The 55,189-nt window shown below is 56.0% G+C and carries 50 protein-coding genes, 1 tRNA gene and 1 pseudogene; 44 read left to right on the plus strand and 8 right to left on the minus strand.

All coding sequences use genetic code 11. The features are described from left to right. The 18 genes and pseudogenes from ABD76_RS29030 to ABD76_RS20955 all read left to right on the plus strand — a co-directional run. A pseudogene (locus ABD76_RS29030) lies at positions 1-201 on the plus strand (IS1380 family transposase); the annotation flags it as partial. 260 nt (positions 202-461) lie between these two features. After that, positions 462-1,715 carry a polysaccharide deacetylase family protein gene (locus ABD76_RS20875; protein ID WP_197259047.1) on the plus strand — a complete coding sequence of 418 codons (1,254 nt, stop codon included), beginning with the start codon at positions 462-464 and terminating at the stop codon, positions 1,713-1,715. A 227-nt stretch (positions 1,716-1,942) separates the two neighbouring features. Further along, positions 1,943-3,124 (plus strand): acyltransferase, encoded by a 1,182-nt coding sequence (locus tag ABD76_RS20880; protein ID WP_197259048.1) that lies wholly within the window; start codon positions 1,943-1,945, stop codon positions 3,122-3,124. Between the two features lie 199 nt (positions 3,125-3,323). Then, positions 3,324-4,535, plus strand: coding sequence for an ATP phosphoribosyltransferase regulatory subunit (locus tag ABD76_RS20885; protein ID WP_197259049.1), 1,212 nt, complete (start codon positions 3,324-3,326; stop codon positions 4,533-4,535). An 82-nt stretch (positions 4,536-4,617) separates the two neighbouring features. Further along, entirely contained in the window at positions 4,618-5,250 is a 633-nt protein-coding gene (gene hisG / locus ABD76_RS20890) for an ATP phosphoribosyltransferase (protein ID WP_197259050.1), read from the plus strand. Positions 5,251-5,459: 209 nt separating this feature from the next. After that, positions 5,460-6,746, plus strand: coding sequence for a histidinol dehydrogenase (hisD, locus tag ABD76_RS20895; protein WP_197259051.1), 1,287 nt, complete (start codon positions 5,460-5,462; stop codon positions 6,744-6,746). An 82-nt stretch (positions 6,747-6,828) separates the two neighbouring features. Next, a complete protein-coding gene (gene hisB / locus ABD76_RS20900; RefSeq protein ID WP_197259052.1) occupies positions 6,829-7,431 on the plus strand; it encodes an imidazoleglycerol-phosphate dehydratase HisB in 603 nt (200 codons plus the stop codon). Positions 7,432-7,434: 3 nt separating this feature from the next. Then, positions 7,435-8,067 (plus strand): imidazole glycerol phosphate synthase subunit HisH, encoded by a 633-nt coding sequence (hisH, locus tag ABD76_RS20905; RefSeq protein WP_197259053.1) that lies wholly within the window; start codon positions 7,435-7,437, stop codon positions 8,065-8,067. A 451-nt stretch (positions 8,068-8,518) separates the two neighbouring features. Then, on the plus strand, positions 8,519-9,283 hold the full coding sequence (gene hisA, locus ABD76_RS20910) for a 1-(5-phosphoribosyl)-5-[(5-phosphoribosylamino)methylideneamino]imidazole-4-carboxamide isomerase (RefSeq protein WP_197259054.1): 765 nt from the start codon (positions 8,519-8,521) through the stop codon (positions 9,281-9,283). A gap of 102 nt (positions 9,284-9,385) precedes the next feature. Further along, positions 9,386-10,144 (plus strand): imidazole glycerol phosphate synthase subunit HisF, encoded by a 759-nt coding sequence (gene hisF / locus ABD76_RS20915; RefSeq protein ID WP_197259055.1) that lies wholly within the window; start codon positions 9,386-9,388, stop codon positions 10,142-10,144. Further along, positions 10,141-10,926, plus strand: coding sequence for a bifunctional phosphoribosyl-AMP cyclohydrolase/phosphoribosyl-ATP diphosphatase HisIE (gene hisIE / locus ABD76_RS20920; protein WP_197259056.1), 786 nt, complete (start codon positions 10,141-10,143; stop codon positions 10,924-10,926). Before hisF ends, hisIE begins: the two co-directional genes overlap by 4 nt. 342 nt (positions 10,927-11,268) lie before the next feature. Next, the gene (locus tag ABD76_RS20925) at positions 11,269-13,191 is read left to right on the plus strand and encodes a tetratricopeptide repeat protein (protein WP_197259057.1); all 1,923 of its coding nucleotides are present in this window, start codon (positions 11,269-11,271) and stop codon (positions 13,189-13,191) included. A gap of 122 nt (positions 13,192-13,313) precedes the next feature. Then, on the plus strand, positions 13,314-14,276 hold the full coding sequence (gene trxB, locus ABD76_RS20930; RefSeq protein WP_197259058.1) for a thioredoxin-disulfide reductase: 963 nt from the start codon (positions 13,314-13,316) through the stop codon (positions 14,274-14,276). A 286-nt stretch (positions 14,277-14,562) separates the two neighbouring features. Then, positions 14,563-15,513, plus strand: a complete 951-nt coding sequence (locus tag ABD76_RS20935) for an ROK family glucokinase (RefSeq protein WP_197259059.1) — start codon at positions 14,563-14,565, stop codon at positions 15,511-15,513. Positions 15,514-15,541: 28 nt separating this feature from the next. Continuing rightward, a complete protein-coding gene (gene rapZ, locus ABD76_RS20940; RefSeq protein ID WP_197259060.1) occupies positions 15,542-16,438 on the plus strand; it encodes an RNase adapter RapZ in 897 nt (298 codons plus the stop codon). A 57-nt stretch (positions 16,439-16,495) separates the two neighbouring features. Next, positions 16,496-17,437, plus strand: coding sequence for a gluconeogenesis factor YvcK family protein (locus tag ABD76_RS20945; RefSeq protein ID WP_206765750.1), 942 nt, complete (start codon positions 16,496-16,498; stop codon positions 17,435-17,437). Positions 17,438-17,444: 7 nt separating this feature from the next. Further along, positions 17,445-18,377: a DNA-binding protein WhiA gene (whiA, locus tag ABD76_RS20950; protein ID WP_197259061.1), complete on the plus strand. Its 933-nt coding sequence runs from the start codon at positions 17,445-17,447 to the stop codon at positions 18,375-18,377. Positions 18,378-18,492: 115 nt separating this feature from the next. Next, a complete protein-coding gene (locus ABD76_RS20955) occupies positions 18,493-18,759 on the plus strand; it encodes an HPr family phosphocarrier protein (RefSeq protein WP_006678144.1) in 267 nt (88 codons plus the stop codon). Positions 18,760-18,948: 189 nt separating this feature from the next. Here the strand turns inward: ABD76_RS20955 and ABD76_RS20960 are convergent, their stop codons facing one another. Continuing rightward, positions 18,949-19,449 (minus strand): hypothetical protein, encoded by a 501-nt coding sequence (locus tag ABD76_RS20960; protein ID WP_197259062.1) that lies wholly within the window; start codon positions 19,447-19,449, stop codon positions 18,949-18,951. Positions 19,450-19,687: 238 nt separating this feature from the next. Here ABD76_RS20960 and ABD76_RS20965 point away from each other — a divergent pair, with 238 nt between their 5' ends. From ABD76_RS20965 to ABD76_RS21010, 10 genes are all read left to right on the plus strand, one after another. Beyond that, positions 19,688-20,464, plus strand: a complete 777-nt coding sequence (locus tag ABD76_RS20965; RefSeq protein WP_197259063.1) for an SIMPL domain-containing protein — start codon at positions 19,688-19,690, stop codon at positions 20,462-20,464. Between the two features lie 389 nt (positions 20,465-20,853). Beyond that, a complete protein-coding gene (locus ABD76_RS20970; protein ID WP_197259064.1) occupies positions 20,854-21,825 on the plus strand; it encodes an ABC transporter ATP-binding protein in 972 nt (323 codons plus the stop codon). Then, positions 21,822-22,673: an ABC transporter permease gene (locus tag ABD76_RS20975; RefSeq protein WP_197259065.1), complete on the plus strand. Its 852-nt coding sequence runs from the start codon at positions 21,822-21,824 to the stop codon at positions 22,671-22,673. Before ABD76_RS20970 ends, ABD76_RS20975 begins: the two co-directional genes overlap by 4 nt. Beyond that, positions 22,670-23,488 (plus strand): ABC transporter permease, encoded by an 819-nt coding sequence (locus tag ABD76_RS20980; RefSeq protein WP_197259066.1) that lies wholly within the window; start codon positions 22,670-22,672, stop codon positions 23,486-23,488. Before ABD76_RS20975 ends, ABD76_RS20980 begins: the two co-directional genes overlap by 4 nt. A 64-nt stretch (positions 23,489-23,552) precedes the next feature. Beyond that, a complete protein-coding gene (locus tag ABD76_RS20985) occupies positions 23,553-24,596 on the plus strand; it encodes an ABC transporter substrate-binding protein (protein WP_275100843.1) in 1,044 nt (347 codons plus the stop codon). A gap of 239 nt (positions 24,597-24,835) precedes the next feature. Further along, the gene (locus tag ABD76_RS20990) at positions 24,836-27,127 is read left to right on the plus strand and encodes a helix-turn-helix domain-containing protein (RefSeq protein WP_197259067.1); all 2,292 of its coding nucleotides are present in this window, start codon (positions 24,836-24,838) and stop codon (positions 27,125-27,127) included. Positions 27,128-27,469: 342 nt separating this feature from the next. Further along, positions 27,470-28,426, plus strand: a complete 957-nt coding sequence (locus ABD76_RS20995) for an ABC transporter permease (RefSeq protein ID WP_197259068.1) — start codon at positions 27,470-27,472, stop codon at positions 28,424-28,426. Positions 28,427-28,443: 17 nt separating this feature from the next. Next, positions 28,444-29,355, plus strand: a complete 912-nt coding sequence (locus ABD76_RS21000) for a carbohydrate ABC transporter permease (protein WP_197259069.1) — start codon at positions 28,444-28,446, stop codon at positions 29,353-29,355. 121 nt (positions 29,356-29,476) lie between these two features. Then, positions 29,477-31,075 (plus strand): extracellular solute-binding protein, encoded by a 1,599-nt coding sequence (locus ABD76_RS21005; protein ID WP_197259070.1) that lies wholly within the window; start codon positions 29,477-29,479, stop codon positions 31,073-31,075. A gap of 460 nt (positions 31,076-31,535) precedes the next feature. Further along, positions 31,536-32,030: a GNAT family N-acetyltransferase gene (locus ABD76_RS21010; protein WP_197259071.1), complete on the plus strand. Its 495-nt coding sequence runs from the start codon at positions 31,536-31,538 to the stop codon at positions 32,028-32,030. 162 nt (positions 32,031-32,192) lie between these two features. Here ABD76_RS21010 and ABD76_RS21015 read toward each other — a convergent pair whose 3' ends face one another. Both ABD76_RS21015 and clpP read right to left on the minus strand, forming a co-directional pair. After that, complete coding sequence (locus ABD76_RS21015; RefSeq protein WP_197259072.1) at positions 32,193-33,266, minus strand: substrate-binding domain-containing protein; 1,074 nt, start codon at positions 33,264-33,266, stop codon at positions 32,193-32,195. 177 nt (positions 33,267-33,443) lie between these two features. Continuing rightward, a complete protein-coding gene (gene clpP / locus ABD76_RS21020; RefSeq protein WP_168182529.1) occupies positions 33,444-34,022 on the minus strand; it encodes an ATP-dependent Clp endopeptidase proteolytic subunit ClpP in 579 nt (192 codons plus the stop codon). Positions 34,023-34,320: 298 nt separating this feature from the next. Between clpP and ABD76_RS29715 the strand changes: the two genes are divergently transcribed. The 3 genes from ABD76_RS29715 (at position 34,321) to ABD76_RS21030 (ending at position 35,608) form a co-directional block, all read left to right on the plus strand. After that, positions 34,321-34,671, plus strand: a complete 351-nt coding sequence (locus ABD76_RS29715; RefSeq protein ID WP_242069692.1) for a hypothetical protein — start codon at positions 34,321-34,323, stop codon at positions 34,669-34,671. After that, positions 34,661-35,275: an ABC transporter permease subunit gene (locus ABD76_RS29720; RefSeq protein WP_242069696.1), complete on the plus strand. Its 615-nt coding sequence runs from the start codon at positions 34,661-34,663 to the stop codon at positions 35,273-35,275. The genes ABD76_RS29715 and ABD76_RS29720 overlap by 11 nt, the downstream gene beginning before the upstream one ends. An 84-nt stretch (positions 35,276-35,359) precedes the next feature. Continuing rightward, positions 35,360-35,608 (plus strand): hypothetical protein, encoded by a 249-nt coding sequence (locus tag ABD76_RS21030; RefSeq protein WP_242069693.1) that lies wholly within the window; start codon positions 35,360-35,362, stop codon positions 35,606-35,608. Positions 35,609-35,613: 5 nt separating this feature from the next. Here ABD76_RS21030 and ABD76_RS29725 read toward each other — a convergent pair whose 3' ends face one another. Continuing rightward, the gene (locus ABD76_RS29725) at positions 35,614-36,678 is read right to left on the minus strand and encodes a helix-turn-helix domain-containing protein (RefSeq protein WP_242069694.1); all 1,065 of its coding nucleotides are present in this window, start codon (positions 36,676-36,678) and stop codon (positions 35,614-35,616) included. A gap of 57 nt (positions 36,679-36,735) precedes the next feature. Further along, on the minus strand, positions 36,736-37,959 hold the full coding sequence (locus ABD76_RS29730; RefSeq protein ID WP_242069695.1) for a cache domain-containing protein: 1,224 nt from the start codon (positions 37,957-37,959) through the stop codon (positions 36,736-36,738). Between the two features lie 121 nt (positions 37,960-38,080). On the opposite strand from ABD76_RS29730, the gene ABD76_RS21040 reads away from it, so the two are divergent. Further along, a complete protein-coding gene (locus ABD76_RS21040; protein WP_197259073.1) occupies positions 38,081-40,000 on the plus strand; it encodes a heparinase II/III domain-containing protein in 1,920 nt (639 codons plus the stop codon). A gap of 225 nt (positions 40,001-40,225) precedes the next feature. Here ABD76_RS21040 and ABD76_RS21045 read toward each other — a convergent pair. The 3 genes from ABD76_RS21045 to ABD76_RS21055 all read right to left on the minus strand — a co-directional run bounded on the left by ABD76_RS21045 (position 40,226) and on the right by ABD76_RS21055 (position 41,073). Then, positions 40,226-40,300: transfer RNA gene (locus ABD76_RS21045), tRNA-Arg, on the minus strand. 114 nt (positions 40,301-40,414) lie between these two features. Then, positions 40,415-40,729 carry a DMT family transporter gene (locus ABD76_RS21050; RefSeq protein ID WP_168182524.1) on the minus strand — a complete coding sequence of 105 codons (315 nt, stop codon included), beginning with the start codon at positions 40,727-40,729 and terminating at the stop codon, positions 40,415-40,417. Then, complete coding sequence (locus tag ABD76_RS21055) at positions 40,729-41,073, minus strand: DMT family transporter (RefSeq protein ID WP_197259074.1); 345 nt, start codon at positions 41,071-41,073, stop codon at positions 40,729-40,731. Before ABD76_RS21055 ends, ABD76_RS21050 begins: the two co-directional genes overlap by 1 nt. 460 nt (positions 41,074-41,533) lie before the next feature. Between ABD76_RS21055 and ABD76_RS21060 the strand changes: the two genes are divergently transcribed. The 12 genes from ABD76_RS21060 to rnr form a co-directional block, all read left to right on the plus strand. Next, entirely contained in the window at positions 41,534-42,589 is a 1,056-nt protein-coding gene (locus ABD76_RS21060) for a sugar-binding transcriptional regulator (protein ID WP_197259075.1), read from the plus strand. Positions 42,590-42,621: 32 nt separating this feature from the next. After that, the gene (gene gap / locus ABD76_RS21065; RefSeq protein ID WP_197259087.1) at positions 42,622-43,629 is read left to right on the plus strand and encodes a type I glyceraldehyde-3-phosphate dehydrogenase; all 1,008 of its coding nucleotides are present in this window, start codon (positions 42,622-42,624) and stop codon (positions 43,627-43,629) included. Between the two features lie 434 nt (positions 43,630-44,063). After that, positions 44,064-45,245, plus strand: coding sequence for a phosphoglycerate kinase (locus ABD76_RS21070; RefSeq protein ID WP_197259076.1), 1,182 nt, complete (start codon positions 44,064-44,066; stop codon positions 45,243-45,245). Positions 45,246-45,305: 60 nt separating this feature from the next. Then, the gene (tpiA, locus tag ABD76_RS21075; protein ID WP_197259077.1) at positions 45,306-46,058 is read left to right on the plus strand and encodes a triose-phosphate isomerase; all 753 of its coding nucleotides are present in this window, start codon (positions 45,306-45,308) and stop codon (positions 46,056-46,058) included. 1 nt (position 46,059) lies between these two features. Next, entirely contained in the window at positions 46,060-47,601 is a 1,542-nt protein-coding gene (gene gpmI, locus ABD76_RS21080; protein ID WP_197259078.1) for a 2,3-bisphosphoglycerate-independent phosphoglycerate mutase, read from the plus strand. Between the two features lie 58 nt (positions 47,602-47,659). Next, positions 47,660-48,946, plus strand: a complete 1,287-nt coding sequence (eno, locus tag ABD76_RS21085) for a phosphopyruvate hydratase (protein ID WP_197259079.1) — start codon at positions 47,660-47,662, stop codon at positions 48,944-48,946. A 297-nt stretch (positions 48,947-49,243) separates the two neighbouring features. After that, on the plus strand, positions 49,244-49,645 hold the full coding sequence (locus ABD76_RS21090) for a PadR family transcriptional regulator (protein WP_197259080.1): 402 nt from the start codon (positions 49,244-49,246) through the stop codon (positions 49,643-49,645). A gap of 34 nt (positions 49,646-49,679) precedes the next feature. Beyond that, positions 49,680-50,435 (plus strand): HAAS signaling domain-containing protein, encoded by a 756-nt coding sequence (locus tag ABD76_RS21095; RefSeq protein WP_197259081.1) that lies wholly within the window; start codon positions 49,680-49,682, stop codon positions 50,433-50,435. After that, entirely contained in the window at positions 50,436-51,293 is an 858-nt protein-coding gene (locus ABD76_RS21100) for a DUF4097 family beta strand repeat-containing protein (RefSeq protein ID WP_197259082.1), read from the plus strand. Between the two features lie 143 nt (positions 51,294-51,436). Then, positions 51,437-52,261 (plus strand): pyridoxine/pyridoxal/pyridoxamine kinase, encoded by an 825-nt coding sequence (gene pdxK, locus ABD76_RS21105; protein ID WP_197259083.1) that lies wholly within the window; start codon positions 51,437-51,439, stop codon positions 52,259-52,261. Between the two features lie 177 nt (positions 52,262-52,438). Then, on the plus strand, positions 52,439-52,675 hold the full coding sequence (secG, locus tag ABD76_RS21110) for a preprotein translocase subunit SecG (protein WP_168182537.1): 237 nt from the start codon (positions 52,439-52,441) through the stop codon (positions 52,673-52,675). 341 nt (positions 52,676-53,016) lie between these two features. Further along, positions 53,017-55,189: ribonuclease R (gene rnr, locus ABD76_RS21115; RefSeq protein WP_197259084.1), on the plus strand; the 2,173-nt coding region annotated here is incomplete at its 3' end.

A 55,189-nucleotide genomic window follows, 5' to 3' on the forward strand; every position in this document is an offset into this window, starting at 1 on the left:
ATTGGGCAAATTTCCATTCAAGAACCGGACGCCCCACTTCGAAACAAAGTCAGCCGCAGGCGGGTCAAAACGGTCATCGAAAATCTGATCTGGCTGGCCTCTCGAATGGTAGAGCATGCCAGACAAACGAAGCTCCGCTTCGGAAGACATAGTCCATGGTTTCAGACATTCCAGCGCATTTACGGGATCTTGTCGGGATAATCAATTGCGAACCTATGTTTCCGTTCAAGCTTTGCACAAGGGAAGCTTTGTTTCGTGATGTCTTTTTCAAGTGAATCGAGTCATCGCCTCTGCTTTCTGCGCCTTTCGTTACAGCTGATAGTGCTGGTTCTCTTAATCGTAACCCTTTCACGGATTCAGGAATTTTTTAGATAAATAAAAAAAGTAAGAAATGACAAGCATTAGGGAATGCACTAATGTTGGATAGGTGCAACAAAGAGATGGTGTAGAGGATGAAGGGAATGAGGATGAGACGTGCTGCAGGCGCGGTGCTCCTGATTGCCCTGCTGTGCGTCGCGCTGTTCATTGATATTGACAGGAATGATATCGTCAGCCGCCCTCTCGTCTGGAAGGGTCAAGCCGACCAAGGCGAGTACGCGCTTCAGGCGGGCGGAGAATGGTATATCTCGGCTGATGCGCTGCAGCAAGCATACGGAGTGGACGTACATATCGTCGATGAGGGAAAAGAGCTTCAGCTGTTCCCGACGACGAGACCGGAATCGCAATGGAATTATAATCCGGTATTTTATGAGGATCAGGTTGTTGTACTCATGTACCACAATGTACAGAAGAACCCGGACAACGTCACGTTTATCTCGCCGGAGCAGTTCGAGGAGCAGCTTCAGGCGATGATGAGCAGCGGGTTTCATGTAATAACCATGGATGAATACATCGATTATATGCTGCACGGCGCCCCCGTCCCGCCGAATGCCGTGCTGATTACCTTCGATGACGGGTACGAGTCGTTCTATACGGAAGTGTACCCGGTGCTGCGGAAATACCATCTGACCGCCACGAACTTCGTTATCGTCGAGACGATTGACAATCCGAAGCAGTCCAAGCACAAGAAGCTGACCTGGGCGCAAATGCGGGAGATGAAGCAGCACGGGATGAGCTTCTACAGCCATACCTTCCAATCGCATGAGTACCGCCCGGTGAATGAACGGGGCTATCTCCGCCCGATGCTGACCTGGAAGCGGTACCTGAAGAAAGAAGACCGCAAGGAGACCGAAGAGGAATATGAGCAGCGGGTTCGCCGCGATCTGGCCACGGCGGAGAAGGTGCTGAAGCAGGAACTGGGCAATACGCACAGCTTGCTGGCGTTCCCGTTCGGCGCCTATAACAGCAAGGTGCTGGAGATTTGCCGCGAGCTGGATATCCCGATTACGTTCACGGTTCGACCCGGGATCAACGGGCGGAACAACCGGAACGGATTCCGAATCAATGCGGGGAATCAGCAGATTGCGACGCCGAAGCTGATCGAGCAGATGCGCAACGGGGGCGCGCATACGAAGGTGGCCCCCGTCAAACCGAGCCGAACCGTGACCTGGAACGGCGCTGAGCTGATGATGTCTGTCCCTCCTATCGTGAAGAACGGAAAATGGTATGTTGCGCTCAACGATTTAAATCATCACTTCCGTTTGAGCTATAAGATGAGAGATGCGGATCGCAGCATCGAGTTGTTCCCGGGGCAATATTCGGATAATGGCATATAATATACCGCCATGCGTAAACTTTACTAGTCGAATCTTCCACTAAAAAGCGATGTTTTCGGTTGAGGTTAGTCGAATTTTGACATATAATGTTATGTTGTAAATGTTTTTCATTTCATAACCTGCAATCATTCATCATTTTAGGAGCAGGCGCTGCCGGTCGATGCGAGACTGGCCGCGCCTGCCTGTTCAGATGCTTGCCGGCCGGCAGGTGTCGGAAAGGAAGGACAATGAGCCGCAAAGAGCACATTACTGCCATTCCTATTGTGCGGGCGCTGGCCATGATTGGCGTCATCAGCGTGCATTCGACCTCGCAGGCGACGGTAGATATGGTTGATTCGAACTGGTATTATCTGTATAACTTTTTCAACATCTTTTTCAAATACGGGACGCCGACCTTCATCCTGTTGAGCAGCTTCGTTCTGTTCTACAACTATGGCGGACGGGACAAGCTGGAGCCCGCCGTGCTGGGCAAGTTCTACCGGAACCGGTTGTTGTACGTGATAATTCCGTATATCGTGGCATCGATAGGGTACTTCCTGATGCAGCATATGATGTATTACCGCACCCGCGGCTTCGAGGATACGGTGTATTCCTTTTTCACGAAGATATTGACCGGATCGGCTTATACGCACTTATATTTTGTTTTTATCAGCATTCAATTCTACATCTTGTTCCCGTTGATGCTCAAGCTGTTCCGTTCCAAGACGATATTGGCGTGGTCGATTCCGCTCGGGCTGCTGCTGCAGTGGGGCTTCGTGCTCTGGAACAAGTATGACCTCCAGATTGTCAATAAAGGCAGCATCTCGCTGTCTTATGTCAGCTATTATTTCCTGGGCGCCTATGTCGGCTTGAACTACGAGAAAATTCGGCCGTGGCTGACTTCGCTCGGGCAGAAGGGCAATCCGCTCCGCTACCGGATCGGGTCGCTTGGGCTGTGGGGCGCGTGGCTGCTGTTCGCCATGCTTCATGTACAGGTCTGGTTCTGGTCGCGTTCGACCAACGAATGGACCAACTCGCTTGTCTATGAGTTGCTGTGGAACTTCCATACGCTCACATCCGCCATCGTCTTGATGCAGCTCGCCTTTTTCCTGGAACGGAAGCTGCCGGACTGGCTTCGCAAAGCTCTTGTGCAGCTGGGGGATCTGTCCTTCGGCATCTACCTGCTGCATCCCGTGTTCCTTGCCTTGTACCGCAAATATGCTTGGCATGGAGGCGGCTCGCTGGCGTATATGCTGTATATCGCGGGAGGCTATGCCGTCGCGCTCGGCTTGTCCTGGCTCGTCGTCTATGCCGCATTCCGCTTTATCCCGTTCGCCTGGATCGGATTCGGCGCCGTCCCGCGCAGCTTCAAGGCGAAGCGGGCGCCGCGGCAAAAATCGGGATCCATCACCCCGGGCACAAGCGCATAAGGAAACATCAAGACCGTCTGCCGTCGCAGGCGGTCTTTTTGCCGTGTGCGGCAGTGTTGAAGAAGAGCGCTTAGGGATTGACGATGACGCTGATCCGTGATAATATTACCTTTAAATTTTTACTTCATTTTGCTAATAAATTAACTTGGTAGTACTGTACCATATTAAAGTAAAATGCTTATCAATGCGGGGTGAGTCCATGTCGAAGCCGAGAATGTTCGAGAAGCCGTCCGGCGTGCGGGATTATTTGCCGGAAGCGGTTCGCAAGCTAAGAGAAATCGAGCGGAAGGTGCTCCATACGATGGAGTGCTGGGGATATGCGCAAATTATTACCCCGACGATGGAGTTTTATGACACGGTAGGAACGGCCAGCGCCACCTCCGATCAGAAGCTGTTCAAGCTGCTGAACCAGCGCGGAACGCCGATGGTGCTGCGTTCGGACATGACGGGGCCGATCGCGCGCGTCGTCTCTTCCTTGCTCGGCAAGGAGCCATTCCCGATTCGCCTGTCCTATCATGCGAATGTGTTCCGCGCGATGGAAGATGAAGCGGGGCGGGAGGCCGAGTTTTTCCAGACGGGCGCGGAGCTGGCGGGCGACGGTTCGCCGGAGGCGGATGCGGAGGTAATCGCGCTGGCCATCGCTTGCTTGAAGGCCTCGGGAATCGAGAGCTTCAAGGTGGCGCTCGGCCATCACGGATATGTGCAGAGCTTGTTCGAGGATGCGCTGCCCGGGGATGAGGAGAGCCAGCTGCGCCTGAAGCACCTGCTGATTCAGCGCGACGTGGTCGGCTACCGGGCGCAGGCGAGCCTGCTCGGGCTGGATGCCGAGCGGAGCGAGCGGCTGGAGGCGCTGCTGCAGCTACGGGGCGGGCGCGCGGTGCTGGATCAGGCGCGCACGCTGTCCGGGACGCCGGAGATGGCCGCTTCGCTTGCTCATCTGGAGCAGGTATGGGAAGTGCTGGAGGCGTACGGGGCGGCAGAGCATCTGCTGCTTGATTTGACGATGCTGGGGGACTTTTCTTATTATACGGGCACCATTTTTGAAGGATATGCCGCAGATATGGGCTTCCCGATCATGAGCGGCGGGCGTTACGATCATTTGCTGCAGCAATTCGGCCGTCCTGCTCCGGCGACGGGCTTCGCGCTCAAGACGACGCGCATTATGGATGCCTTGTCCCGGCCTGGCGGGAACGAAGAGGAGCAGGCGAAGCCGGTGCTGATTCAATATGAGGCGGCCAGGCGGGCGGACGCTTTGGCGGAAGCGGCCCGGCTGCGGGAGGCAGGCGTGATCGCCGTTACCCGGCTGCTGGGTGGCGACGCGGCGGGAAGGACATCCCGGGACGGAGCGGAAGCCGAAGGCCAGCCGCAGGGTGGCCGTTACCGCGAAGTGCTCACCTTTACGCAATCGTGACGCAGGCAAGATGGCGGGAATGAGGCCGGAAGCGGGAATTCCGCTTCGCCTCGCCGCCCGCATGAAAGACAGGAGGGATACGATGCAGGATTGGTTGAAGGTGGCCATGCCGAAGGGCCGAATCTACAGGCAGGCTTCCACGCTCTTTCGCGATGCGGGACTGCCGGTCCCCGAGGACGAGGAGGATTCCCGCAAGCTGATCATTGACGTGCCGGAAGCGCGGATGCAGTTCATCATGGCGAAGCCGGTCGACGTTCCGACTTATGTCGAATACGGAGTGGCGGATGTCGGCATCGCCGGCAAAGATGTGCTCATGGAAGAGAACAAGGATGTCTATGAGCTGCTCGATCTCGGCATTGCCCGCTGCCGGATGTCGGTGATTGGCCTTCCGTCCTGGAAGCCATCCATTCATCTGCGGGTCGCGACGAAGTACCCCAATGTCGCTTCGCAGTATTTCCGGGAGCAGGGCCAGCAGGTGGAAGTGATTAAGCTGAACGGCTCGATCGAGCTGGCTCCGTTAATCGGGCTGGCGGATCGGATCGTCGATATGGTCGAGACCGGCAAAACGTTGAAGGAGAACGGGCTGGTGGAGCTGGAAGAGATGTTCGGCATTACGAGCCGGCTGATTGCGAACCGGGTCAGCTACCGGATGAAGAACGAAGCGATTCAGCAGCTATGCGACCGGATACAGCGCGTCGTGCCTCCCCAGTTATAGGAGGTGCGGACTGTCGCCGTCCGCTTCGTGCTTCTTCGAGCGGATCTATGGCGGAATGATATAGATTTATACAGATAGCAGGTTGATTGCAAGAGATATATGAAGGACAGAGAGAACGGCAGGATCGCGGTCGATCCGACCCGCCGCCGGAAGGGCCGGCGACGCGCCGGACGCCTGCGATAGATTTGAGGAGAGGACGGGAGAGCAGCATGCGGATTATCGAAGCAGCGGATTGGCGTGTGGAGCGTAAGGCGGATTATGGAACGCGGGAGCAGTTGGAGACGGTTCAGGCGATTATTCGGGATGTGCGGAAGGAGGGGGATGCGGCGGTTCTCCGTTATACCGGGCAGTTCGACCGGATGGAGCTGGCTTCCGCACAGCTTCGCATCGCATCGGAGGAGATTGAGGCGGCCTACGGGCAGGTGAAGGACGCCTTCCTCGCCGCCCTGCGCGAGGCGGCCGCGAATATCCGCGCCTTCCACGAGAAGCAGAAGCGGACGTCATGGATGGATTTCCAGCCGGACGGCACGCTGCTGGGGCAAATTGTGCGGCCGCTGAAGCGAGTCGGCGTCTATGTGCCCGGCGGGAGCGCGGCTTATCCTTCGTCCGTGCTGATGAACGTCATCCCCGCTCAGGTCGCGGGCGTGCCCGAGATCGTCATGGTTACGCCGCCTTCGACCGGCGGCCAGGGCGGCATCGATCCGCATATTCTGGTCGCGGCGGCGGAAGCCGGCGTGAAGGAAATCTACCGGGTTGGCGGGGCGCAAGCGATCGCCGCCCTGGCTTACGGCACGGAGACGGTCGCCCCGGTCGACAAAATCTGCGGGCCCGGCAATATTTATGTCGCCCTGGCGAAGCGCGAGGTGTACGGCGCGGTCGATATCGACAGCATCGCCGGACCTTCCGAGATTGTCGTCCTGGCGGATGCGACGGCGACGCCGGCCTATGTGGCGGCCGATCTGCTCTCCCAGGCCGAGCATGACGGGATGGCGTCCGCCGTGCTCGTCACGGACTCCCGCCAGCTTGCGGAGGCGGTGGCTGCCGAGGTGGACCGCCAGCTCGCCACGCTGCCGCGCCGGGATATCGCGGCCAAGTCGCTGGAAGGGTATGGCGCGATCGTGGTGGTGCCCGGGCTGAAGGAAGGCGTGGAGCTGGTCAATCGGCTCGCGCCGGAGCATCTGGAGATTGTGACGTCCGACCCGATGGAATGGGTAGGCGCTATCGAGAATGCCGGCGCGATCTTCCTTGGCGAGTACAGCTCTGAGCCGGTGGGCGACTATTACGCCGGTCCGAACCATATCATTCCGACGAATGGCACGGCGCGCTTCTCTTCGCCGGTCGACGTTGATATGTTCATGAAGAAGTCGAGTCTGATCCGGTACAGCCGGGAGGCGCTGCAGCGCGACGGGGAGCGGATTATGGAGCTCGCCCGCCATGAAGGTCTGGAGGCGCATGCCCGCGCGATCGGAATCCGGCTCGGGCAGATGAAGGAATAGAACGCCGGCTGCCGGGACAGGGAGAGCTTCCCGGCGTCGATACCGCAATACAGCATATACGAGAAGAAGGGCGGAACGATCAATGGAATATGGATTGCAAGCGCGGGAAGCGGCCATTGCCCGCACAACGAATGAGACGGATATACAGCTGTCGTTCAAGGTAGACGGAAGCGGCACGAGCCGCCTGGAGACGGGCGTGCCGTTCCTGAACCATATGCTGGACCTGTTCGCGAAGCATGGCCAGTTCGATCTCGCCGTCCAGGCGAAGGGGGATACGGACATCGATGACCACCATACGGTGGAGGATATCGGCATTTGTCTCGGCCAGGCGCTGCGCGAGGCGCTCGGGAATAAAGCGGGCATCCGGCGCTATGCCTCGGTGTTCGTTCCGATGGACGAGGCGCTTGCCCAAGTCGTCATCGATCTGAGCAACCGGCCTCACTTCGAGCACCGCGCGGTCTATCCGGCCGCCCGGGTCGGGGCGTTCGATACCGAGCTGGTGCATGAATTTCTATGGAAGCTGGCGCTGGAGAGCCGCATGACGCTCCATGTTATCGTTCATTACGGGCAGAACACGCACCATATTATCGAAGCCGTGTTCAAGGCGCTCGGGCGGGCCTTGGATGAAGCGACCGCGATCGATCCGCGCGTGCAGGGCGTTCCGTCCACCAAGGGAGTGCTGTAAGCGATGATTGCGGTATTGGATTACGGTATGGGAAATCTGCACAGCGTCAGCACGGCGGTGGAGCGCCTCGGCTATGAAGCGGTCATCTGCCGCGAGCCCGGGGATCTGGCGGAGGCTGAGGGCATTATTCTGCCCGGCGTGGGCGCGTTCGGCGATGCGATGGAATCGCTGCAGACGTCCGGCCTGGGCCGGGCGTTCACGGAGGCGGTGCAGGCCGGCAAGCCGGCGCTCGGCATCTGCCTCGGCATGCAGCTGCTCTTTGAGGAAGGGGAAGAGCATGGCCGCCATGCCGGACTCGGGCTTCTGCCCGGCCGGGTCGTCCGCTTCGAGGGCGGCCCTTACAAGGTGCCGCATATGGGCTGGAACCGGCTCCAATGGCGGCAGGCGGATCATGCGCTGACGGCCGGGCTGGAGGAAGGGCATGTCTACTTCGTCCACTCGTACCATGTGCTGGCCGGGAAGCAGGAGGACGTGATCGCCGTCTGCCAGTACGGAGGCCATGCGGTGACGGCGATGGTCGGCCGGGGCCGCCTGTACGGCATGCAGTTCCATCCCGAGAAGAGCGGAGAAGTCGGCCGGCTGCTGCTGGAGCGGTTCCTCCGTCTGGCCGAGGGCCCGCGAGCGGCCCGGGATTGATCTAGCGATCCGGGATCGAAAAGGCTCAGTTGTTGCAAAGACACTCCCTTGCCGAAGAGTCTGTCGCCGAAGGAGCAGGCGAGGAGAAGGAGAGGCGAGGCGTAGGCGAGAGCAAGGAAAAGCGCGAGGCATGAGCAGGAACAGTGCGCAGTGGGGGCGATGATGGGCGAAAGCTGCAAAAGTGCAGTTTTTTGACTAGTTTCTGTTGTGAAAAGAAGAAATTCCTGCAGCGTTGCATCAATTTCGTGATATAAAGGGTGGATTGCGAAATATATGGGAAAAATGATTTATTTTTGCAGGATTGGCGTCAAATAGGCTTGCCCCAAAAAACAAAACTATACTTTTGCAGGATTGGCGGGGCAGCGGGAGCGCGTGCGGGTGTTGCATCCGAAGGGAGGAACGATGTGAGCACGGAAGCACAAGGGGTTCCAGTGACAAGGGGGGTAACCGTATGACGGCATTTACAATTTATCCGGCCATCGATATCCGGGGAGGACGCTGTGTGCGGCTCGTTCAGGGAGACTACGGCCAAGAGACGGTTTATGATGATTTCCCGCTCGATGTGGCTCGCCGCTGGGAGCGGGAGGGCGCTTCCTGGATTCATCTCGTCGATTTGGACGGCGCGAAGGCCGGGCACCCGGTCAATGACCGGCTCATCGGGGAGATCGCCCGCACCGTCGGCGTGCCGGTGCAGGTGGGCGGCGGCTTGCGGACGCGAGCGGATGTGGAGCGGCTGCTGGAAGCGGGCGTGGCGCGGGTCATTCTCGGCACGGCCGCGATTGAGGATCGCGCGTTCGTCGAAGACGTGCTGGCCCGGCACGGCGCCCATGTCGCGATCGGCATCGATGCGCGCGACGGTTATGTGGCGACGCGCGGCTGGCTCGAGACGTCGGAGGTGCAGGCGGAAGCGCTGGCCTGCCAGCTCGCCGAAGCGGGCGCGAAGACGTTCATTTTTACCGATATTACCCGCGACGGCATGATGCGGGGGCCGAATGTGGAGGCGATCACGGCGTTGGCCCGGGCTTGCGGCCAGCAGGTCATCGCCTCGGGCGGCGTCAGCAGCATGGCGGATGTGGAGACGCTGGCCGCTCAGGCGAAGGACGGCGTCGGCGGCGCCATTATCGGCAAGGCGTTGTATACCGGGAGCGTACGCCTGGAGGAGGCGGTCCGGCTGGCTGAAGGGGCCGGAAGCGGCGGTCGTCAGACGCCGCTATAACATGCCGGCGGCCGATTTGGCCTGGGCCAAGGGGCTGAGGAATGGACAGTACCGATGCTCATTCATGGAGAACGAATGCCTGCGAGGAATGGAGGAATGCACATGTTAGCCAAACGAATCATCCCTTGCCTCGACGTCAAGGACGGGCGGGTCGTCAAGGGCGTTAACTTCGTGCAGCTGCGCGATGCCGGCGATCCGGTGGAGCTGGCCGCCCTATATGATCGGGAGGGCGCAGATGAATTGGTTTTTCTCGATATTTCCGCTTCGGTGGAGGGCCGGGCCACGATGGTGGAGGTCGTCCGGCAGACGGCGGCCGAGATCTCGATTCCCTTCACCGTGGGCGGCGGCATCGGACGCGTCGATGATATGATGCGGATTTTGCGCGCGGGCGCGGACAAGATCGGAATCAATACGGCCGCGGTGCAGCAGCCGTCCCTTATTCGCGACGGGGCGCGCCGCTTCGGCTCGCAGTGCATCGTCGTCGCGGTGGACGCCCGCTACCGTGAGGAATGGGGCGAATGGGAGGTCTATATTCACGGCGGACGCACGCCAACCGGTCTCCGCGTGCTGGAATGGGCCCGGGAGGCCGAGAAGCTGGGTGCCGGCGAGATACTGCTGACGAGCATGGATGCGGACGGGACGAAGGACGGTTTCGATATTCGGCTGACCCGCGCCGTGTCCGACGCGGTCGGCATCCCGGTGATCGCTTCCGGCGGCGCCGGGCGTGCCGAGCATTTCCTGGAGGCGTTCCAGCAGGGCGGGGCGGATGCGGCATTGGCGGCTTCCATTTTCCACTATAAAGAAGTCTCGGTACAGGAAGTCAAAGAAACACTGCGCCAGCAAGGGGTGAATGTGCGATGACAGAATCGGGAAGGACGGCCGGGCTGAGCGCCTACGGGGCGGCGTTGGCGGATCGCATCCGCTGGGACGGGCAGGGGCTCGTTCCGGCGATCGTGCAGGATGCGGGCACCCGGGAGGTGCTGATGATGGCCTATATGAGCCGCGAGTCGCTCTTGAAGTCATGCGAGGCGGGGGAGACCATCTTCTGGAGCCGCTCCCGGAAGGAGCTGTGGCATAAAGGCGCCACCAGCGGCAACACGCAGCGCATTGTCGAGATGGCTGCCGATTGTGACGGGGATACGCTGCTCATTCAGGTGATCCCGAACGGTCCCGCCTGCCATACGGGGACATATACCTGCTTCGACGCAGATCGCAGCGAAACGGCTCCGGGGTCTGAAGGGCCGGAGACGCTGGAGGCATTGAGGGGAGGGGCGGATGCAGCAGAACGGGAACGGACCGCCGATCTGTACCCGGTCCTGACGGAGCTCGAGCAGGTGATCGCCGAGCGGGAGGAGGAGCGGCCCGAAGGGGCTTATACGACCTATTTATTTGATTCCGGAATCGATAAAATATTGAAAAAGCTCGGCGAAGAGAGCGCCGAGGTGCTTATTGCCGCCAAAAACGGCGATAATGAAGAATTGACCGGCGAGGCTGCCGATTTGATCTTCCATTTGCTTGTGCTGCTGCGCGAGCGGAAGCTGCCGTTCACGCAGGTGTTGAATGAGCTGCGGTGCCGGCATCAAGGGCCGCGCCGCGATACCTATAACGCGCACGGCAAGATCAAGACTCCAACTGAATCGTAAGCACCTTCATGGGCGGACGCCTGTTCCTTGAGTGCGAGGAGCGGGGGCCGCTTTTTGGCGTGCAGGAGGCGGATTCGTCTGGAGGTGCGTAAGCCATGGAAAAACAGTGTATAAGGAAAAGAAGCCCTAGGCAACGCGAATTGGGGTGCACCGGCGTCAGGGCGCCGATTCGGGCGGAGCCGCACCCGGCCACTTCCAGCCTCCCGTCTTCCTCAATCGATCAAGAGAAAGCCAGTCGCCTTCGGCTCCGGACGCCTCAACGAAGGGGTGGGGGAAGGCGCGTCATTATGATATACTGAAGGTTATGTATACAACGATGATGCGGCAGGAGGTGCCTTGGCGATGGCAGGAGAGAAGCCACATCGAACCGGCAGGGACAACGCGGACGCGAATGGCAATGTCGTGATGTTCCCGGTAGATGCGGCCGCGTATTCCGATCGCGCGGTTAAATTATTGGATCGGCTGCAATATGACAAGGCATTGCGGTATTTCCGCAGAGCGGCCGAATGCGAACCCGGCGATGCGATTCACCAGTGCAATCTGGCTGGAGCGTTGGCAGAGACCGGGCGCTTCGAGGAGTCAAATCTCATCCTCCGCCATATTGTGAACGAGCTCGATCCATCCATGAGTGAATGCTATTACTATATGGCGAATAATTTCGCTTATCTTGAATGCTATCAGGAGGCGGAGGCCGCGCTTGATATTTACTTGGCGCTGGATCCCCAGGGGGCATACCGCAGCGAGGCGCTGGAAATGAAGGAAATGCTTCATGACGAGATGAACCGGCCCGGATCGTACGCGGAAGCCAGGCCGCCCGCCAATGCGGCCGCCCTCGAAGAAGCGGCCAGAGGCTTGAAGGAAGCCGCTGCCGCATTGAGCCGGGCGGCGGAGTCCGAAGGAAGCGGCGAGTTGGCGTCTCTGCCCGGACAAGCCCGGGAAGCGCGGAGCGGGCAGGAAGCCGAGCATCAGGAAGCCCGGCGGATGATGGAAGAAGGGCGTTTCGTGGAGGCGGGCCGCATACTGGAGCGGCTGCTGAAGGCGAATCCCGGCGATCTGCCTGCCCGGAACAATCTGGCGCTTGCCTATTATTATATGGGCTTATTCAAGGACGCCCGCGAGATGCTTCACCAGGTGCTCGCGCTGGATCCCGGACATATGCATGCCCTTTGCAATCTGGCCATATTCGAGCGCCAGGCCGGGCGGGCCGAACAGGAGCGGGAGCTGATGGAGCGGCTGGCGAAGCTTCAGCCGTTCCATCGGGAGCCGGCCTTCAAGCTGGCGAACACGCTCGGCATCCTCGGTCGGCATGAGGAGGCTTACCGCCATCTGCGGCGCCTGCTCGCGACCGGATCGCCTCCCGAGCCGGGCGTCTATCATTGCGCGGCGGTGGCGGCCTGCCATCTCGGCCGGTACGATGAAGCGGCCGGCTGGTGGGCCGCCTGCCGGCGCCTCGATCCGGAGAGCGGCATCGGCTCGTATTACTTGGAGCTGCTCCAGCGGCGCGAGGGAGGTCTTCCGGATCCGATGCCGAGCTATCATTACCGGATTCCTTACGAGGGGAAGGCGCGCCCCGGACGGCGGGATGAGCGGTCCGCGGCAGCGGAACGGAATATCCGGCATGAAGCCGGAGATCCGGGGACGGCCGCCGAATGGGAGCGGCAGTTGAAGTCGGATCCGCTCGTCCGCTCGTCCCTGTTCTGGGCGCTGCGCTCGGGCGACTCCGCAACGAAGCTGCAGGCGCTTCAGGCGATGAGTCTCATTAATGATGACGAGGCGAAGCAGGCGCTCCGGGGGCTGCTTCTCGATCCGGAGCAGGATGGCTACGTGAAGGAATTGACCGTCTATGTGCTGCGTCTGCTTGGCGTAGAGGATGCGCTTGAAGTGGAGTTGGGCGGCAAGAAGCAGCTCGTGGACGGGTATCACCTGGGAAGCGGCCTCCCGACCTGGGAACCGGGCTGGGAGCAGGTGATCGATGCGATTCGGACCGGAATGAACGGGCGGTACGACATGATTCAGATGCATGACGCGGAGAAGCTCTGGATTGAATTTCTCCGTCGGTCATATCCTAATGAAGTGCCGCGCATCGCGAAGGCGGACTCTTGGGCGGCGGCGATTGAGTATATCGTCGCGAAGAAGCTCGGCCATCCGCTCACCCGCAGCGAAGCGGGGGAACGGTACGCCGTATCCGCGGCGACGGTCGCCAAGCATGCCAAGCGCATAGAAGAGGCATTCCGCGCAGAGACAACCGAGAAGAACATTTATTAATAGACGCGTTTTCCCAAGTTGATCACCGGGCGTGTTCGGAAAGCTGCTTGTCTCCCTGAATCACTTTGGGGTCAAAAGCGGACTTTTTGAATAACCTCTAATAGTGAAGGAGGCCTTTTCATATGGAGAAGAAAGTATATAAATCGGTCGTTATCGGAACAGGACCTGCGGGGTACACGGCGGCGATCTATCTGGCGCGCGCCAATCTGAATCCGCTCGTGATCGAAGGCCCGCAGCCGGGAGGCCAGCTTACGACGACAACCGATGTAGAGAACTTCCCAGGGTTCCCGGACGGGATTATGGGTCCTGAACTGATGGAAAACATGCGCAAGCAGGCGGAGCGCTTCGGTACGACGTTCGTTACCGGCTGGGTGACCGACATTGACACATCGCAGCGCCCGTTCAAGCTGACGGGGGAAGGTCTGGAGGAAATCTGGGCCGAGACGCTCATTATCTCGACCGGAGCCAGCGCGAAGTATTTGAACATTCCTGGAGAACAGGATAATATCGGCAAAGGGGTCAGCGCGTGCGCGACGTGCGACGGCTTCTTCTTCCGGGGCAAAAAAATCGTCGTCGTCGGCGGCGGAGACTCCGCGATGGAGGAGGCCAACTTCCTGACTCGCTTCGCCTCGGAGCTGACGATCGTGCACCGGCGCGACGAGCTGCGCGCCTCCAAAATCATGCAGGACCGGGCGCGCGAAAACGCGAAGATCTCTTGGGCGCTGAACCGGACGCCGCTGGAGGTGCTGTCGACGGGCATGGGCGTCACCGGCCTCAAAGTGCGCAACAACGACACGGGCGCAGAGGAAGTCATCGAGACCGACGGCTTGTTCGTGGCGATCGGGCATAAGCCGAACACCGATTTCCTGCGCGGCAAGGTGGAGCTGAATGAGCAAGGCTACGTAATCGTGAAGCCGGGCACGACCGAGACGAGCGTTCCGGGCATCTTCGCGGCCGGCGACGTGCAGGACATGAAGTACCGCCAAGCGATTACCGCGGCCGGTTCCGGCTGTCAGGCGGCGCTGGATTGCGAGAAATTCCTGGAAGGCAGCATGGTTCATGACTGGAGCACGACTTTGGGATAACCGTTCTGTGTGACCGGGACTTCCCCCATTCGGTGGCGAGGCTTCCCGGTCGCGAGATAAGTAGATTTTTTGCAACAATTTCATCGTCGAGACGGAGCCTGCGGGCTCCGTATTTGATCTCGCGGGGCTGGCGGCCAAGGGCGCGCGGAATCGGCCCGGGAAGGGCCCGGATCGCCCCTGCGGGCGGGCGGCGCACGCCTTGACCTGTTTCCGGCGTTCGCGTATAGTGGGTACTGAAGTAACATACGATTAAGGATACGATTACAAGTATAAAGGTGGATGACGCATGTCTGAGCAAATCTACGTGGGTGTCGATTTGGGCGGAACGGCTATCAAGGTCGGTATTTGTGATACGGAAGGCCGGCTGCTGCAAACGTTTGAAGGTCCGACTGAAGTTGCCAAGGGCCCCGATACCGTCATAGACAACATTGAGAACTATATTCGCCGGATCGTGGAGGAGTCTCCTTACGATTGGAGCCAGGTGGCTGGAATTGGTGCAGGGGTCGCTGGGTTTACGAATGTGAAGGAAGGCGTTATCTTGTTGGCGCCCAACGTAGGCTTCAAGGATGTGCCGATTCGTGCCATATTGGAAGAACGGTTGGGCAAGCCGGTCAAGATTGACAATGACGCCAATGTGGCGGCGTTGGGAGAAGCGTGGAGCGGCGCGGGCAAAGGCGTCGACAATTGCGTCTGCTATACGCTGGGTACCGGTGTCGGCGGCGGAATTATTATCAACGGGAAGATTGTGCAAGGATTTTCCGGCATGGCCGGAGAGCTGGGCCATATCGCCGTCATTCCGGATCTGGAAGCGATTCAGTGCGGCTGCGGCAAGATGGGCTGCCTGGAGACGGTATCCTCCGCAACCGGCATCATTCGCATGGCGAAGGATGCGGTAGAGCGCGGCGATCGCACGTCCCTGTCGCTGCTGGAGGAGATCGCGGCGAAGGATGTGTTCGATGCGGCGAAGGCCGGTGACGAGGTGGCCGTCCGCATTATCTCTCGCGCAGCCTTCTACTTGGGCAAATCGATGGCTGCGGTGGCGGTCACCTTGAATCCGGAGCGGTTCATTATCGGCGGCGGCTTGTCGAAGGCCGGCGAGTTCTTGTTCGAGCAAATCCGGGAGACGTTCATGAAGCTAACACCTGAACCGGTTACGCGCGGCGTATCGATCGTGCCGGCTGAGCTAGGCAATGATGCAGGTATGATTGGTGCGGCTGGATTGTTCTTGCGTTCGTAATCGGCATTGGTAAGGGAGAGGACGAACGATGATCGATTCAACAGAAACGGCAGCGCTTGCTAAATTAGTCATCATTACGGGGATGTCCGGTGCAGGCAAGACTATAGCGGTACAAAGCCTGGAGGATCTCGGATTTTTTTGCGTAGATAACTTGCCTCCTGTGCTAATCCCCAAATTCGCGGAGCTGATTGAGCAGTCCAAAGGGAAAATCGGAAAGGTCGCGCTCGTTATCGACTTGCGCGGGCGGGAGTTTTTCACGGCCTTATCGGAGTCTTTGAATTATATTAGAGAACATTATACAATTAATTGTGAAATTTTGTTCTTGGATGCGACGGATGAAGTCCTCGTCCAACGCTACAAGGAGAGCCGGCGCCGCCATCCATTGAAGCCGAACGGCATGCCCCTGGAAGGCATCAAGATGGAGCGCAAGCTGCTGGAGGATTTGAAGGGCTGGGCCAATCAGGTGATTGACACGAGCAGTCTCAAGCCGGCGCAGCTCAAAGAACGCATCGTCTCGAGGTTCACGCAGGCCGATCAGAACCGCATGTCGGTCAACGTCACCTCCTTCGGCTTCAAATATGGGGTTCCTATCGATGCGGATCTCATTTTTGACGTGCGGTTTCTGCCAAATCCTCATTATGTGGAGCAGTTGCGCCCGCATACCGGCCAAGATATCGAAGTGTATGATTATGTTATGAAATGGCCGGAGACGCAGGCATTTTTGAGCAAGCTGCTCGACTTGCTTCAATTTCTGCTTCCCCAATACCGCAAGGAAGGGAAGAGCCAGGTCGTCATCGGCATCGGCTGCACTGGCGGGAAGCACCGTTCCGTGGCCGTCGCGGAATATTTGGGCCGCACGCTCGGTTCCAGCGAGACGGAGGTCGTTCGCGTAAGCCATCGGGATTCCGAACGCGATCGGCATTGATGGGGGGATACTGAAGTGCGGATAGGAGAAGAGCGCGAGCTGCCGCGCATCGTCGTTATGGGCGGCGGTACCGGTCTGTCTGTCATGCTGCGCGGCCTCAAGGAGAAGCCGCTTGACATCACGGCTATCGTCACGGTCGCCGATGACGGCGGAAGTTCCGGTATTTTGCGCCAAGAGCTGCAAATGCCGCCGCCGGGGGACATTCGCAACGTCTTGACGGCGTTGGCGGATGTGGAGCCCTCGTTGTCGGAGATGCTGAAATACCGCTTCCCGAATGGAACCGGCCTGGCTGGGCACAGCCTTGGGAATCTGATCCTGGCCGCCATGACGGATATTACGGGCGACTTCGTCGCGGGCATCCGTGAACTGAGCCGGGTGCTGGCCGTGCGCGGGCGGGTGCTGCCGGCCGCCAATCAGGCGATTGTGCTGAATGCGGAGATGACCGACGGCACCATTGTGGAGGGCGAGTCTGCCATACCGCAGGCAGGCCAGCGCATCAAGCGGGTCTTCCTCGAGCCGGAGCAGGTGGAGGCGCTTCCTGAGGCCGTACAGGCGCTGCAGGAGGCGGATGCGATCCTGGTCGGTCCGGGAAGCCTATATACGAGTATTATCCCGACGCTGCTTGTTCCGAAGCTGGCACAGGCGGTCAAGGAGTCGGATGCCGTCAAAATCTTCGTCTGCAATGTCATGACACAGCCGGGAGAGACGGATAATTATAAGGTCAGTGACCATCTCGAAGCCATCCAGCAGCATGTGGGCGAGAATCTTTTCGATTATGTCATCGTGAACGACGGGGAGATACCGCCTCAAGTGCAGGACCGCTACGCCGAGCAGGGGGCGCGTGCAGTGCATTTGGATTTGGATGAAGTGACGAAGAGAGGTTACAAGGTGATCGCCGATTCCCTCGTATTGTTCCGCACCTATTTGCGGCATGATGCGGAAAAGCTGAGCCATCACATTTATCAGCTGGTGGAGAATTGGATGTTACGAAAGAGGTGAGCGGAGAATGTCCTTTGCAGCGCAGACGAAAAAAGAATTGACGTTAATGGAGTCCGATGCATGCTGTGAACGGGCAGAATTGGCGGCGTTAATGCGCATGAACGGCTCCGTGCAGCTCTCTTCGAACCGCAAGGTCATTCTGGATATTTCAACGGAGAACGCGGCGATTGCCCGCCGGATATACACGTTCATCAAGAAGTTCTATCAGGCGCATACGGAGCTGCTGGTGCGCAAAAAAATGCGTTTGAAGAAAAATAATGTGTATATCGTTCGCATTCCTTCCCAGGTGCAGGAGATTCTGCATGATCTGCATATCGTATCCGAAGGGTTCCAGTTCACGGATGGAATAGATAAGCGGATTATCGCGAACAATTGCTGTAAACGGGCTTATTTGCGGGGGGCATTTCTTGCCGGCGGATCGGTTAACAATCCGGAAGGATCCTCTTACCATCTCGAGATTTCATCGATGTACGAAGAGCATTGCAAGGCTATTGTCGAATTGGCCAATGAATTCCGGCTCAATGCCCGGTTCATCGAACGCAAAAAAGGGTTCGTGCTGTACATTAAAGAAGGCGAGAAAATCATTGAGTTCCTCAATATTATCGGGGCGCATCAGGCGCTGTTCAAGTTCGAAGACGTCCGCATCATGCGGGATATGCGGAACTCCGTGAACCGGATTGTCAACTGCGAGACGGCGAATCTGAACAAGACGATTGGCGCGGCCGTGCGCCAGATCGAGAATATCCGCCTGATTGAGAAGGAGATTGGACTGGAGCAGCTTCCTGACAAGCTTCGCGAAGTCGCGGAGGTTCGCCTGGCTCATCCCGATCTGAATCTGAAGGAGGTCGGTGAGATGCTCAAGGGGAAGGTGAGCAAGTCCGGAGTCAATCACCGGCTGCGCAAAATCGATGAGATGGCCGAAAGAATAAGAAACGGATGAATTTTATTCCTAGTGTACCATCGTTTAAAATGCTATAATGTGATAAACTGAAGGAAATGGCGTAAACGTGAATTGATTAGTAAACTATACAGGAAATGTAGGGGGTATGATCCGCATGGCTCAACAACCAGTTGTGGTACGTTTGAAGACAGGATTGCATGCACGACCGGCGGCCTTGTTCGTTCAAGAAGCGAATAAATATTCTTCGGATATCTTCGTGGAAAAGGAAGATAAAAAAGTAAATGCGAAGAGCATTATGGGGATCATGAGTCTTGCAATCGGCTCAGGCACGTCCATTACCATTACAGCGGATGGCGCGGACGCAGAACAGGCTGTAAGCGCTTTAGTATCCTTGGTCAGCAAGGAAGAGTTGGAAAACTAATTGGACCTGCGTGCCGCTTGTAGGCATAAGGCAGATGATACACGAGCGGCGTAAGAGATGGCCGCCCGACTCCATACCGATTGTCCGGCGAACCGGGCGCCTCTCGGCACGCGCCGCGTTGTTCCGGGGCCGGAACCAAGACAGGACCTGAGCATCATGCTCAGGTCCTGTGCCATATACAGCCCAGGCTTACCATTGGCTGAACACATCGGCGGTGCCCTTCACATTGCCCCGGATGCGGATGCGGTATCTCTCGCCATCCTTGATGCCCTTGAAGGCGACTTCGTCCGCGGTCCAGCCGACATACCCCGTCTTGGTATCTTCCCTGATCCAGCCGGACCATGGATAGTACCGTTCCAGCTCGACATCGAATTCGGTATTGTTCCCGGTATTTTTCTCAGTTGTCAGATAGACCAAAATATTTTTCCGGTGGCTGTCCTTCGGAATGTCGATATCGTTCGGAATCTGATAGTGGGTCGTCGTCTCGAAGGTGGCCGTCCAGTGGTAGATGGCCGTGCCGTTAAATGGAACCACGTTCTTTATGTAGATCTGGGAGCTCCCGCGTTCAGGTGCATTCTGCTGATTCCAGTCGTGTGGGCCGGAACCTTGCGCGAACAAGGTGGCGGGGGAAAGGAGACTGACTGCCATAGCGATTGCGGCGACACGTTTCGTCCATTTACGCGTAAACAACAGAAATTACCTCCTCTTTCAACAAATAGAATAATTACAACTAGAATGTAACACAAGTTACATCAAATGACAATGAAAATCATTTAGCCCGTCTAGTCGAAAGCGGTTGCCTACATGAAGGACAGTCAGGCTGTTCGGAAAATAATTCATGCGCGGGTGCAACCTATTTGGTCATCTCCTCGTTTAAAACGTAAGCAAGTTGATAAACTTACCAATATAAGCGATGGAGGGGTATGGGATGATGAATCTGAACGCACATGGACGGAAGTGGCGGCGGACGGCGGTGGCAGCCGTCGTCGTCGGCACATTGCTGTTCGGCGCATGGGGAGCCGCCGCTCCACAGTCGGCACAGGCGGCAGGGGAGGCTGCGATTATGGACAGAAACACGATTACGGTTGTGGGACAAGGCGACTTGGAGGTTGCGCCGGATATTGCTTATGTCGATATCGTCACGGAATCGAAGGCGGATACGGCTGCGCAAGCTCAAAAGCTGAATGCTGCGGCATTCGACAAGGCGAAGCAGGTGTTAACGAAATACGGAATTGCGGATACTCAAGTGAAAACGACCGATTTTTCCGTCAACCCGGTATATAAATACGCGGAGAACAGCGAACCGAAGGTCGTCGGTTATGAAGCCCGCCACGCCGTTCGCGTGACGTACCGCGACCTCGCGAAGCTGGGCAATCTGGTGGACGCGGTAGCCGGAGCCGACGCGACGCGGGTGCAGCAGATTCAATTCGATATCGAGAAGCGCGACGCCTTCGAGTCCCAGGTGCTTGAAAAGGCTGTGAAGCATGCGGCGAGCAAGGCCGGCGCGCTGGCCAAGGCGGCCAATCGCCAAGTCGGACCGGCGCTCGCGATTGTGGAATCCGGCGCGGATTGGCAGCCGGTGCGGGTCATGAACGAAAAGCTGTCGATGATGAACGCTTCCGCCGCCGACGCTGCCGGTTCCGCTCCTCAAGGCGGCCAGGTGAAGCTGCGCGCGCAAGTGCAGGTCCTGTTCGAAATGAAATAAGATCGGAAGAGACGGAAGGCCCCTTCCCGGCGCCGCGGCGATTCGCGGACGGGCGAGGGGCTTTTGCGCGAAGCTACAAAAATGTGGGTGGGAGTCCTTTAGCTGGATGAAATGAGTCAATCCATTGAAGATGGATGTATGCATTTGTCGAAATTACGTAAAAATAGTTGTATCACCAAGCAAAACGATGTATATTGGATATGCAAAAACGCCAACGTGAACGAACGGGAAGCCATACCAACGGATATGGCTTTTTTTGCTTAATGGATAAGAGGACAAGGTATGCGCATATGCATTCTTATCGCATATTATCCGATTTTCGCGGCGGCGTCGTCCCGACCGGAGCGGCTTGCCGTATCCCGTGGATAGGCTGACGATATAAGGGGTTGATGCTCTTGATACAACTGGTAAATGTGGAGAAGCACTTTGCCGGGCAACCCGTAGTACATCCTTTGTCGCTCACGATTGATGAGGGAGAATTTCTAACGCTGCTCGGCCCAAGTGGTTGTGGCAAGACCACGATTTTGCGTATGATTGCCGGCTTCGAGCTGCCTACGGCAGGAGAGATTCGGTTGGACGGCGTAAACGTGACGCAATTGCCTCCGAACAAACGGGATCTGAATCTCGTATTCCAGCATTACGCTCTGTTCCCCCATATGACGGTGGAGCAAAATATTCAATTTGGCCTGAAAATGAAAAAAATACCGCAAGCGGAACAGCGTGAGCGCATTGCCGAAGCGATTCGGCTGACACAGCTGACTCCGCTCGCTGCGCGATATCCGCATCAGTTGTCCGGTGGACAGCAGCAGCGTGTCGCCATTGCGCGGGCGATTGCCAACAAGCCGAAGGTGCTGCTCCTGGATGAGCCGCTCGGCGCGCTTGACTTGCAGCTCCGCAAGAACCTGCAGAGCGAATTGAAGCAGCTGCAGCGGAATTTGGGAATTACGTTTGTCTATGTCACTCACGATCAGGAAGAAGCGATGATGATGTCCGACCGGATCGTCATCATGAACAACGGCCGCGTCGAGCAGGTGGGAGCGCCTAAAGAAATTTACGAACGCCCGGAGACGTTGTTTGCCGCTACGTTCGTCGGCGAGAACAACGTGTTCTACGAAGACAATATGTTCGCCGTCCGTCCGGAGAAGATTCGCATCTCGGAGGAGACGGAAGGGGCGCGCAAGGCAGGAATTATACAGGACATTGTCTATTTGGGGAATATTCATAAATTGATTGTTCATATGGAAAATGAACAGACAACGGTGACGGCCGTGCTTGATTTTACGGACACCCGTTCCTGGCAAATCGGACAGCGTGTCGGCGTTCATTGGAACGCGAGAGACGAGGTGATTATCGGCCCATGAGACGCTCCTTCGGCATCATTGCGCCGGTCGTGTTGTGGCTGACGATATTTCTCGTCGTGCCGATGATCGCGGTCTTTGCCGTATCTTTCATGCAACGCGACGAGTTGGGCAATGTCGTATTTACGTTTACGCTCGAACATTACGCCCGCTTTTTTGACCCGCTCTATTTGGGCATTTACTGGGATACGCTATGGCTCTCGCTTGTGACGACAGCGATCTGCCTGCTGCTCGCTTATCCGCTGGCCTATTACATTTCCCAGGCGAGCCCGGGGCGGCAGAAGATGTGGCTCATTCTCATTACGATTCCGTTCTGGATCAACTTCTTGATTCGCGCCTATGCCTGGGTGCTGCTGCTGCGGACGCAGGGCATCGTGAACCAGGTGCTGCTGGATGTCGGATGGATTCAAGAGCCGCTCCAGATGCTGTATACCAAAGGAGCCGTGCTGCTCGGGATGGTGTATACGTTCATCCCGTTCATGGTGCTGCCCATTTATGTCGCTCTGGAGCAAATGGACAAGCGGCTGCTGGAGGCGGCCAGCGATCTCGGGGCAGGCCGCTGGAGCGCATTCTGGCATATTACGCTGCCGCAGACGAGGTCCGGGATTATGACCGGAAGCGTGCTCGTGTTCGTCACGACGACAGGCATGTTCGTGGTCACCGATATTTTGGGCGGCGCCAAGGCGCAGATGCTAAGCAATATTATTCAGAACCAGTTCCTCGGGGCGCGCAACTGGCCGTTCGGCTCTGCCTTGTCGGTGGTGTTCGTCATCAGCGCCCTGATTATTATCGGATTGTTCCAACGGGCGCTCCGATCCAAATATGAGGCATCGAAGGAGGCGAGGGCATGAAGACAGCATCCGCATCGAAGCAGCACCCGCTGTTGGCTTGCCACTCGTTCCTGCTGCTTCTGTTCATTTATATTCCGATCATATTGATTATGGTTTTTTCATTTAATGATTCGCGGCTGAATGCAAGCTGGAGCGGATTTACCTTCAAATGGTACGGGTCGTTGTTCCAGAACCGGCAGGTGATGGAGGCGCTGAGCAACAGCCTCATTATCGCGCTCGTATCGACGGTGTTATCCACGGTATTCGGCACGATGGCAGCGCTTGCGATGCGGCGCATGCTGAGCCGGGTGAAAAAAGGAATCGCCGGCCTGCTCTACTTGCCAATCATCGTGCCGGACATCATTATGGGCCTGTCGCTGCTCGTGCTGTTCAGCCAACTGAATATGCCACTCGGCAAGACGACGGTCATCATCGCGCATATTACGTTCAGCATCTCGTATGTATATGTCATCGTCTCCTCGCGGCTGGCAAATATGGGGGGACAACTGGAAGAGGCGGCTTCGGATCTGGGAGCCACGCCATGGCAGACATTCCGCTACATCACCCTGCCGTCGATATGGCCGGGCATTATCGCGGGAGCGCTGATTGCCTTTACGCTGTCGATCGACGATTTCCTGATCAGCTTTTTCGTGGCGGGGCCGAACTCGACCACGCTGCCGATCTATATTTACGGTTCGGTCAAGCGCGGCATATCGCCGGAAATTAACGCGCTGTGCACGCTGCTCATTTTACTCAGCGTCGGACTGATTGTGCTGGCGCAGTGGATGCTGAACCGGGGCAACGGCGAGAAGAAAAGCTCGATGCTGCCGTTTTAAAACGAATCGCTGCAATTGAAAATGAATCATTGGGATCCTGCGGATCAGAGAGGGGTAGAAAGAATTGAAAAAAATGAAATGGTTCGCTGCCGTATTGGCGGGAGTGCTGACAATCTCCGCGTTGGCCGGATGCTCTTCGAGCAAAGATACGTTGAATTTGTATACGTGGGCGGATAATTTCAATCCAGAGATGATTGAGAAGTTCGAACAGGAGAACAACGTCAAGGTAAATATGGCGGTGTTCGCGAACAATGAGGAGCTTCTGGCCAAGATCAAGGCCGGCGGAGCTAATTATGATCTGATACAGCCATCGGATTATATGGTGGCCAGCATGATTAAGCAGGATTTGCTTGAGACGATCAACAAGGACAACATCCCGAACTTCCAATACGTAGTAGACCGTTTCAAAAATCCGGCATATGACCCGAACAGCGAGCATTCCATTATTTATATGTGGGGCGTAACGGGCATTGCCTATAATAAGAAGCATATTGCCGAGCCGCCGACAAGCTGGGCCGATCTGTGGAAGGACGAGTACAAGGGCAAGGTTCTGCTGTTGGACGACAATCGCGAGATTATCGGGATGGCGCTCAAAAAGGCAGGAAAATCGAACAGCACGGATAACGAGGCCGACATCAATGCGGCGGCGGACGACTTGCGGAAGCTGGTGCCGAACGTGGTTGCGTTCGATACGGACAACATCAAGCAGAAGATGATCCAGGAAGAAGGCTGGATCGGGACGGTATGGTCCGGCGACGCGGCTTTCATCGCGGCGGAGAATCCGGATGTGGCCTATGTCGTTCCACAGGAAGGCAGCACGATCTTCGCGGATACCTACGCTATCCCGAAGGGAGCCAAGAACAAGGAGTTGGCCGAGAAATTCATCAACTTCATGCTTGATCCGGAGAACAGCGCGAAGAACTACGAGTTCGTCGGCTACAGCAACCCGGTTACGAAGGCGAAGGAATTCCATAGCGAGGAATATTTGAACAATCCGATGATCAACCTGACCGATGAAGAGCTTGAGCGTACGGAATGGCTGCTCGATGTCGGCAAGTCGATTCAATTGTATGACCGCCTGTGGACCGAGCTGAAGAGCGGCCGATAAGGCCAGAAGCTGGTATATCCAATCGACAAGCGGTGCAGGATTTGAAGTCTATTTATATGGCACTATCCGGAATTTCAGTCCGGATAGTGCTTTTTTATGCCTTCGGAATGGGGGGGTGGTCGTAAATTGTCGAAAAAGATATAAAAATGATATACCATATGATATAATATAAAAACGCTTACAGACGAAAAAAGTCTCATTCGCAATTTGTCAATTCGATAGTAGGGGGCCATGGGGAAATGCGATGGAATCATTTTAAATCCAAGCTGTTATTTAAATATATACTGTCGTATTTATCGATTTTTTTGGTGCCCTTGATTGTGATGACGTTTATTATTTATCAGAATGCCGTTAATAACCTGCGATCCGAGATCGAGCAATCGAGCATCAGCCAATTGGAGCAGGCGAAGCGGAATATCGACGGGCGGATGAAGGAGCTGGAAGAGATCGCGGCCCGGATCAGCTTCGACAGCAAGCTGACTCCTTATATGGTCCGCCACGCCTATTATGGCGGGGAAGCGATCGATACACTGGATAAATATAAGGCGAACAGCTCGATCGTGAATGAGATGTTTTTATATTTTCATGGCGACGATGTGATCTACTCCTGCCGTGGGATGATGTCGGTCGACACGATGTTCGACTATGTGTATAACTTCTCCAGTTGGAACAAGAATACGTTCGTTCGGGACCTGAATGCCGTGAAGGTGCCGACGATGCGGCCCACCGAGCAGGTGACCGTGAACCGCCATGGCCAGAACCGGATGCTGGCTTATCTGGTGCCGATTCCGACGAATCAGGGCTATAAGCAAGGCACCGTTACCTACTTGATTGAAGAGTCGATGCTGACGGGGATGATGGAGTCGGTTCTGAGCAATTTCCAGGGCAATGCCTATATCTTTGACCAGGACGGCCGGGTGCTGGCCGCAGCGAGCCATGGCGGCGAGATGGAAGAGGAAGCGGTGCGGCGGCTTGCCTCCGTAGAGGCGGGCATCCATACGGAACAGCTCGGCGAAGTGCAGCAATCCGTCGTCGCCGTCAAGTCGGATTCCAACGGCTGGACATATGTCACCGCGATGCCGTCGAAGCAGTTTTTCGGCCGCGTCGTTCATATCCAGACCTTTATTTTAATGATTTTCGCGGTGACGATTTTGTTCGGCTCGATGCTGGCCATCCTGCTTGCCAAGCGGCAGTATCACCCGATTCGCGATCTTCTCGAGTTCGCGAATCTGAAGCGCGGAACCGGCGAAGCGGCGGAGGATGGAGACAAAGGAAAGACAGAGCTGGAATGGATTCGGGAGACGCTGCTGTCCTATCGGAATCAGGTGGATCTGCAGGAGCCGTATGCCCGGAATCAGTATTTGCTGACGCTGTTGAAGCGCGGCGCCCCGAGCCGGGAGGATGCCGAGGAAATGCTGCAGCAACTAGGGATTGTCCTCTCCGGCAGGAGCATGTTTGTTATCATTATTGCATGGGAATATATGGTAGATCGGGTGTATTCCGCGCAGGAACGGGAAGTGTTCGTGCAGCAATTTACGGAGTTCGGGCTGGCGAGAGGGAAAGCGATGGCCTATGGCGTCGAGCTGTCCCACACCGAGCAGTTGGCGCTCATTGTCAGCATGGAGGCGGAGTCGGAGACGGATGACGAAGCGCGCATGGAAGCGATCGTGGAGGATGTGCACCGGCTTGTCGAGGAGCATATGACCGCCATTCCGACGATGGGCATCGGCAGCTTGTACGCGAGTCCCGAGCAGCTCAATCAATCTTATATTGAAGCCGCTTCGGCGCTGGAATACCGGATTGTGAACGGCAAGGGCAGCGTCACGTTCTTCTCCAATCTGACCTATGAGCAGGATCAGAATTTCTGGATCGCCAAAGATTCCCTCATCAAGCTGACGCAGAGCTTGAAGCAGGGCAATGCGACCGTGGCGGTGGACACGATCGGAGCGGTGTTCCGGAAGCTGCAGCAGCAGGAGCCGGCGATCCCGCTGCTGCGCTGCATGTGCTTCGATGTGCTGAATACGGTGCTGAAAACCGCCTCTGAGCTGGGCTTGACGGAGACGGCGCAGCAGGTGCCCGATCTGGCGAAGTTCGAGACGCTGGAGCAGCTGGAGGCGAAGCTGTGCGAGCTGGTTGTCTATATTTGCAGCCAAGTGGAGCATCAGGAAGAGACGGAGCAGCGCTCGTTGACCGACGAGGTCGTCACCTATATCTCGGAGCACTATTGCGAATATGATCTGAGTCTAGAGAAGCTGGCGGAGATGTATCGGGTATCCGTCTCTTATTTGAGCCGGTCCATCAAGGACAAGACCGGGCACACGTTCTCGCAGCATGTGTGGCAGCTCCGCATGGATGAAGTGATCCGCCATCTGAAAAGCGGCAACGAACCGCTCAAGGATATTATTATCCGGGTCGGTTACATGGATGTGCCGAATTTTATCCGTAAATTCAAGAAAGAAACCGGACATACGCCGGGACAATACCGGAAGCTGTACGGAACCGGAGGTCATTCCTCCGAGATGGAGGAGTAGCGATGGAAGGCAGGCATTTTCTCCGCAGGGAGAGGGTGTCTGCCGTTTTTTATTGTTGAGCAAGGGGATGTGTCGATTTTGCGATGCAAGCGTTCACATCAAAAATGACCTATTTTCTCCTATCAGACGAATCCGAAATGACAGCGCTTTATAAGGGAAACGCTTCTTATTGACAGGCGAAGATGTAGAAGTTGACCGTGCGGAATCGACATATTTACGGGCAGAAGGCCCGATGGCTACAATTTGTGTAAGCGTTAGCAAGGCGCGAGACAGCCAAGCTGACCGCGCAACCTATAGACATCAAGACTATTGCCTATCATTTGAGAGGAGGGAGTGGAGACGATGCAAGGAAACGCAGAAAGCGCTCTTACGATGAACATGCCGGCCACGAAAAAGAAATCGGTATGGAAGCGCATGGCGCAAACATGGGAATTGTATCTTTTTATCGCCCCTGCATTTCTTTATTTTCTTATCTTCCACTACGGTCCCATGTACGGGATTCAAATCGCATTTAAAAACTTTATTCCGGCCAAGGGGATTACGGGAAGCCCTTGGGTAGGGTTTGATCATTTCGAGCGGTTTTTTAACTCCTACTATTTCTGGGATCTGCTGTGGAACACGCTCAGCATCAGCCTGTACGAGCTGGCCATCGGGTTTCCGCTTCCTATCATTCTTGCCTTGGCATTCAATGAAGTCAAAGACGGCTTCTTCAAACGAACCGTGCAAACGGTTACGTACGCGCCGCATTTTATCTCCGTTGTCGTCATGGCGGGTATAATCATTACCTTCTTGTCGCCATCGACCGGGATTATCGTTCATATTATCGAATTTCTCGGCTTCGAGCCTGCGGCCTTCCTGACGGACCCGAGATGGTTCAAGACCGTCTATGTCCTGTCGGGCGTATGGCAGAGCACCGGGTGGGGAACCATCATCTATCTGGCCGCGCTCTCCGGCGTCGATCCGCAGCTTCACGAGGCGGCGATCATGGATGGCGCAAGCCGCTGGCAGCGCATCTGGAATATCAATATTCCGACCATCGTGCCGACGATTACGATTTTGCTGATTCTGAACATGGGCAGCATTCTCGGGGTGGGCTTCGAGAAAATCTTGCTCCTCCAGAACCCGCTCAACATGGAAGCATCGGACGTCATCTCCACCTTCGTCTATCGTTCGGGTCTGGTCGATGCCCAGTACAGCTTCTCCACCGCTGTCGGCTTGTTCAACTCGGTGGTTAACGCTATCTTGCTCATTACAGTCAACCAAATCGCGCGCCGCACAAGCGAAACGAGCTTGTGGTAGGAAGGAGGGAGCAGCAGATGGCTTCTGCCGTGAAAGAAACGAGAGCGGATAAAGTGTTTGTCTTCTGTAACTATATTTATCTGATACTGGCGTTCGTTATCGTCGCCTATCCGATTATCTATATCATCAGCGCATCTATCAGCGATCCGAAGCTGGTCAACTCGGGGGAAATGTGGTTGCTTCCGAAAGGGATTACGTTCGAAGGGTATGCGCGGGTCTTCGATAACGCCAAAATCTGGTCCGGGTATAAAAACACGATTATTTATACGGTTGTCGGAACCTTGGTCAACCTTATCGTGACTTTGCCCGCGGCGTACGCCTTGAGCCGCAAAGACTTCGTCGGACGCAACTTCTTCATGGGCATGTTCATGGTGACGATGTTCTTCGGCGGCGGGCTTGTTCCAGGTTACTTGCTCGTCAAAAAGCTGGGTCTGATCAACAGCATGTGGGCCCTGATTCTGCCGGGCGCGGCATCGGTCTGGAATATTATCGTGGCGCGGACATTCTTCCAGTCCACGATACCGAACGAGCTTCAGGAAGCCGCACAGATTGACGGCTGCACCAATATGAGGCTGTTCATCCGCATCGTCCTCCCGCTGTCGGCGCCGATTATCGCGGTTATGGCGCTGTTCTACGGGGTAGGCCACTGGAACAGTTACTTTGGAGCCTTGATTTATCTGAACGATGAGGCGAAGTATCCGCTGCAGATGATTCTGCGTCAGATTCTCGTCCTGCAGGAAATGTCGGCCGAGACGACCGGCGCGGCTGTCAACAGCTCGGTCGCCGCTGCGCTGAACAACAAGGCGGAGGTCGCTTCTCTCATCAAGTATGCCGTCATTATCGTGTCGACCTTGCCGGTCATTGTCGTCTATCCGTTCCTGCAGCGCTATTTCGTGCAAGGCGTCATGATCGGTTCCGTAAAAGGCTGATGTTCGTCCCATCAGCCGACCGCTTCATCTTGATCGGATAATAACGAAGACTTCCAGTCTTTGCTTATTATATGTGCTTCACTCGGTAACGTATAATGAACACAAAAGGGAGGATCTACGCATGCAAAAGCTTAAAAAGACGTGGGCAATTCTTCTGTCCATGACGATGCTCTTCACCCTGCTGGCGGCTTGCGGCTCTTCGGAGAAGCCTGCGGCAGAAGGCAACAGCGGCAACAGCGAATCCGCAAGCGAGGTCAGCAAGGAAGGCTTCCCTATCGTCAACGAGCCGATTACGTTGACGATGATGGGGCAAGATGTCGGGATTCAGAACTGGCAGGACATGGCCTTCTTCAAGGAGATGGAGAAGAAGACGAACATCAAGTTCGAGTTCCGCAATGCGCCGGCTGATAGCTTCGATACAAAGAGAAACCTCGTGTTCGCGAGCGGAGACTATCCAGACGTGTTCTTCTCCGGACAGCTCCAAGCTTCCGATGAAGTCAATTATGGCGGTCAAGGCGTACTCATCCCGCTGGAAGGCTTGATTGAAGAGTACGCTCCGAACCTGAAGAAAATTCTTGACGAAAATCCGGATATCCGCAAATCGATTACAACGCCGGATGGACATATTTATTCCCTGCCGAACATCGACCTCGATGCCGGATGGTACCGCGGACCGTTGTGGTACAACGGCAAGTTTTTGAAAGCGCTTGGCATGGAAGTTCCTAAAACGGTCGATGAGCTGTACACCTATCTGAAGCGCGTCAAAGAGGAAGATCCGAACGGCAACGGCAAGCAAGACGAGATTCCGCTCGCTTCCGTGAAGCTGGACGATATCCGCATGTGGCTGCTTGGCACATGGGGCATTTACAACGAAGTTATCTATTCCGATACCCAGGACAAAGTTCACTATACGCCAATGGAGCCAGGCTACAAGGAGTACTTGACGTTCCTGAACAAGCTGTGGACCGAAGGCTTGCTCGACAAAGAAACGTTCTCGCAAACCGACGAGCAGAAAAAAGCGAAAGGGAAGAACAACCAGATCGGCCTCTTCTCTGACTATCATGCTTACTTCACGCTCGGCGGCGAGCCAAGCATGGATGATCCGATGTACCGTCCGGTCGACAGCGACGTGAAGGCCGTAGCCGCGAAGCATCCGGGTCTGGCGAAAGGCGCGTTTGCGATTACGAACAAGAACCAGCATCCGGAAGCAACGATGCGTTGGGTTGACTATCTGTACTCGACGGAAGGCGCCGAGCTGCTCAGCAACGGTCCGGAAGGCATTCTGTGGGAGTATGTGAATAAGGAAGACCATACGAAGAAATGGCTGGATGTGCCTGGCGGCGGCGACCGCGAAGAGTATCGCGCGACGCTGACTCCGGACTACGGCGTCGTCGTTCCGAAGATTACGAACGAAGACACGAAGCGCGGCTTCTCCGGCGAATTCGACGCATGGCTGAAGAAAGAAACCGAGGAAAAGATCCTTCCTATCGCAAAGGTTCCATTCCCGAGCGTATACTTGTCGCAAGACGAGCAAGCGGAAGTATCCAGCATCCGTTCCGACCTGGATACGTACGTGAAGCAAATGGAAGCGAAATTCGTAACCGGCCAGGAGCCGTTGACGAACTGGGATAAATATCTCGAGACTTGCAAAAAGATGGGCGGCGACCGCATCGTAGAAATCTATCAAGCGGCGTACGACCGTTGGAATACAGGGAAATAAACCGTAATGCCAAGAACCCCGGGGGTGAATGCCTCCGGGGTTCCGTTTATTTTCGTTTATTTTTGGAACCGTGCTCATTTTTATCTAATTTTAAGGTTCGGTTCAGTTTTCTTTAATGTAGCCATTGTATTCTGATTATGGACCGAATGACAGATGAGTTCTTGCAAAGGAGGGTTGCCCTGCATCGATTGAACCTTGGACAGCCGGATTCCATCCGTTGAACAAGGACATCCGTTTCATCTTTCTCATGGTTTACAGTTTACCCCTAGAACATAATATAGGCCGCATCGCTTGCGATGCGGCTCTTTTTTTATTCTAAGGAGGAAGAACGCCGGGATGCCAAATAAGGATGCTGGCCCGGTTGCGCCAGAACACTGGAGAGGCACTGGAATGCCAAGAACTCTATCGTTGGATATGATACAATGGGGTCAAAACCTCTGCTGGAAAAGGAAGGAATAATATGATCGCGATTGAGAGAGTCGAATACGAGGGCAAATCGGCCCTGCGGAATCTTCTCGAGCTGTACAAGTATGATTTCTCAGAGTATGACCCGGAGGATGTCAATGAGAACGGCTTGTACGAATATATGTATCTGGATCATTACTGGACGGAGGAAGGCAGGCATCCGTTCTTTCTTCGGGTGGACGGGAAATTGGCCGGCTTCGCCTTAATCAGAGAACTGGGCGCGGATGAGTCCGGCCGGACCGTGTATGAGATGGCCGAATTTTTCGTCATGAAGAAATATAGACAGCAAAAAGTAGGACAGTTTGCGGCTGCCGAATTGTTCGATCGGTTCCAAGGCCGCTGGAAGGTCGGCCAATTGGAGACGAACCAGCCCGCGCAAGCGTTCTGGACGAAGACGATTGGAAAGTATACAAACGGTACATACGAGGTCATCAGAGAGGATGGCTGGGAAGGTCCCATTATTGCCTTTTCCACCGCGGATCGATCATGATGATTGATGCTCCTTGCTTCTATGGGATGCCCGCGAAGTCGGCTTGTTGCCCGCTGCAGCGGGCTTTTTTCATTTCACCGCCGGGGGCTGGGCTGGTCCGCATGATGCTCTTGTGCGCTCCAATCGGGGATACGCGGGGGATTCCTGCAAACTTACAGTATGTTAACGCTGTCGGCGGCAAAATCGGGCAAATTCCTGCGCAAATGATTCCCCTCTTCGTTGGGTCGATTGGCGCACGATCAGCTCGGAAGGGAGCGTGACCGTTTTATTTTGATTAATGCGCTCCGGGTCGTCCATCAGCTCGATGAGCATTTCCAGCGCTTCCAGTCCCAGATGCTCCCCGCGGATGGTCGTGCAGCTGATCGACGGCGATATCTTGTTAAGAAAGGCCGCATCGTTGAAGCCGATGATGCCGACATCCTCCGGCACGCGCAGATTGCGATCCCGGCAATATTTCAATACGCCGAGCGCCAGCACGCTGTCCGCGGCGATAATCGCGTCGAAAGAGCTGCCGCCGGAGCTGTATTCGTCCAGAGCGGCGATCATATCCGCTTCATCCGAACCGCACAAGACGACGCCATCGTCTCCCGCCTCCAGGCCGCTGCTGTGCAAGGCCTGCTTGTACCCTCCGATCCGGTCGCGGACGACATCGACGTCCAGACTCTCGGTCAGGAACGCGATGCGCCGATACCCCTGGTCCAGCAAATGCTGGGCGGTGACATATCCGTCCCGAAAATTATCGCTATGAATGCAAAAAATATTGTGCTGCAGGCTTCGTCCGATCATGACAAACGGAATGGAGTGCTGCTGCAGGGTTTGAATAAGCGAGCTTTTGTCCGCCGACATGACGCCGGATAATATAAAGCCGTCCACTTTTTTGTTCCGGTACAGCGACAAGCATTTCTCGATTTGTTGATCGACCGAGCGAAAGGCGGAAATCTGCAGGTCATATCCGTATTTCTGGGTCGCGTTGGATAAACCAAGGAGCACATTGGAATAGTACGGATTGCCGAAAATTTCGCTAGGTTCGCGCGCAATCGTATAACAAATCGTGCGGGACACGGCATCCTTCGCGTGCGGCTTCGCCTTGGGGCTGGGCACGTACCCGAGCTCCCGGATCGCTTTCTGTACTTTTTCATTCACTTCGGAGGATGTGTTTCCTTTGCCCGTAAGAACCCGCGATACCGTCGCCGGCGATACACCCGCTGCACGTGCTATATCTCTTACCGTTGGCACGTCCCCGACTCCTCTTCTCCGGAATCATCATAGCTGCAATTCCTCTTCTGGATCATCATTTTATAATACGATGAAAGCGAGCGGCAATTCAACTTGGCGGCACAGAAAAAGCTGCCGTACGCGCAGGCGCGATACAAGCAGCTTGTGGATCTCATGATGTATGGCACGATGACGGAATTACTTGTGAAGCACTTTATCGACGAGGCCGTATTCCAGCGCCTCTTCCGCCGACATGAAGTAATCGCGGTCGGTGTCTCTCTCGATCCGTTCGAGCGGCTGGCCCGTGCGCTCCGCCAAAATATGATTCAGCTTGTCGCGCATCTTCAGAATGCGGCGGGCGCGAATCTCGATATCGGATGCTTGCCCTTCGGCGCCGCCCAGCGGCTGGTGAATCATAATCTCGCTGTTCGGCAGCGCGAACCGCTTGCCCTTCGCTCCGGCATTCAGCAGGAAGGCGCCCATCGACGCCGCCATGCCGACGCAGATCGTCGATACATCCGGCTTGATATGCTGCATCGTATCGTAAATGGCCATCCCTGCGGTAATGGATCCGCCGGGGCTGTTGATGTACAGATGAATATCCTTGTCCGGATCGTCGGCTTGCAGGAACAGCATTTGAGCGATGATCGAGTTGGCAACCATATCATTCACTTGGGAGCCGAGAAAAATAATGCGGTCCTTCAGCAATCTGGAATAAATGTCGTACGACCGTTCGCCTCGATTCGTCTGCTCGACAACTATAGGAACGTAACTCACGATAATCCCTCCTCAGCATCAATAACATTAAATATTAACCAATTCACGGCCCCTTAAACACGATATGCATTCGACGCGAATGACAAGAACCGTATCTTTACTATAGCGGATTGCGAGTTAAAAGTCAAAGATGGTCAAACTGTTTTTTTTCAGCTTTTGTTGAGGCAACGATTCGGGTGGAGGCGTGTATCATTTTTTGCAGAGCGGGCCGAACGATCAAAAAATGAGCATCAAAAAGTGAACGTTTCCGTGCCATCGAGGCGTGACCTACAATAGGAGCACAAAGGAGGTGACGCCAATGTCAGCAGGAGCACCCTCATCTATCCGCGATCCTCGCGCCAGTGGACAATGGAGCCGCATCGGGAGGACGCTGTGGAACGAAAAGTATTTATGGATGATGGCTCTGCCCGGCCTGCTGTTCTTCGTCATTTATAAATATTTGCCGATGCTCGGAGTCGTGATCGCTTTCAAGGATTACAACATGATGCTCGGCATCTGGGACAGCAAGTGGGTCGGCTTGAAGCATTTCTACCGCATCTTCGAGAATCCGGATATCGGGCGCATTTTTTTGAACACCTTGATTATCAGCTTTGTATCAGATTGTGTTTGCCTTCACGATTCCGATATTTTTGGCGATTATGATCCATGAGGTAACGCAAAGGGCGTTCAAGCGGGTGCTGCAAACGGTCTTTTATATGCCGCACTTTCTGTCCTGGGTCGTCGTGGCGGGGATCTTCTATCTGATGTTCCAGAGCGATGGCGCCGTGAACAACATGCTGGTCGATATGGGAATGTCGAAAATCGATATTTTGTCCAATCCCGACAATTTCCGGTTCATGCTGGTGATGCAGGTCATCTGGAAGGAATCCGGCTGGGGGACGATCATTTATTTGGCGGCGCTGTCCAGCATTGACGTCGAGCTGTATGAGGCGGCAAAGATGGACGGGGCCGGACGGCTGCGCCAGATCTGGAATATCACGCTGCCCGGCATCCGCAGCACGATTGTCGTCCTGTTCATCCTGCGGCTCGGCAGCGTGCTGGATGTCGGCTTCGAGCAGATCTTCCTCATGCTGAACCCTTCCGTGCGGGATGTCGGGGAAGTCATCGAGACATATGTCTACCAAGCGGGGGTCGTCAACGGCAACTTCAGCTTCTCGACCGCGGTCGGGCTGATGAAGGGCTTGATTGGGCTGATCCTGATCTACGGGGCCAACAAGCTGGCGAAGCGGATGGGGGAGCGCGGCGTATTTTAGCGCGGGTTGCCTCCAATGTTGTAAGTGCTTACATCATAGAATGCCCATCATGATTTCTTAATCAAAACGGGGGAGGATGTAATCATGCAGTTCACAGGGAAAAAAATCGTATCGCTTCTATTGGCTTGTTCGATGGCCGTCGGCTTGCTGACGGCTTGCGGCAGCGGTGGAGGAACCAAGGAATCGAACGCCGGAGGAGGACAGAGCACGGGGGATGAGGGCAAGAAGTACAGCGTGTCGGCCATGAATATCTTGTATGGCGCGGCGCCTCCGACGACGAACAGCTCGGGCATCAAAGCGATCGAGGAGCGGGCCTCGCCTGGAACTGCCTGACGGCTTTATTCCTGTTCGGACATCTGCTTGCGGTATTGCCCCGGCGTCATACCCGTCGTCTTTTTGAACGTGCGAATGAAGTTCTGCACCGACGTGTAGCGCAGCTTCCCGGCGATGTCCTGAATGCGCATATCGGTATGTAGGAGCATGTCCTTCGCTTTTTCGATGCGGTACGCAATGACGTAGTCCACGAAGTTGCACCCGGTATGCTTTTTGAACAAACGGCTGACCTGAAACGTGTTCAGGCCGATGGCGTCGGCGCATTGCTGCAGCGAGATGTCCTGATCATAATGGTCATGAATATAGGCGATGACGCGCTCAATCCGTTCGGTATGCTTCGGATGGGCCTGCTCGTCCAGCAGCGTTTTGAGCCGTCCGAACACCTCGGTCAGGAAGAAGGCTTCCACATCGCCGAGCGTCTGCCGGGCGGCCAGGGTGCTTAGCAGCGTGCGCTGCAGCTCCGGCGTGAACTCCATGCCGTGATGGTGTGCCATGCAGCGCAGCATTGAGCCGAGCAGCTGGGAGAAGAAGCCGTGCACCGAATCGACGGAGAAGATGGCGCCTTCCTTCAGCCCCTCCATCAAGTGAATGAACTCGGCCCGGGCCGGCTCAAGCTTCGCGGCCTTCAAGCTGTCCAAGATTTTGTACGTCGATTCCGTGATGTCTTCCAGCTGGAAGCTGAGCGCGGGGTCCAACTCATGGGTGAAGATGGCTTGATCTTCATTCAGCACGAACCGGTAGCGCGAAGCCTGCTCGGCCTGCCGGTAGGCATCGGGCAGCCCGCCGAGCCCTTGCAGCGAGTAGGAGACGGAGAGCGTCACCGTGAGCTGCAAATAGGTCTCGATCGCATGCAGCAGATCGGCGCTCGCCTGCTTCAATTGATCCGGCTCGAGCGGCCCGGCATTACAGATGAAGACGGCCAGCTGCCCTGGCTTCATCATGAGCGAATACGCTTGGCCGTACTGTTCTGCCAGCTCCAGCGCCATGTTCTCGACGGCGAAATAGAGCAGGTACTGATCGTCATGCGGGTATTTCGCGTGCAGCTTCCAAGGATCGAAGGTCAGCAGCATGATAGCAATGTAGGACGCGCTGCTGCCGTACTGGATGTCTGCCCGCGCCTCATGCTCCTAGATGCTGCCGAGCAAATATTGATGCAGCGTGTGCTGCTCCATTTTGTCGCGATAACGGCTGAGGCTGCTCTCGAGCTGGCGGTTCTCGCGAATCATCGACTTGATCGCACGGTGCACCTGCTCGATTTCATTGTAGTTGTCCTGACCGCCCCCCTGCTCTGACGAGCGGAGCGGCTGTATCGCCTGGGTCAGCTTCCGCACGGGTCGATACAGGCTGGCGGCTGCGCGCAGCGAGAGCAGGGCGGCGACCGCCACGAAGGTTAAGGAAATGCCGAGGGTCAATCCTTGGACCCGGTCCGCGCTGCGGTTCAGCTCGTCTTCGGCGATGGAGGATATGTAGTACCAGTCCTGATTCCGGGAGGGCAGGACGCTCAGCACAGAGTCGACCCCGTTCAACCGGGTCCGAATCTGGGCGAGCGGTTCGGCTTTCTTGATTAACTCCAGGTTGTCCGCGCTTATCGTGCGCCCAATCTGGTTGCGATCGGTGTCGAGCATAATCTGGCCCTGGCCGTTCACGACGAACAGGGAGAGGGTGGAGTAGCTGTTTTTCGCTGACATCTGGTTGCCGAGCGTATCGGCGTCAAGGTAAGCGATGATCGCGCCAGAGATCGATTTCCTCTCGGTTGAGTCTTCGGCGATGGGCCGGATCAACGTCAGTACGTTCCGGTCAATGCGATGATTAGCCGGAATGCTGGTGCGAGTGTCGATCCAGACGCCTTGCAGCGAGATATGTCTCGCCCGGTCCAGGGCGAGCGGATCGCGGAACTCTTCCTCGGTCAGCAAATGATTGTCCGAGGTCAGGATGCGTTCGGATTGGAAGGAATAGAAGTCGAGCTCGACGACATGCTCCATGCCGCTGCGGATATTGACGAGCACATTCTGCAGCTGGCGGACAACTTCGGGATGGCGCGGCGACAGCTCTTTCATGGCGAACTGGGCCAGAATGCCGGGATAGGCGCGCTTGTCGGAATAGGTATATTGAAGAAGCAGTTCATCTATTTTCTTGATCTGATCGTTCATTTTGCTCTGGGCGTGCTGGAGCAGCGTCGTGTTGTAGAGAGTGGCCTGCTCCCGGATGGTGGCGGTCAGGACATTCGAGATGGTCAGCCCGAGCACGAGCACGGGGATGGTCGCCAACAGCAGCATGGAGATGAGCATCTTTTGTTTATGGCGGACCGGACGAAGCAGATGGGAGAACTTGTGAGTCTTCGCAGCAAGCAAGGGGCGTGGCCTCCTAACATTTTCAAAATGTCGGGGTAGATATGTTCTAGTATAGCACAAATGAAAGCGCTAACGTTGGGATTCGGAAGCAGCGCGGCAAAGGAAAAGGAGGCTGTTATTTATGCTGACAGAAAAATATCGTCCGGACATGATCGCAGCGGCGCTCTCGCCCATTCAACACTATGAACCGGTACCGGCCGCTTCACGGCGGGACGCTTGGCTGGCGTTGGACGATGAGGTCCGGTCGTTCTGGATTTGTGAGGCAGAGGCCTGCCTCGGCATGGCGTGGCCCGCGCTGCCGGCCACCTTATATATGGATTATGTGCGGACGGGGAACCGCTCGCGGTATCAGGAGCCCTATTGCGCGCGCCGCAAGGCTTTGGTCCGTCTCGTGCTGGCCGAATGCATGGAATACGGGGGACGCTTCCTGGATGATATCGTGAACGGCATGTGGTCGATGTGCGAGGAGAGCACCTGGTGCTGGCCGGCTCATCTGAACGGGATCAGGCGCGTGAAGAGCCAATCGCTTCCCGATATCGATCGGCCGGTCATCGATCTCGGCGCCGGGGAGACGGCCGCTCTGCTGGCGTGGTCGTACTATGTGCTGCGGGAAGCGTTGGACGAGCATTGCCCGCCGCTGGGCAAGCGCCTTCGCCGGGAGCTCCAGACGCGCATCCTGGATTCCTATGAGCGGGAGGACGGCTATTGGTGGATGTCGTTCCAGCCGGACCTCCTGATCAACAACTGGAATCCATGGTGCAATGCCAACTGCCTGGCCGTGCTGCTGCTTATCGAGGAGAAGGAGGAGCGCCGGGCCGCGCTCGTTCACAAGGCGCTTCGCAGCCTTGACCGCTTCATCGCCTCCTATGAAGAGGATGGAGGGTGTGATGAAGGCCCCGCTTATTGGGTGCGGGCCGCCGCTTCCCTATATGATGCCCTGCAGCTGCTGCATGCCGCCACGGATGGCGCGATTGACGTCTTCGACGAGCCGAAAATCCGCAATATGGCGGCTTACATTCTCCATATGCATATCGGTGGAGATGCGTATGTCAACTTCGCCGATTCGGCAGCGAGGCTCACCGTTCCTGCCGGTCTGATCGCCCGTTTCGGCCAGGCGGTTGGAGATGCCCGGCTGGAGGCTTTCGGGCGGCATGTTTATCGCCGGCAGGGAGGGCACCGCTATTGGGAGGGAGAGGAGATTCCGAGCCTGCAGCGGATGCTCTTCGACCTGTTCGCGCTGCCGGATATGGAAGGGCCTGCAGCGGAACCGCCAGCGCTGCCGCTCAATCGATGGATGCCGGGCGTGGAAGTGATGGTGGCGCGGGAGCGGGGCGACGGCAGCGGCTGGTTCCTCGCCGCGAAGGGCGGCCATAATGACGAGAGCCACAACCATAACGACATCGGCAGCTTCATCGTCTATGCCGATCAATGCCCGTTGTGGATCGATGCCGGCGTCGGGACCTACACGGCGAAAACGTTCAGCCGGGAACGGTATTCGATCTGGACGATGCAGTCCGGGTATCATAATGTTCCGACCATGAACGGAACGGAGCAAGCGGCGGGGCGGGTTTTCCGTTCGGGTGAAGTCCGCCATGAAGCGGAGGACGGATTGTCGCGCCTGACGGTCGACATCGCCCCGGCCTATCCCGCCGCTTCCGGCATCTCGCGGTGGACGCGAACGTTTACGCTGCTGCGGGAGCCAGCGGGGGGAAGCGGACAAGGCGAGTCTGATTCCGCCTCCTGCATCATCGTGGAAGAGGCGGTGAAGCTGGAGGAGCCAAACAGCGATGTGACGTTGAATTGGATGTGCGCCTATGCGCCGCGCTTCATGTCCGGACGCGTGATTTTGGTGGACGAAGCCGGAAGAGAGAAGGCATGCATGTCGTATGACGAGACGCTGTGGAATACCCGAGTGGAGCGGATCGCGCTGGAAGACGAGCGGCTATGTACAACATGGGGCGATACGATTTATCGGGTACGCCTTACGGCAAAGCGTCCGATTCATGAGGATAGCTGGCGGTTTGTGCTGAAGAAGCAGTAGGCCGAGAAGCCGGGGACACGCAAGCCAACGGATTCTGTGGGAAGGAGCGCGTTACGCAGACAGCAAAAAAGACGGCCTCTCGGCCGTCTTTCTTTTTTCAGGGAAAACGAAAAAACATCCGTCCCCGGCTCCCTATGCGGAAGGAGCGGTTCAAGATGTTCTGTAATGTCTGTAGGCTATTCATAAATATGCCGCTTCATATCAAAGGCATCATCAAGATGCTAATGGCGCGCCCGCAAGGAATCGAACCTTGATCTCAGGCTCCGGAGGCCTACGTCATATCCATTGGACCACGGGCGCACAATCAGAAGACGCAAAATTTATTATAGTGGATAGGCCACCGGAATGCAAGAGTAAAATATATGAAATGAAATAAGACCCGATAAAGACAGGCAGCGAACGCCAGAAACCGGCTCAGGTTGTCAGGCGGAGTCCGATAATGCCGACCACGATCAGCGCCAGGAAGAAAAATTGCTTCCGGGTATATTTCTCCTTGAACCAGAACAAGCTGACGAGCGTAATCCCGACGGCTCCCACGCCGGCCCAGACCGCATACGCGACTCCGGAAGGGATGACGCTCATCGCATGGGTCAACAAATAAATGGAGGCGACGAGACCGAGCGTGATGATGACAAGCGGCGTCTTTTTCTTGAAGCCATCGGCATATTTCATCGCGATCACCGAAATGATCTCCTCCAGTCCCGACAGGATTAAATAAAACCAGGCCATTAGGACTCTCTCCTTTCGCTGTTCCCGCTATCCTCGCGGTTCGGGGTCGACAGCTTCATGCCGATGATCCCGGTCAGCAGCACGAGCAGGAACGTAATCTGCAGCCCATTGAACGCTTCCCCCAGATAGATGCTGGCCGCATAAGTGCCGATCGTGCCGATGCCGACGAATACGGTATAGGCGATGGCGACGTTCAGCCTCCGGTAGGACTGGATAAGCAATAGGTAGCTGACCGTAATGAGTATAATAACGCCGATCCATTCCCATGTCGTTGATGCGTATTTCAGACCGGAAGCCCACACAATCTCCATTAAGGCGGCGACAAGAACAAGCAGCCAAGCCATAATAAAACCTCCTGTTGTCTTACATGATGCCAATGCAGAGGGCCATTCATGCCTGAGAATGGTTTACTGCATGGAACGTTTTGATGAAGGGCAGATGGCCTCCCCTGGACAGTGCGGATAACTCGGGAGTGCCTCCAACATCAAATGACTGACTGTCATTCATTTTACATCAACATTGATTTTTCGTAAAGGCCATCCCCTGAATCTATACGGTTCCTTTGCCGGATTCAGGCCTTCTCTTGTCCAAAAGGGGGGATAATGGGTAAGAATAAGACAGTCGAAGAATATAAATGCCCATCGGCTTGGCAATACAATGAATAAGTTGTTCTTTCCTTGCCCATTATAGAGGCTGGATACTTGCAAGTTGCTCGATTATTCGCTAGAATAATGGTGGGACACAAATCGTTGCGATGGGACGTTTTTGGTCCAATGGTTGGTTACGGAGCAGGAGTGGAGAGAAATGCGTGATTGGTTACAATTACAGAAACGACTGCTGCCCGAACTCATCGAACTGTTGAAGAAGCGTTATACCATCCTGCATCAGATCATGTTGTCCGACTGTATTGGCAGGAGGACGCTCGCCACGTCATTGCAGATGACCGAGCGCGTGCTGCGGGCGGAGACGGACCTGCTGAAGGCGCAGGGCCTGATCGAGATCGACAGCATGGGCATGCGCATCAGCGAAGAAGGCAGGCAGCTTGTCCGCCAGTTGGAGCCCTTGATGGGCGAACTGCTCGGCATGCGCCATCTGGAGGAGAGCCTCCGGCAAGCCTTCGGACTGAGTCAGGTCATCGTCGTGCCCGGCGATTCGGATGTGTCGCCCGCCGTGAAGGATGAATTGGGCACGGCAGCATGCAGCGCTCTCAGCAGCGTCATGGGCAAGGAAGATGTGGTCGCGGTGACCGGCGGCTCCACATTGGCTGCGGTGGCAGATCAATTGACGAGCGCCACACCATGGAAGGGCAACTGGTTCGTACCGGCCCGAGGGGGACTGGGCGAGAGCCTGGAATATCAGGCGAATACGATTGCCTCGACGATGGCCAAGCGCGTAGGAGCTCAATACCGGCTGCTTCATGTGCCCGATCAATTGAGCGAAGAAGCGTACCAATCGTTGAAGCAGGAGCCCAATATTCAGGAGATTCTGCGGGTAATCCGGCAAGCGCGCATCGTCGTGCATGGCATCGGAGACGCCCAAGTGATGGCGGCGCGCCGGAAGGTGGACGAAGCCACGCGGGAAGAATTGAAGCGCCAGGGAGCTGTCGCCGAAGCGCTGGGGTATTACTTCGACCGGGATGGCCGCGTCGTACATACGATGTTGTCTCTGGGCCTTCGCCTGGAGGACATTACGCGTACCGAAGTGGTAATCGCCGTCGCGGGCGGGAAGAGCAAGGGCGAAGCCATTGCCGCCGTGCTGCGCCACGGGCATGAAGACATTCTGGTCATCGATGAAGCGGCAGCGGTTGAAGTATTGAAGCATAGTGGTCTCGATGTGCCTACGGGCCGTCTTGAGCAATAAAAATCAAATCTACTTAGGAAATGGGAGGAATCATCATGGTGAAAGTGGGTATTAACGGCTTTGGTCGAATCGGTCGTAACGTGTTCCGTGCAGCTCTGGGCAATCCGGAAGTCGAAGTTGTCGCAATCAACGATCTGACAGACGTCAAAACACTGGCTCATCTGTTGAAATATGACACGACTCACGGCAAACTGGACGCTACAGTAGAAGCGAAAGAAGGCGCGCTTGTCGTTAACGGCAAAGAAGTGAAAGTCTTCGCTGAGCGCAACCCTGAGAACCTGCCATGGGGCGCTAACGGCGTTGAAATCGTCGTTGAGTCGACAGGTATCTTCACAGCGAAAGAAAAAGCTGAAATGCACTTGAAAGGCGGCGCGAAGAAAGTTATCATCTCCGCACCGGCTACGAACGAAGATATCACGATCGTCATGGGCGTTAACGAAGATAAATACGATGCTGCTAACCACACCATCATTTCGAACGCTTCCTGCACAACGAACTGCTTGGCTCCATTCGCGAAAGTGTTGAACGACAAGTTCGGCATCGTGAAAGGCATGATGACGACCGTTCACTCTTACACCAATGACCAAAACGTGCTTGACCTGCCGCACAAAGATATGCGCCGTGCTCGCGCAGCTGCCGAGAACATCATTCCTTCCACTACAGGCGCTGCAAAAGCAGTCAGCTTGGTATTGCCTGAGCTGAAAGGCAAATTGAACGGTATGGCTATGCGCGTTCCTACGCCTAACGTATCCGTAACGGACCTGGTCGTCGAACTGTCCAAAAACGTGACGGTTGAAGAAGTAAATGCTGCCCTCAAAGAAGCGGCTAACGGCCCGCTGAAAGGCATCATGAACTATTCCGAAGAGCCGCTCGTATCCAGCGACTACAACGGCGACCCAGCTTCTTCCACAATCGATGCGCTGTCGACGATGGTTGTAGGCGACAACATGGTAAAAGTCGTATCCTGGTATGACAATGAGTGGGGCTATTCCAACCGCGTTGTCGACCTGGCATCTTTTATCGCAAAAAAAGGCCTGTAATCGCATAGCATTGACAATCAAAGAGGAGTAACCGCAAGGGCTCCTCTTTGATCCATGCATACGTGCGCGCAAGGCATATCGAGAACCTGACCGAACAGATACAAGAACGAATAGAGAAGCCGGGCATGAACGCACAGATCCGGCGCAGAACGATAGATAGAGACGCTCCTGCTGGATCCATCCGTTGGGCCGGGACAGGGCGGCAGGGCTGGAGAGAGCCCATGAACATTCCATCAGGAATATGAACTGAACCGTACAAGATATAAAATAGATAGAGAACGCTTAGATTAGAAAGAGACAGAACCGAAAGAGATACAGAGCGAAGCTGCTTCGGCAGCACCGCATACCGGACAGAGAACAGAACCGTATGGAGCCGGTGAACGCAAGCTTCTCGGAGAGAGGCCCGTTCATACGAGTGATAGGAGGAACGCGAGATGAACAAGAAAAGCGTGCGTGACATCGATGTAAAAGGCAAGCGCGTATTCGTGCGGGTTGACTTCAACGTGCCGCTGGAAGACGGCAAGATTACCGACGACACCCGGATTCGCGAGACATTGCCTACGATTCAGTATTTGGCGGAGCAAGGCGCCAAGATTATTTTGGCGAGCCACCTGGGACGTCCGAAAGGCGAGGTGGTCGAGTCGATGCGTCTGACGCCTGCGGCGAACCGTCTGAGCGAACTGCTCGGCAAGCCGGTGAAGAAGCTGGATGAGTCGATCGGCGAGCAGGTGCAAGCGGAGATCAACCGCATGAACGACGGCGATATTGTCGTGTTGGAGAACGTTCGCTTCCACAAAGGCGAAGAGAAGAACGATCCGGAACTGGCCAAGGCATTCGCGGCGCTTGCGGACGTGTATGTAAACGACGCCTTCGGTGCGGCGCACCGGGCGCATGCTTCGACCGAAGGCATCGCCCATCATCTGCCAGCCGTATCCGGCCTGCTGATGGAGAAGGAATTGTCGGTATTGGGCAAGGCGTTGTCCAATCCGGAACGTCCGTTTACTTCGATTATCGGCGGATCCAAAGTCAAAGACAAAATCGACGTCATCAACAAAATGCTGGAAATTTCGGACAACGTGATTATCGGCGGCGGTCTGGCTTACACTTTCTTCAAAGCGCAAGGCTATGAGATCGGCAAATCCCTGTGCGACAATGAGAAGCTGGATGTCGCGCTCGGCTTCATGGAGAAGGCGAAGCAGCTCGGCAAGAAATTCTATCTGCCGGTCGATATCGTCGTAACCGATGACTTCAGCGCCGATGCCAACACGAAGGTCGTCTCCGTAGACGAGATCCCGGCGGATTGGGAAGGCATTGACATCGGGCCGAAGACACGCGAAATCTATGCGGATGTTATCAAAAACTCCAAGCTGATCGTATGGAACGGACCAATGGGCGTGTTCGAGATCGAACCGTTCTCTCACGGAACGCGCGCGGTCGCTCAAGCTTGCGCCGAGACCGAAGGCTATACGGTCATCGGCGGCGGCGATTCCGCGGCGGCGGTAGAGAAATTCCATCTGAAAGACAAGATGGATCATATCTCGACCGGCGGCGGCGCGTCCCTGGAATTCATGGAAGGCAAGCAATTGCCTGGCGTAGTGGCATTGAACGATAAGTAAGGAAGTGAAGCGGCAGCGGCGTTCCCGCCGCTTCTGCTGTGCAGAAGGAGTTGAGCTTGCGTGAGACAACCGATTATTGCAGGGAACTGGAAAATGTTCAAAACGGTTCCGGAAGCCGTCGCTTTCATTCAAGAAGTGAAAGGGAAGGCCGAAGTAGAAGGCGTGGAAAGCGTCATCTGCGCACCGTTCACGAACTTGCCGGCTTTGGTGGAAGCGGCGAAGGGCACGTCCATCAAGATTGGCGCGCAGAATCTTCATTTTGAAGATTCCGGCGCATTCACGGGGGAGATCAGCGGCGCTATGCTGAAAGACCTCGGCGTACAATATGTCATTATCGGTCACTCCGAGCGCCGCGCGTACTTCGCGGAGACGGATGAGATCGTGAACAAGAAGATGCATGCCGCATTCCGGCATGGCTTGACGCCTATCGTCTGCGTCGGCGAGTCGCTGGAAGAGCGCGAAGCCGGCAAGACGAACGACGTCTGCAAAGTGCAGACGGAAGCGGCGTTCCAAGGCCTGTCCGCTGAGCAGGCGAAGAGCGTCGTCATCGCTTATGAGCCAATCTGGGCGATCGGCACGGGCAAATCTTCGACGGCTCAGGATGCGAATGACTCGATCAGCTACATCCGCAGCGTCGTCGCCGGCTTGTACAATGAGGAAGTGGCGCAAGCGGTCCGCATCCAGTACGGCGGAAGCGTGAAGCCAGAGAATGTTCGCGAATATATGGCAGCGAGCGATATTGACGGCGCATTGGTAGGCGGCGCCAGCTTGCAGCCGGGTTCGTACATTCAACTGGTGGAAGGGGCGAAGTAAGATGTCTGCACCTAGACCTGTAGCTCTGATTATTATGGACGGCTTCGGACTGCGCGACGTGACGGAAGGCAATGCTGTCGCCCAGGCGAAGAAGCCGAATTACGATCGATACATGAGCATGTACCCGCATACGACGCTCACCGCTTGCGGTGAAGCGGTCGGTCTGCCGGAAGGCCAGATGGGCAACTCCGAGGTCGGCCATCTGAACATCGGCGCGGGCCGCATCGTGTATCAGGATCTGACCCGGATTACGAAATCGATTCGCGAAGGAGAATTCTTCGAGAACGAAACGCTGGTCGGGGCGGTTAACCATGCGAAAGAAAACGGCACGGCGCTTCATCTGTACGGCCTGCTGTCGGACGGCGGGGTGCACAGCCATATCGATCATACGCTTGCGATGCTGGAATTGGCCGCGAAGTCCGGCTTGAAGAAGGTCTATGTTCATGCCTTCCTCGATGGCCGCGATGTCGCGCCGGACAGCGCGATCGGTTATATCGAGCGCCTGCAGGCGAAAATCGACGAGCTTGGCGTTGGCCGCATCGCAACGGTGCAAGGCCGTTACTATGCGATGGACCGCGATAAGCGCTGGGAGCGGACCGAGAAGTCGTACCGCGCGATGGTATACGGCGACGGGCCGAAATACCGCGATCCGGTGCAGGCGGTGAAAGAATCGTACGAGCAGTCGGTATTCGACGAATTCGTCATGCCGACGGTTATCGTCGACGAGAACAACGAGCCGGTCGGCCTCGTTCGCGACAACGACGCGGTCGTGTTCTCGAACTTCCGTCCGGACCGGGCGATTCAATTGTCCCAGGTGTTCACGAACGAGGATTTCCGCGGCTTCGACCGGGGAGATCGTTATCCGAAAAACCTGTACTTCGTCTGCTTGACGCTGTTCGCGGAGACCGTCGGGGGATTCGTAGCGTACAAGCCGAAGGAGCTTGACAATACGCTTGGCGAAGTCCTTGTTCAGCATGGCAAGAAGCAGCTTCGCATCGCCGAGACGGAGAAGTATCCGCACGTGACGTTCTTCTTCAGCGGCGGCCGCGACGTCGAGCTTCCAGGCGAGAAGCGCGTTCTGATCGCTTCCCCTAAGGTTGCGACCTACGATTTGAAGCCGGAAATGAGCGCGTATGAAGTGGCGGAAGCGGCTGTGCGCGAAATCGAGTCGGATGTGCATGACACGATTATTTTGAACTTCGCCAACCCGGACATGGTCGGGCACAGCGGCAAGCTGGAGCCGACGATCAAGGCGGTCGAGGCGACGGATGAATGCATGGGCCGCGTCGTCGAAGCGGTATTGGCCAAGGGCGGCGTCTGCCTCATTACGGCGGATCACGGCAATGCCGATATGGTGTTCGACGAGGAAGGCCGTCCGTTCACGGCGCATACGACCAATCCGGTGCCGTTCATCGTTACGGACAAGAATGTCGAGCTGCGCGAAGGCGGCATTCTGGCCGATATCGCGCCGACGATTCTCGATCTGATGCAGCTTCCGAAGCCGGAAGAAATGACCGGGACTTCGTTAATTGACAAGAAATAATCAATACCGCTATTGTGAAAGCTAAGAAGATGAATGAATGACAAAGGAGATGTATCCCATGACGATGATTATGGACGTATACGCGCGCGAAGTGCTTGATTCCCGCGGCAACCCTACAGTAGAAGTCGAAGTAAAGCTTGAATCCGGCGGCTTCGGCCATGCGATCGTGCCATCCGGCGCATCGACAGGCGCGCATGAAGCGGTTGAGCTTCGCGACGGCGACAAAGGCCGTTACCTCGGCAAAGGCGTAGAAAACGCCGTGAAAAACGTAAACGAAATTATCGCTCCTGAAATTATCGGCATGGACGCGCTCGATCAAGTCCTGATCGACCGCACCATGATCGAACTGGACGGCACGCCGAACAAAGGCAAGCTGGGCGCGAATGCAATCCTGGCGGTATCGATGGCGGTAGCCCGCGCAGCGGCGCACGCGCTTGACATGCCTCTGTACACTTACCTGGGCGGATTCAACGCGAAGCAGCTTCCTGTGCCGATGATGAACATCGTAAACGGCGGCGCGCATGCGGACAACAACGTTGACGTTCAAGAGTTCATGATTCTGCCTGTAGGCGCTCCGAACTTCAAAGAAGCGCTCCGCATGGGTGCGGAAATTTTCCATAACCTGAAATCGGTCCTGAAATCCAAAGGCCTCAACACGGCGGTAGGCGACGAAGGCGGCTTCGCTCCGAATCTGAGCTCCAACGAAGAAGCGATCACGACGATCATCGAAGCCATCGAAAAAGCAGGCTACAAGCCAGGCCAAGACGTATTCCTCGGTATGGACGTCGCTTCCACCGAGTTCTACAAAGACGGCAAATATACGCTGGAAGGCGAAGGCAAATCGTTCACTTCGGCTGAGTTCGTAGACTTGCTCGCATCTTGGGTAGAGAAATATCCAATCATCACCATCGAAGACGGCTGCGCCGAAGACGATTGGGATGGCTGGAAATTGCTCACTGACAAGCTGGGCGGCAAAGTACAGCTCGTCGGCGACGACCTGTTCGTCACGAACACCGAGCGTCTGGCTACCGGTATCGAGAAAGGCATCGGCAACTCCATCTTGATCAAAGTGAACCAAATCGGTACGCTGACCGAAACGTTCGACGCGATCGAAATGGCGAAGCGCGCAGGCTATACGGCGGTTATCTCCCACCGTTCCGGCGAGTCCGAAGACAGCACGATTGCCGACATCGCGGTGGCAACGAATGCGGGACAAATCAAAACGGGCGCACCTTCCCGTACGGACCGCGTAGCGAAGTACAACCAATTGCTCCGCATCGAGGACAACCTGGGCACAACCGCACGCTACGATGGCCTGAAGTCGTTCTACAACCTGAAAAAATAAGACGAGCCGAATGAAACGGTGCGTCTAAGCGAACCGGACTCCTGAGGGGGTCCGGTTTTTTCTCGTACCTTTAGGGCAGGATTTGCGATCGAAAAGTCAGGGGGCTGGTCTAAAGTTGTCCTAGATCGAAAGTTCAGGCATAAGCTGGACCTGAGGCTAGTTTTTCCAGATGCCTCTTGCGGCGAGGGCCGCGGTGTGGATATAATGTATATCAGCTACTATTCATTAAACAATACTGATTGTTGATTATAACTTATAGTATTGCCGGGGATTGGGATATGAAGGCAGGTGACCCTATTGAAGGAAATTATTCAGTTCAAAAAAGGCGTGCTCGGCTTATGCGTGATGGTGCTGATCAATCAGCGCGATCGATACGGCTTCGAGCTGGCGCAGCAAATATCGAAGCATGTGGAGGTGGCGGAAGGGGCGCTCTACCCTGTCCTTCGCCGCATGGTGGCGGACGGGCACTGCACGACCTACCTGCAGGAGTCGACGGAGGGACCGCCGCGCAAATATTATAAGCTGACCCCGGCCGGCAAGGCATACATGATGGAGCTGGTAAGCGAATGGGAAAAGTTCGTTGACGGCGTCCAGAGGCTGCTGGAGACAACGGCCGATGGAGACCAGGAGCCGGATAACGAAGACAACGGCATTGCCGTTCGCGGAGAGGCGGAAGGGGAGTCTGATTTTTCGGTCTAAGAAGACAGAACATTCATTGCAGGGGGGAGAAAGATTGCATAAAGAGTATTTTTTATTGAAGCTGAAGTATGGATTGATGTCGCTCCCGGCTGAAGATAGAGACGAGATTTTGGCGGAGTACAGCGCCCATTTCGCCTTCGGCGAGCAGCAAGGGCGGACGGAAGAGGAGATTGCCAGGGAGCTTGGCGATCCGGAAGAGCTGGCGGTCGAACTGCTCGGGGCCCGGGATGAGGGTGCTTCCGGAGGGGACAAAGGCCGGGCAGACCATCCTGCCGGTTTCTACCCGCCAGATATGCACCGGGGACCGGACATGCAGAGTCCAGGCTATGGCCCGCACGGTACTCCCCACGGTGTGCCGCATGGAGCGCCACATGGAACCCCGCACGGAGCGTCACATGGATCTCCGCACGGAGCGTCATACGGATCGCCGCCTATGCCGCCGCCGATGTATGATATGCCTTACAGGGACGGGTACGGCGCCCCTTCCAGAAGCGCAATCAGCATTATCGGGGCTATCTTCTCTTGTTTTTTCGCCGTGCCGCTGCTTATCGCCGGCTGGGGATTATGCGTTGCCCTGGCTTGCGTCGCGTTCGTGCTGCTGCTTGGACCGCTGCTGTATCTGTTGAAGTTGGCCTTCGGGGGAGCCTTCTACGGAGCGGAAATGTCAGTCATGTTCATCATGTTCGGCATCGGGATTTTCATGATTCAGGGTATTGGTATGTTGTTCCGCGCCTATGGCCGTCTGAATCGGATTTATTTCCAATGGGTTTCCGGAAGGGAGAGAAGATAGATGAATAAGACCATTCTGAACATGGTGGGAATCGGCTGCATTGCCGCCGGAGTATTAGGTTTGTTTTCATTCGGGACCGAGACACTGACCACTTCTCAGCTCCCGCATTATGAGTATACGATCGAGGCCGGAACCGATTTGAAGCGGGTCGAGCTGCGGGGAGACCGCGGCGATATTGAAGTCAATTGGGTGTTCGACGGGGGGAACAAGATTGACATCAACGGGCAGGCTCCGGATAAGGTGATATCCAACCTGAGCGAGGCGAAAGTGAGCAATGGAACGCTTGTGCTCGACTATCGAACCAAGGAGCCGGAGCAATGGATTCGGCTTTTCGGAGTGAACACGCAAAAACAAAACCATGAAATTACGATACATGCGACGGAGACCCAGGTACTGGAGCGTCTGAAGGCTGATCTGGACATGGGGACATTTAAGATTACCGGCGGCCGGGTGGATGAACTGGAGGCGAGGAGCAAGCTCGGGGAAGTGATTGTGAAGCAGCTGCAGGGGAACCGAGTCAAGCTGTCCTCGGATGCCGGCACGGTACTGGCGGAGGACGTGGATGCGGTGATCGATGCCAGTTCCTCTCTCGGGCAGGTCAAGCTGCTGCATACGACCCAATCCGTCACGGCCAAGGCGGATGCGGGCAACGTCGTCATCGATCAAAAGGAACCGCACCCGATCAAGGCCAGCAGCAACCTTGGCACCATCAAAATCTCGGTTTCGCCGAAGTTCGAAGGCATTTATGATTTGCGAACCAATCTGGGGGATATCGACGCGCCGGATTCGAAAATGAAAAGCGATATGGTGATTAAGGCCCGAACGGATCTTGGGGGGATTACCATTGTCGAAAAATAGCTTGTGATCTCGGGAGATGTGATTATAATCGGTTATAAGCGAATGTTCAAGGCGTCGGCGGCCGGATGCGGTTAAAAGACGATTTTTTGAACAACCTCTATAATGAAATCATTTTGCTTTGCGGCATGAAAAGGGGCAATACGATGAAACCGATTCAGAAAGTACTCACATTGGCAGGCTCTGATTCGAGCGGGGGCGCAGGCATTCAGGCCGATTTGAAGACGTTCCAGGAGCGCGGCGTATACGGCATGACCGCGATAACGACGATTGTGACCATGGATCCGGACGATTCCTGGGCGCACCGCGTCTTCCCGATCGAGCTCTCTACGATAGAAGAGCAGTTGAAGACGATCCTGAGCGTAGGCATTCAAGGCATGAAGACGGGAATGCTTGGCTCGATTGATATCATTGAATTGGCCGCGCGGACGATGGAGAAGCATAACATTCCGAACGTGGTCGTAGATCCGGTTATGGTCTGCAAAGGCGCGGATGAAGCTCTTCATCCGGAGACGAATGACGCGCTGCGCGACATTCTCGTGCCGAAGGCGACCGTCGTTACGCCGAATCTGTTCGAAGCCTCGCAATTGGCGGGCATGGCACCGATTCGTACGCTGGACGAGATGAAGCAAGCAGCGGCCCGGATCCACGAGAAGGGCGCCAAGTATGTGCTTGTGAAGGGCGGCTCCAAGATTGGCCTGCCGACCTCGGTCGATGTGCTCTATGACGGCACGGAATTCGAGCTGCTCGAGGCGGAAGTCATCGACACCACCTTCACGCATGGGGCAGGGTGCACGTATTCGGCCGCGATTGCCGCCGAGCTGGCGAAGGGCCATTCGGTTCGCGACAGCGTCCATACGGCGAAGCGGTTCATTACGGAAGCGATCCGACATTCGTTCCGCTTGAACCAGTATGTCGGCCCGGTTCGGCATAATGCGCTGCGCCAGGTTGATCACGGGGAGCAGGAGTAAGGGAAGCTGAACGGCGGGCACCCCGAAGCGGGGCAAGCCTTCGGGAAAGCCTGTTCAACTTTTTATTGGCAGCCGGGCGAGGTCCTTGCCTAATGGATCGTCCTGTGCTACAATAATATTGCTGTTTTCATGCAGTTGAACGTTTTCGAAGGTGTTATCGCATTGGAGGTGGAAGTTGTGGAAGTTTTCTTGAAAATATTGCTCGTCATTTTTTCGATCGCTTTGATTGGCATCGTCCTGCTGCAAAAAGGGAAAAGTGCCGGCCTGTCAGGCGCCATCTCCGGCGGTGCGGAACATCTCTTCGGAAAGCAAAAGGCGCGTGGTTTGGAGCTGTTCATGCAGCGCGCAACCATTGTAACGGCTGCAGGCTTTATGATTGTATCGATGATTGTCGCTTATTTGGGAACGAAATAATGAGAATGAGCAAGCGGGGACGAAGGTCTCCGCTTTTTTGCTGTTTGTATGCCAGCCTGGGTGGGGGAGAACGGCTTGAACGGTGCTGCGTTATGGAGCTGGCCGAACGGATGACCGGATGCGGAACGGCAAAAACTGCATGGCACGATTTCCGCCGCTCCGGGAAGACTGGGTATTGAGCCCTTCCTTTGTAACCGGTGGGGGCGCTTTTGAATCTGCTAAAGCAACCGAATGGAAGGAACGCCGCGACCGCTGATGTTTTCGCATTTATTACGTGTATACACGGGTATATATTGGTATACTGTTACAAGCAAGGTCATGGCGAGGTGTGAGGTGAGGACATGATAACGGAACAACAGTTATTGGATTTTATGCGCGAAACCGCTTATAAGCCGATGACCTATAACGAGCTGGAGCAGCATTTCGAAATTCAGGATGCTGCCGACTTCAAAGCATTTCTCGTACTGCTTACGCGGCTGGAGGAAGAAGGACAAATTATCCGTACCCGCTCGGATTGTTACGGCGTTCCCGAGCGAATGAATCTGCTGCGCGGCCGGCTGCAGGCGCATGCGAAGGGTTTTGGATTTCTGATACCGGATGAGACGGGACATCCCGATGTATACATTCATGCCAACGATATGAAGACGGCGATGCACGGCGATATCGTGCTCGTTCGCATCACCAGCAAGGGAACGGACGGAACGCGGATGGAAGGCGAGGTCGTGCGCGTCGTCAAGCGTGCGGTGGAGCAGATTGTCGGCCTTTTTGAAAATCATGAATCATACGGCTTCGTTATCCCGGATGACAAGCGGATTAACCGGGATATTTTCGTCGCGCGCGAGCATATGCACGGCGCGGTGACCGGGCAGAAGGTCGTCGTCCGCATCATCGTCTATCCGGAAGGCCGGGCGGCGGCACAGGGCGAAGTCATCGAGGTGCTCGGGCACAAAGATGATCCGGGCGTCGATATTTTGTCGATTATCCGCAAGCATCAGCTTCCGGAAGCTTTTCCCGCCGAGGTGATGGCGGAAGCGGAGGCGGTGCCGGATGCCATTAGCGAAGAGGAGATCGTCAGCCAGGGACGCCGGGATCTGCGCGGCATGACGATCGTGACCATCGACGGAGAGGACGCGAAGGATCTCGATGACGCGGTCCACGTAGTGAAGCTGCCGAACGGCCACTATGAGCTCGGGGTTCACATTGCCGATGTCGGTTATTATGTGCCGGAAGGCTCGGAGCTGGACCGGGAAGCGTACGCCCGCGGCTGCAGCGTTTATTTGGTGGATCGGGTCATCCCGATGCTGCCGCATCGGCTGTCGAACGGCATTTGCTCGCTTCATCCGCATGTCGATCGGCTGACGCTGTCCTGCGTGATGGAGTTTGACGAGAAGCTGAAGCCGGTTCGCCATGATATTTTCCCGAGCGTGATCCGCACGGTGGAGCGGATGACGTATACGAATGTTCGCAAAATCGTCCAAGGCGAGGACCCCGAGGTGATCGCGCGCTATGCGGAGCTGGAGGATTTCTTCCTGCTCATGAAGGAGCTGGCGCTGAAGCTGCGGAAGCGGCGCATGCAGCGCGGGGCGATTGATTTCGACTTCGAGGAATCGAAGGTAATCGTGGATGAGCAGGGCAAGCCTGTCGATATCGTAAAGCGGGAGCGCTCGATCGCGGAGCAGATCATCGAGGAGTTCATGCTGGCGGCGAACGAGACGGTGGCGGAGCATTTCCATTGGCTGCGCGTGCCGTTCCTGTACCGGATCCACGAGGAGCCGAACGCGGAGAAGCTGTTCCACTTCATGACGTTCGCGGCCAACTTCGGCTATGTCGTGCGCGGCAAGGGCAATTCGGTCCATCCGCGCTCGTTGCAGACGCTGCTGGAGGAGATCGAAGGCACGCGCGAGCAGACGGTGATCAGCACGATGATGCTGCGGTCCATGAAGCAGGCGAAGTATGATGCGGAGAGCACCGGCCATTTCGGGCTGGCTGCTGAGTTCTATACGCACTTCACGTCGCCGATCCGGCGTTATCCCGATCTTGTCATTCACCGCATCATCCGCGAGGTGATCCAGCATGGCGGAACCCTGCCGGAGAAGCGCCATGAATATTTGGAGACGCGCATGCCCGACATTGCGCAGCAGTCATCGGCTCGCGAACGGGTGGCCGTCGACGCCGAGCGGGATACGGAGGCGCTTAAAAAGGCCGAGTTCATGCTCGATAAAATCGGCGAGGAATTCGACGGCATCATCAGCAGCGTGACGAGCTTCGGCATGTTCGTCGAGCTGGACAATACGGTGGAAGGGCTGATCCGGCTTAGCGGGCTGACGGATGATTATTATCATTTCCACGAGCAGCATATGCTGCTGGTCGGGGAGCGCACGTCGAACATTTTCCGCATTGGCGACGAGGTGCGCATCCGGGTAGGCCGGGTCAATCTGGAGGACTACACGATTGATTTTGAACTCGTGAGCAGCACGCCGCGGTATAGCGACCGGGATGCGCGCGAGTTCGGGC

The sequence above is a fragment of the Paenibacillus dendritiformis genome (assembly GCF_015845845.1).
GTDB lineage: Bacteria > Bacillota > Bacilli > Paenibacillales > Paenibacillaceae > Paenibacillus_B > Paenibacillus_B dendritiformis_C.

What these genes read in the sequence shown, in the direction of transcription:
- ABD76_RS20885 (WP_197259049.1), top strand. Translation starts at nt 3,324, where the DNA reads ATGTCGAAGCCGAGAATGTTCGAGAAGCCGTCCGGCGTGCGGGATTAT.
- hisB (WP_197259052.1), top strand. Translation starts at nt 6,829, where the DNA reads ATGGAATATGGATTGCAAGCGCGGGAAGCGGCCATTGCCCGCACAACG.
- ABD76_RS20995 (WP_197259068.1), top strand. Translation starts at nt 27,470, where the DNA reads ATGCAAGGAAACGCAGAAAGCGCTCTTACGATGAACATGCCGGCCACG.
- ABD76_RS29715 (WP_242069692.1), top strand. Translation starts at nt 34,321, where the DNA reads ATGTCAGCAGGAGCACCCTCATCTATCCGCGATCCTCGCGCCAGTGGA.
- ABD76_RS20925 (WP_197259057.1), top strand. Translation starts at nt 11,269, where the DNA reads ATGGCAGGAGAGAAGCCACATCGAACCGGCAGGGACAACGCGGACGCG.
- ABD76_RS20880 (WP_197259048.1), top strand. Translation starts at nt 1,943, where the DNA reads ATGAGCCGCAAAGAGCACATTACTGCCATTCCTATTGTGCGGGCGCTG.
- ABD76_RS21010 (WP_197259071.1), top strand. Translation starts at nt 31,536, where the DNA reads ATGATCGCGATTGAGAGAGTCGAATACGAGGGCAAATCGGCCCTGCGG.
- gpmI (WP_197259078.1), top strand. Translation starts at nt 46,060, where the DNA reads ATGTCTGCACCTAGACCTGTAGCTCTGATTATTATGGACGGCTTCGGA.
- ABD76_RS20935 (WP_197259059.1), top strand. Translation starts at nt 14,563, where the DNA reads ATGTCTGAGCAAATCTACGTGGGTGTCGATTTGGGCGGAACGGCTATC.
- ABD76_RS21070 (WP_197259076.1), top strand. Translation starts at nt 44,064, where the DNA reads ATGAACAAGAAAAGCGTGCGTGACATCGATGTAAAAGGCAAGCGCGTA.
- ABD76_RS20975 (WP_197259065.1), top strand. Translation starts at nt 21,822, where the DNA reads ATGAGACGCTCCTTCGGCATCATTGCGCCGGTCGTGTTGTGGCTGACG.
- hisH (WP_197259053.1), top strand. Translation starts at nt 7,435, where the DNA reads ATGATTGCGGTATTGGATTACGGTATGGGAAATCTGCACAGCGTCAGC.
- ABD76_RS21040 (WP_197259073.1), top strand. Translation starts at nt 38,081, where the DNA reads ATGCTGACAGAAAAATATCGTCCGGACATGATCGCAGCGGCGCTCTCG.
- ABD76_RS29725 (WP_242069694.1), bottom strand. Translation starts at nt 36,678, where the DNA reads ATGCTGCTGACCTTCGATCCTTGGAAGCTGCACGCGAAATACCCGCAT.
- trxB (WP_197259058.1), top strand. Translation starts at nt 13,314, where the DNA reads ATGGAGAAGAAAGTATATAAATCGGTCGTTATCGGAACAGGACCTGCG.
- ABD76_RS20965 (WP_197259063.1), top strand. Translation starts at nt 19,688, where the DNA reads ATGATGAATCTGAACGCACATGGACGGAAGTGGCGGCGGACGGCGGTG.
- ABD76_RS20875 (WP_197259047.1), top strand. Translation starts at nt 462, where the DNA reads ATGAGGATGAGACGTGCTGCAGGCGCGGTGCTCCTGATTGCCCTGCTG.
- hisF (WP_197259055.1), top strand. Translation starts at nt 9,386, where the DNA reads ATGTTAGCCAAACGAATCATCCCTTGCCTCGACGTCAAGGACGGGCGG.
- ABD76_RS20945 (WP_206765750.1), top strand. Translation starts at nt 16,496, where the DNA reads ATGGGCGGCGGTACCGGTCTGTCTGTCATGCTGCGCGGCCTCAAGGAG.
- ABD76_RS21030 (WP_242069693.1), top strand. Translation starts at nt 35,360, where the DNA reads ATGCAGTTCACAGGGAAAAAAATCGTATCGCTTCTATTGGCTTGTTCG.
- ABD76_RS29720 (WP_242069696.1), top strand. Translation starts at nt 34,661, where the DNA reads ATGATCCATGAGGTAACGCAAAGGGCGTTCAAGCGGGTGCTGCAAACG.
- ABD76_RS21000 (WP_197259069.1), top strand. Translation starts at nt 28,444, where the DNA reads ATGGCTTCTGCCGTGAAAGAAACGAGAGCGGATAAAGTGTTTGTCTTC.
- ABD76_RS21005 (WP_197259070.1), top strand. Translation starts at nt 29,477, where the DNA reads ATGCAAAAGCTTAAAAAGACGTGGGCAATTCTTCTGTCCATGACGATG.
- ABD76_RS21060 (WP_197259075.1), top strand. Translation starts at nt 41,534, where the DNA reads ATGCGTGATTGGTTACAATTACAGAAACGACTGCTGCCCGAACTCATC.
- ABD76_RS20955 (WP_006678144.1), top strand. Translation starts at nt 18,493, where the DNA reads ATGGCTCAACAACCAGTTGTGGTACGTTTGAAGACAGGATTGCATGCA.
- ABD76_RS20970 (WP_197259064.1), top strand. Translation starts at nt 20,854, where the DNA reads ATGCTCTTGATACAACTGGTAAATGTGGAGAAGCACTTTGCCGGGCAA.
- hisIE (WP_197259056.1), top strand. Translation starts at nt 10,141, where the DNA reads ATGACAGAATCGGGAAGGACGGCCGGGCTGAGCGCCTACGGGGCGGCG.
- hisA (WP_197259054.1), top strand. Translation starts at nt 8,519, where the DNA reads ATGACGGCATTTACAATTTATCCGGCCATCGATATCCGGGGAGGACGC.
- ABD76_RS21100 (WP_197259082.1), top strand. Translation starts at nt 50,436, where the DNA reads ATGAATAAGACCATTCTGAACATGGTGGGAATCGGCTGCATTGCCGCC.
- pdxK (WP_197259083.1), top strand. Translation starts at nt 51,437, where the DNA reads ATGAAACCGATTCAGAAAGTACTCACATTGGCAGGCTCTGATTCGAGC.
- ABD76_RS21055 (WP_197259074.1), bottom strand. Translation starts at nt 41,073, where the DNA reads ATGGCTTGGCTGCTTGTTCTTGTCGCCGCCTTAATGGAGATTGTGTGG.
- ABD76_RS20980 (WP_197259066.1), top strand. Translation starts at nt 22,670, where the DNA reads ATGAAGACAGCATCCGCATCGAAGCAGCACCCGCTGTTGGCTTGCCAC.
- rapZ (WP_197259060.1), top strand. Translation starts at nt 15,542, where the DNA reads ATGATCGATTCAACAGAAACGGCAGCGCTTGCTAAATTAGTCATCATT.
- ABD76_RS21050 (WP_168182524.1), bottom strand. Translation starts at nt 40,729, where the DNA reads ATGGCCTGGTTTTATTTAATCCTGTCGGGACTGGAGGAGATCATTTCG.
- eno (WP_197259079.1), top strand. Translation starts at nt 47,660, where the DNA reads ATGACGATGATTATGGACGTATACGCGCGCGAAGTGCTTGATTCCCGC.
- ABD76_RS20990 (WP_197259067.1), top strand. Translation starts at nt 24,836, where the DNA reads ATGCGATGGAATCATTTTAAATCCAAGCTGTTATTTAAATATATACTG.
- whiA (WP_197259061.1), top strand. Translation starts at nt 17,445, where the DNA reads ATGTCCTTTGCAGCGCAGACGAAAAAAGAATTGACGTTAATGGAGTCC.
- hisD (WP_197259051.1), top strand. Translation starts at nt 5,460, where the DNA reads ATGCGGATTATCGAAGCAGCGGATTGGCGTGTGGAGCGTAAGGCGGAT.
- hisG (WP_197259050.1), top strand. Translation starts at nt 4,618, where the DNA reads ATGCAGGATTGGTTGAAGGTGGCCATGCCGAAGGGCCGAATCTACAGG.